Annotated in this window: 53 protein-coding genes and 1 pseudogene (2 of these 54 running past the window's edge); 30 read left to right on the top strand and 24 right to left on the bottom strand. The window is 37.8% G+C overall.

Features of this window, described 5'->3' with window-relative positions; genetic code table 11:
• The 4 genes from ACTJKN_RS18025 to ACTJKN_RS18010 form a co-directional block, all read left to right on the top strand.
• On the top strand, positions 1–2,592 hold the 3' portion of the coding sequence (locus ACTJKN_RS18025; RefSeq protein ID WP_440827144.1) for a bifunctional aconitate hydratase 2/2-methylisocitrate dehydratase. Its footprint begins 174 nt before the window's first position; the window shows 2,592 of its 2,766 coding nt (coding positions 175–2,766); the start codon falls outside the window, past its left edge; its stop codon occupies positions 2,590–2,592.
• 195 nt (positions 2,593–2,787) lie between these two features.
• On the top strand, positions 2,788–5,067 hold the full coding sequence (locus ACTJKN_RS18020) for an aconitate hydratase (RefSeq protein WP_440827142.1): 2,280 nt from the start codon (positions 2,788–2,790) through the stop codon (positions 5,065–5,067).
• A gap of 143 nt (positions 5,068–5,210) precedes the next feature.
• Entirely contained in the window at positions 5,211–5,333 is a 123-nt protein-coding gene (locus ACTJKN_RS18015) for a hypothetical protein (RefSeq protein ID WP_440827141.1), read from the top strand.
• A gap of 3 nt (positions 5,334–5,336) precedes the next feature.
• On the top strand, positions 5,337–5,705 hold the full coding sequence (locus ACTJKN_RS18010; protein ID WP_440827139.1) for a hypothetical protein: 369 nt from the start codon (positions 5,337–5,339) through the stop codon (positions 5,703–5,705).
• A 469-nt stretch (positions 5,706–6,174) separates the two neighbouring features.
• On the opposite strand, the gene ACTJKN_RS18005 is transcribed toward ACTJKN_RS18010, so the two are convergent.
• Positions 6,175–6,612 carry a putative signal transducing protein gene (locus ACTJKN_RS18005; protein ID WP_440827137.1) on the bottom strand — a complete coding sequence of 146 codons (438 nt, stop codon included), beginning with the start codon at positions 6,610–6,612 and terminating at the stop codon, positions 6,175–6,177.
• 52 nt (positions 6,613–6,664) lie between these two features.
• The gene (locus ACTJKN_RS18000; protein WP_440827135.1) at positions 6,665–8,002 is read right to left on the bottom strand and encodes a GH1 family beta-glucosidase; all 1,338 of its coding nucleotides are present in this window, start codon (positions 8,000–8,002) and stop codon (positions 6,665–6,667) included.
• A gap of 99 nt (positions 8,003–8,101) precedes the next feature.
• Here ACTJKN_RS18000 and ACTJKN_RS17995 point away from each other — a divergent pair, with 99 nt between their 5' ends.
• A complete protein-coding gene (locus ACTJKN_RS17995; protein ID WP_440827133.1) occupies positions 8,102–10,645 on the top strand; it encodes a PKD domain-containing protein in 2,544 nt (847 codons plus the stop codon).
• A 288-nt stretch (positions 10,646–10,933) separates the two neighbouring features.
• Here ACTJKN_RS17995 and ACTJKN_RS17990 read toward each other — a convergent pair whose 3' ends face one another.
• A complete protein-coding gene (locus tag ACTJKN_RS17990) occupies positions 10,934–12,748 on the bottom strand; it encodes a MutS-related protein (protein ID WP_440827131.1) in 1,815 nt (604 codons plus the stop codon).
• A 112-nt stretch (positions 12,749–12,860) separates the two neighbouring features.
• Here ACTJKN_RS17990 and rlmH point away from each other — a divergent pair, with 112 nt between their 5' ends.
• Both rlmH and ACTJKN_RS17980 read left to right on the top strand, forming a co-directional pair.
• Complete coding sequence (rlmH, locus tag ACTJKN_RS17985; protein WP_108198206.1) at positions 12,861–13,334, top strand: 23S rRNA (pseudouridine(1915)-N(3))-methyltransferase RlmH; 474 nt, start codon at positions 12,861–12,863, stop codon at positions 13,332–13,334.
• Between the two features lie 208 nt (positions 13,335–13,542).
• Positions 13,543–13,671, top strand: a complete 129-nt coding sequence (locus ACTJKN_RS17980) for a hypothetical protein (RefSeq protein ID WP_256449212.1) — start codon at positions 13,543–13,545, stop codon at positions 13,669–13,671.
• Positions 13,672–13,730: 59 nt separating this feature from the next.
• Here ACTJKN_RS17980 and ACTJKN_RS17975 read toward each other — a convergent pair whose 3' ends face one another.
• The gene (locus tag ACTJKN_RS17975; protein ID WP_057932097.1) at positions 13,731–14,273 is read right to left on the bottom strand and encodes a DUF5606 family protein; all 543 of its coding nucleotides are present in this window, start codon (positions 14,271–14,273) and stop codon (positions 13,731–13,733) included.
• Between the two features lie 153 nt (positions 14,274–14,426).
• Complete coding sequence (locus tag ACTJKN_RS17970; RefSeq protein ID WP_029275450.1) at positions 14,427–14,888, bottom strand: peptidylprolyl isomerase; 462 nt, start codon at positions 14,886–14,888, stop codon at positions 14,427–14,429.
• Between the two features lie 233 nt (positions 14,889–15,121).
• Between ACTJKN_RS17970 and ACTJKN_RS17965 the strand changes: the two genes are divergently transcribed.
• Both ACTJKN_RS17965 and ACTJKN_RS17960 read left to right on the top strand, forming a co-directional pair.
• A complete protein-coding gene (locus ACTJKN_RS17965; protein WP_108198204.1) occupies positions 15,122–16,303 on the top strand; it encodes an asparagine synthetase B in 1,182 nt (393 codons plus the stop codon).
• 284 nt (positions 16,304–16,587) lie between these two features.
• Positions 16,588–17,328 (top strand): outer membrane beta-barrel protein, encoded by a 741-nt coding sequence (locus ACTJKN_RS17960; RefSeq protein ID WP_276901549.1) that lies wholly within the window; start codon positions 16,588–16,590, stop codon positions 17,326–17,328.
• Between the two features lie 67 nt (positions 17,329–17,395).
• Here ACTJKN_RS17960 and ACTJKN_RS17955 read toward each other — a convergent pair whose 3' ends face one another.
• The 4 genes from ACTJKN_RS17955 to ACTJKN_RS17940 all read right to left on the bottom strand — a co-directional run bounded on the left by ACTJKN_RS17955 (position 17,396) and on the right by ACTJKN_RS17940 (position 22,561).
• On the bottom strand, positions 17,396–19,402 hold the full coding sequence (locus ACTJKN_RS17955) for a putative porin (RefSeq protein WP_440827129.1): 2,007 nt from the start codon (positions 19,400–19,402) through the stop codon (positions 17,396–17,398).
• 1 nt (position 19,403) lies between these two features.
• Positions 19,404–20,219 (bottom strand): purine-nucleoside phosphorylase, encoded by an 816-nt coding sequence (locus tag ACTJKN_RS17950; RefSeq protein WP_440827127.1) that lies wholly within the window; start codon positions 20,217–20,219, stop codon positions 19,404–19,406.
• A complete protein-coding gene (gene lpxK, locus ACTJKN_RS17945; RefSeq protein WP_440827126.1) occupies positions 20,191–21,252 on the bottom strand; it encodes a tetraacyldisaccharide 4'-kinase in 1,062 nt (353 codons plus the stop codon). Before lpxK ends, ACTJKN_RS17950 begins: the two co-directional genes overlap by 29 nt.
• A 187-nt stretch (positions 21,253–21,439) precedes the next feature.
• Positions 21,440–22,561, bottom strand: coding sequence for a carboxypeptidase-like regulatory domain-containing protein (locus ACTJKN_RS17940; RefSeq protein WP_440827125.1), 1,122 nt, complete (start codon positions 22,559–22,561; stop codon positions 21,440–21,442).
• Between the two features lie 257 nt (positions 22,562–22,818).
• Here ACTJKN_RS17940 and ACTJKN_RS17935 point away from each other — a divergent pair, with 257 nt between their 5' ends.
• From ACTJKN_RS17935 to ACTJKN_RS17900, 8 genes are all read left to right on the top strand, one after another.
• A complete protein-coding gene (locus ACTJKN_RS17935; RefSeq protein ID WP_440827123.1) occupies positions 22,819–23,958 on the top strand; it encodes a sterol desaturase family protein in 1,140 nt (379 codons plus the stop codon).
• 687 nt (positions 23,959–24,645) lie between these two features.
• Positions 24,646–25,776 (top strand): NAD(P)/FAD-dependent oxidoreductase, encoded by a 1,131-nt coding sequence (locus ACTJKN_RS17930; RefSeq protein WP_440827121.1) that lies wholly within the window; start codon positions 24,646–24,648, stop codon positions 25,774–25,776.
• Positions 25,777–26,490 carry a methyltransferase domain-containing protein gene (locus tag ACTJKN_RS17925; RefSeq protein WP_440827119.1) on the top strand — a complete coding sequence of 238 codons (714 nt, stop codon included), beginning with the start codon at positions 25,777–25,779 and terminating at the stop codon, positions 26,488–26,490.
• A complete protein-coding gene (locus ACTJKN_RS17920; RefSeq protein WP_440827117.1) occupies positions 26,487–27,539 on the top strand; it encodes a type III polyketide synthase in 1,053 nt (350 codons plus the stop codon). The genes ACTJKN_RS17925 and ACTJKN_RS17920 overlap by 4 nt, the downstream gene beginning before the upstream one ends.
• Before the next feature lie 18 nt (positions 27,540–27,557).
• The gene (locus ACTJKN_RS17915) at positions 27,558–27,995 is read left to right on the top strand and encodes a 3-hydroxyacyl-ACP dehydratase FabZ family protein (protein WP_440827115.1); all 438 of its coding nucleotides are present in this window, start codon (positions 27,558–27,560) and stop codon (positions 27,993–27,995) included.
• Entirely contained in the window at positions 27,988–29,265 is a 1,278-nt protein-coding gene (locus tag ACTJKN_RS17910) for a beta-ketoacyl-[acyl-carrier-protein] synthase family protein (protein ID WP_440827113.1), read from the top strand. The genes ACTJKN_RS17915 and ACTJKN_RS17910 overlap by 8 nt, the downstream gene beginning before the upstream one ends.
• Positions 29,258–29,518, top strand: a complete 261-nt coding sequence (locus ACTJKN_RS17905) for an acyl carrier protein (RefSeq protein WP_440827111.1) — start codon at positions 29,258–29,260, stop codon at positions 29,516–29,518. Before ACTJKN_RS17910 ends, ACTJKN_RS17905 begins: the two co-directional genes overlap by 8 nt.
• Positions 29,508–29,972 carry a 4'-phosphopantetheinyl transferase family protein gene (locus ACTJKN_RS17900; RefSeq protein ID WP_440827109.1) on the top strand — a complete coding sequence of 155 codons (465 nt, stop codon included), beginning with the start codon at positions 29,508–29,510 and terminating at the stop codon, positions 29,970–29,972. Before ACTJKN_RS17905 ends, ACTJKN_RS17900 begins: the two co-directional genes overlap by 11 nt.
• 43 nt (positions 29,973–30,015) lie before the next feature.
• Here ACTJKN_RS17900 and ACTJKN_RS17895 read toward each other — a convergent pair whose 3' ends face one another.
• From ACTJKN_RS17895 to ACTJKN_RS17870, 6 genes and pseudogenes are all read right to left on the bottom strand, one after another.
• Positions 30,016–30,789: a peptidase domain-containing ABC transporter gene (locus tag ACTJKN_RS17895; RefSeq protein WP_440827162.1), complete on the bottom strand. Its 774-nt coding sequence runs from the start codon at positions 30,787–30,789 to the stop codon at positions 30,016–30,018.
• 138 nt (positions 30,790–30,927) lie between these two features.
• Positions 30,928–32,205, bottom strand: a pseudogene (locus ACTJKN_RS17890) (peptidase domain-containing ABC transporter); the annotation flags it as partial.
• A 92-nt stretch (positions 32,206–32,297) separates the two neighbouring features.
• Positions 32,298–33,458 carry an HlyD family secretion protein gene (locus tag ACTJKN_RS17885; protein ID WP_440827107.1) on the bottom strand — a complete coding sequence of 387 codons (1,161 nt, stop codon included), beginning with the start codon at positions 33,456–33,458 and terminating at the stop codon, positions 32,298–32,300.
• Positions 33,459–33,854: 396 nt separating this feature from the next.
• The gene (locus tag ACTJKN_RS17880) at positions 33,855–34,004 is read right to left on the bottom strand and encodes a hypothetical protein (protein ID WP_157257953.1); all 150 of its coding nucleotides are present in this window, start codon (positions 34,002–34,004) and stop codon (positions 33,855–33,857) included.
• Positions 34,005–34,525: 521 nt separating this feature from the next.
• Positions 34,526–34,696: a hypothetical protein gene (locus tag ACTJKN_RS17875; RefSeq protein ID WP_157257954.1), complete on the bottom strand. Its 171-nt coding sequence runs from the start codon at positions 34,694–34,696 to the stop codon at positions 34,526–34,528.
• Between the two features lie 23 nt (positions 34,697–34,719).
• Positions 34,720–34,893, bottom strand: coding sequence for a hypothetical protein (locus ACTJKN_RS17870; protein WP_440827105.1), 174 nt, complete (start codon positions 34,891–34,893; stop codon positions 34,720–34,722).
• Positions 34,894–35,185: 292 nt separating this feature from the next.
• Between ACTJKN_RS17870 and ACTJKN_RS17865 the strand changes: the two genes are divergently transcribed.
• The 4 genes from ACTJKN_RS17865 (at position 35,186) to ACTJKN_RS17850 (ending at position 41,071) form a co-directional block, all read left to right on the top strand.
• Positions 35,186–37,258: a S41 family peptidase gene (locus ACTJKN_RS17865; RefSeq protein WP_440827103.1), complete on the top strand. Its 2,073-nt coding sequence runs from the start codon at positions 35,186–35,188 to the stop codon at positions 37,256–37,258.
• 229 nt (positions 37,259–37,487) lie between these two features.
• The gene (gene pruA / locus ACTJKN_RS17860; RefSeq protein ID WP_440827101.1) at positions 37,488–39,122 is read left to right on the top strand and encodes an L-glutamate gamma-semialdehyde dehydrogenase; all 1,635 of its coding nucleotides are present in this window, start codon (positions 37,488–37,490) and stop codon (positions 39,120–39,122) included.
• Positions 39,123–39,189: 67 nt separating this feature from the next.
• Positions 39,190–40,698 carry a sulfatase family protein gene (locus ACTJKN_RS17855; RefSeq protein WP_440827099.1) on the top strand — a complete coding sequence of 503 codons (1,509 nt, stop codon included), beginning with the start codon at positions 39,190–39,192 and terminating at the stop codon, positions 40,696–40,698.
• Positions 40,699–40,810: 112 nt separating this feature from the next.
• Positions 40,811–41,071 carry a hypothetical protein gene (locus tag ACTJKN_RS17850; protein WP_440827097.1) on the top strand — a complete coding sequence of 87 codons (261 nt, stop codon included), beginning with the start codon at positions 40,811–40,813 and terminating at the stop codon, positions 41,069–41,071.
• 64 nt (positions 41,072–41,135) lie between these two features.
• On the opposite strand, the gene can is transcribed toward ACTJKN_RS17850, so the two are convergent.
• From can to ACTJKN_RS17835, 3 genes are all read right to left on the bottom strand, one after another.
• Complete coding sequence (gene can, locus ACTJKN_RS17845) at positions 41,136–41,792, bottom strand: carbonate dehydratase (protein WP_426326018.1); 657 nt, start codon at positions 41,790–41,792, stop codon at positions 41,136–41,138.
• 2 nt (positions 41,793–41,794) lie between these two features.
• Complete coding sequence (locus ACTJKN_RS17840) at positions 41,795–43,402, bottom strand: SulP family inorganic anion transporter (protein WP_440827095.1); 1,608 nt, start codon at positions 43,400–43,402, stop codon at positions 41,795–41,797.
• Positions 43,403–43,552: 150 nt separating this feature from the next.
• The gene (locus ACTJKN_RS17835; RefSeq protein WP_248291954.1) at positions 43,553–43,843 is read right to left on the bottom strand and encodes a hypothetical protein; all 291 of its coding nucleotides are present in this window, start codon (positions 43,841–43,843) and stop codon (positions 43,553–43,555) included.
• Between the two features lie 899 nt (positions 43,844–44,742).
• On the opposite strand from ACTJKN_RS17835, the gene ACTJKN_RS17830 reads away from it, so the two are divergent.
• The 7 genes from ACTJKN_RS17830 to ACTJKN_RS17800 all read left to right on the top strand — a co-directional run bounded on the left by ACTJKN_RS17830 (position 44,743) and on the right by ACTJKN_RS17800 (position 50,611).
• Positions 44,743–46,284, top strand: a complete 1,542-nt coding sequence (locus ACTJKN_RS17830; RefSeq protein WP_440827092.1) for an acyl-CoA carboxylase subunit beta — start codon at positions 44,743–44,745, stop codon at positions 46,282–46,284.
• An 89-nt stretch (positions 46,285–46,373) separates the two neighbouring features.
• A complete protein-coding gene (locus ACTJKN_RS17825) occupies positions 46,374–47,546 on the top strand; it encodes an MFS transporter (protein ID WP_440827091.1) in 1,173 nt (390 codons plus the stop codon).
• Between the two features lie 18 nt (positions 47,547–47,564).
• Positions 47,565–48,167 (top strand): hypothetical protein, encoded by a 603-nt coding sequence (locus tag ACTJKN_RS17820; RefSeq protein ID WP_440827089.1) that lies wholly within the window; start codon positions 47,565–47,567, stop codon positions 48,165–48,167.
• Positions 48,168–48,169: 2 nt separating this feature from the next.
• A complete protein-coding gene (locus ACTJKN_RS17815; protein WP_440827087.1) occupies positions 48,170–48,583 on the top strand; it encodes a GNAT family N-acetyltransferase in 414 nt (137 codons plus the stop codon).
• Between the two features lie 51 nt (positions 48,584–48,634).
• Positions 48,635–49,750 carry a M42 family metallopeptidase gene (locus ACTJKN_RS17810; protein WP_440827085.1) on the top strand — a complete coding sequence of 372 codons (1,116 nt, stop codon included), beginning with the start codon at positions 48,635–48,637 and terminating at the stop codon, positions 49,748–49,750.
• Positions 49,750–50,016, top strand: a complete 267-nt coding sequence (locus ACTJKN_RS17805) for a hypothetical protein (protein WP_440827083.1) — start codon at positions 49,750–49,752, stop codon at positions 50,014–50,016. The genes ACTJKN_RS17810 and ACTJKN_RS17805 overlap by 1 nt, the downstream gene beginning before the upstream one ends.
• Before the next feature lie 187 nt (positions 50,017–50,203).
• The gene (locus ACTJKN_RS17800; RefSeq protein WP_440827082.1) at positions 50,204–50,611 is read left to right on the top strand and encodes a PAS domain-containing protein; all 408 of its coding nucleotides are present in this window, start codon (positions 50,204–50,206) and stop codon (positions 50,609–50,611) included.
• A gap of 5 nt (positions 50,612–50,616) precedes the next feature.
• Here ACTJKN_RS17800 and xth read toward each other — a convergent pair whose 3' ends face one another.
• The 6 genes from xth to ACTJKN_RS17770 all read right to left on the bottom strand — a co-directional run bounded on the left by xth (position 50,617) and on the right by ACTJKN_RS17770 (position 56,028).
• On the bottom strand, positions 50,617–51,393 hold the full coding sequence (gene xth / locus ACTJKN_RS17795) for an exodeoxyribonuclease III (RefSeq protein WP_440827080.1): 777 nt from the start codon (positions 51,391–51,393) through the stop codon (positions 50,617–50,619).
• 281 nt (positions 51,394–51,674) lie between these two features.
• On the bottom strand, positions 51,675–52,073 hold the full coding sequence (locus ACTJKN_RS17790) for a response regulator (RefSeq protein WP_440827078.1): 399 nt from the start codon (positions 52,071–52,073) through the stop codon (positions 51,675–51,677).
• A 78-nt stretch (positions 52,074–52,151) separates the two neighbouring features.
• Positions 52,152–52,670 (bottom strand): RNA polymerase sigma factor, encoded by a 519-nt coding sequence (locus tag ACTJKN_RS17785; RefSeq protein WP_440827076.1) that lies wholly within the window; start codon positions 52,668–52,670, stop codon positions 52,152–52,154.
• A 124-nt stretch (positions 52,671–52,794) separates the two neighbouring features.
• A complete protein-coding gene (locus tag ACTJKN_RS17780; protein WP_440827074.1) occupies positions 52,795–53,445 on the bottom strand; it encodes a response regulator in 651 nt (216 codons plus the stop codon).
• Positions 53,446–53,485: 40 nt separating this feature from the next.
• Positions 53,486–54,562 carry a PAS domain-containing sensor histidine kinase gene (locus tag ACTJKN_RS17775; protein WP_440827072.1) on the bottom strand — a complete coding sequence of 359 codons (1,077 nt, stop codon included), beginning with the start codon at positions 54,560–54,562 and terminating at the stop codon, positions 53,486–53,488.
• A gap of 1,040 nt (positions 54,563–55,602) precedes the next feature.
• Positions 55,603–56,028, bottom strand: coding sequence for a helix-turn-helix domain-containing protein (locus ACTJKN_RS17770; protein WP_440827071.1), 426 nt, complete (start codon positions 56,026–56,028; stop codon positions 55,603–55,605).
• A 274-nt stretch (positions 56,029–56,302) separates the two neighbouring features.
• Here ACTJKN_RS17770 and ACTJKN_RS17765 point away from each other — a divergent pair, with 274 nt between their 5' ends.
• Both ACTJKN_RS17765 and ACTJKN_RS17760 read left to right on the top strand, forming a co-directional pair.
• Positions 56,303–56,719, top strand: a complete 417-nt coding sequence (locus ACTJKN_RS17765) for a DUF1801 domain-containing protein (RefSeq protein WP_440827069.1) — start codon at positions 56,303–56,305, stop codon at positions 56,717–56,719.
• Positions 56,720–57,105: 386 nt separating this feature from the next.
• Positions 57,106–57,671, top strand: the start of a protein-coding gene (locus ACTJKN_RS17760) for an alpha/beta hydrolase family protein (RefSeq protein ID WP_440827067.1). Its footprint extends 1,852 nt past the window's final position; only the first 566 of its 2,418 coding nucleotides appear in the window; it begins with the start codon at positions 57,106–57,108; the stop codon falls past the right edge of the window.

Genomic DNA, 57,671 nt, shown 5'->3' with positions numbered 1-57,671 from the left:
GGCACTACCGGAGCTGCTGGTGTAAAAGCAGAATTTTTAAAAGAAATTATTTTAGGCGGAACTATCGTTGCAGAAATCACACCTGATTTTGCTTTCGAATTGTTATCGCACATGAAGGGTGGATCTTCTATCAAAGTGTTGTTAGACATTGCGCTGGCCGATAATGGTGATAAAGCCCATAAAGCTGCAGATGTACTTAAAACACAGGTTTTCTTATACGATGCAGATACCGATCGTTTAAAAGAAGCTTACAACAATGGCAATGCCATCGCTAAAGAAATTTTAGAAAGTTATGCCAGAGCTGAATTCTTTACTAACCTTCCCGAAGTACCGGAAGAAATCAAAGTGGTAACTTTTATCGCCGGTATTGGCGATATTTCTACAGATTTATTGTCTCCAGGTAACCAGGCACACTCTCGTTCAGATCGCGAATTGCATGGCAAATGCATGATTACGCCAGAGGCTCAGGAGGAAATTAAAGCATTGCAAGCGCAACACCCCGATAAAAGTGTAATGTTGGTAGCTGAAAAAGGTACCATGGGTGTAGGTTCTTCACGTATGTCTGGTGTAAACAATGTTGCACTTTGGACGGGTAAAAAATCCAGTCCTTATATTCCATTTGTGAACATAGCTCCAATTGTAGGTGGCACCAATGGCATTTCTCCAATTTTCTTAACAACAGTTGATGTAACAGGCGGTATTGGTATCGACCTAAAAAACTGGGTAAAGAAAACGGACGAAAATGGCAATGTTATACGTAACGAAAATGACGAGCCGGTTTTAGAGCAGGTTTATTCTATAGAAACGGGTACAGTACTTACCATTAATACAAAAACTAAAAAATTATACAATGGAGATCAAGAACTGATCGACATTTCAAAAGCGTTGACACCGCAAAAAATGGAATTTATCAAAGCTGGTAGTTCTTACGCTATCGTTTTTGGAAAAAAAATCCAAACTTTTGCAGCTAAAACTTTGGCTATCGAACCTTCGCTAGTATTCGCCCCTGCTAAAGAGGTGTCTATTGAAGGTCAAGGTTTAACGGCGGTAGAAAAAATCTTCAATAGAAATGCGGTAGGTTTAACACAGGGCAAGGTTTTGCATGCCGGTTCTGACGTTCGTGTAGAAGTAAATATTGTAGGTTCTCAAGATACAACAGGTTTAATGACCGCTCAGGAATTAGAAGCAATGGCTGCTACAGTTATTTCTCCGATTGTGGATGGCGCTTATCAATCTGGCTGTCATACCGCATCTGTTTGGGACAAAAAAGCGCAGGCAAACATCCCGAAATTGATGAAGTTCATGAATGACTTCGGTGTGATTACTGCCCGCGACCCTAAAGGCGAATATCATTCAATGACAGATGTTATTCATAAGGTATTGAACGACATTACTATTGATGAGTGGGCGATTATCATCGGTGGTGATTCGCACACACGTATGTCTAAAGGTGTAGCTTTTGGTGCAGATTCTGGCACGGTAGCATTGGCATTGGCAACTGGTGAGGCTTCTATGCCAATTCCTGAGTCGGTAAAAGTAACATTCAAAGGTCAAATGAAAGAACACATGGATTTCCGTGATGTAGTTCATGCGACACAATTGCAAATGTTGCAACAGTTTGATGGCGAAAACGTATTTCAGGGCCGGATCATCGAGGTACACATCGGTACTTTATTGGCTGATCAGGCTTTTACCTTTACCGACTGGACAGCAGAGATGAAAGCAAAAGCATCTATCTGTATTTCGCAAGATGATACTTTGATCCAATCGTTAGAAATTGCTAAAAACCGTATTCAAATCATGATAGACAAGGGTATGGACAACCATAACCAGGTTTTACAAGGATTGATTAACAAAGCAAACAAACGTATTGAAGAAATTAAAACCGGTATCAAGCCAGCTTTAATGCCAGATGATAATGCCAAATACTATGCAGAAGTAGTTATCGACCTGGATATCATCAACGAGCCAATGATTGCCGATCCGGATGTAAACAATGCAGATGTTTCTAAACGTTATACGCATGATACCATCAGAGACTTAACTTTTTATGGTGGCGATAAAAAAGTAGACCTTGGTTTCGTAGGTTCTTGTATGGTACATAAAGACGACTTGAAAATCGTTTCTCAGATGTTGAAAAACGTAGAGACACTAACTGGTAAAGTAGAATTCAAAGCACCATTGGTAGTTGCGGCCCCTACTTACAATATCATCGATGAGCTGAAAGCAGAAGGCGATTGGGAATACTTACAAAAATACTCTGGATTCGAGTTCAGCGATGCTTTACCTAAAGCTGCAGCGCGTACCGAATATGAGAACATCATGTACTTAGAACGTCCGGGCTGTAACCTTTGTATGGGTAACCAGGAGAAAGCGGCCAAAGGCGATACTGTAATGGCTACATCAACCCGTTTGTTCCAGGGCCGGGTGGTGGAAGATAAAGATGGTAAAAAAGGAGAGTCTTTATTGGCATCTACACCGGTAGTGGTTCTTTCTGCTATTTTAGGTCGTATTCCAAGCATTGAGGAATATAAAACAGCGGTAGAAGGGATCAACTTAACCAAGTTTACGCCTATTTCTACAAAACAATAAGAAACAAATAAACATATTTTTTGTTAATAAAGCACGAAGGCTGTCCGATAATCGGATAGCCTTTTTATTTACACCAACAATTGAATAGAATGGTTTTAAATAACATAATTTGACAAATCTTAAAAATAAGTATATTAAAAATTGTTTAATTTAGTTAGTGTTGTAATTGACAATAATTTTAAAAAAAAATAAAGTATGGCTTTTGATATAGACATGATTAAAAAGGTTTATGCAAACTTTGGCAGCCGCGTTGAGGCGGCGCGTAAAGTGGTTGGCAGACCTTTAACATTATCTGAAAAAATATTGTATACACACCTTTGGGATGGAGATCCTAAAAAGGCGTTTAAACGTGGCTCTGACTATGTAGACTTTGCACCAGATCGTGTTGCGATGCAGGATGCAACAGCTCAGATGGCACTATTGCAATTTATGCAGGCTGGTCGCCCACAAGTGGCTGTACCTTCTACAGTTCACTGCGATCACTTAATTACGGCTAAAGAAGGTGCAGCAATAGATTTACCTCATGCCAAAACAGAAAGTGCCGAAGTTTTTGATTTCTTATCTTCTGTATCGAATAAATACGGTATCGGTTTCTGGAAACCAGGAGCAGGTATTATTCACCAGGTAGTTTTAGAAAATTATGCTTTCCCAGGTGGAATGATGATCGGAACCGATTCACACACTGTAAATGCAGGCGGCTTGGGTATGGTTGCTATTGGAGTTGGTGGCGCCGATGCCTGCGATGTAATGGCGGGTTTACCTTGGGAGCTTAAATTCCCTAAGTTAATAGGCGTAAAATTAACAGGAAAATTAAACGGCTGGACTGCCGCTAAAGATGTAATTCTTAAAGTTGCGGGTATCCTTACCGTAAAAGGCGGTACTGGTGCAATTGTAGAATATTTTGGCGATGGTGCCACCTCAATGAGCTGCACAGGTAAAGGCACCATCTGTAACATGGGCGCCGAAATTGGCGCAACAACTTCTACTTTTGGTTATGACGAAAGTATGGAACGTTATTTACGTGCCACAGGCAGAAATGAAGTTGCTGATGAAGCAAACAAAATTGCAGCATATTTAACAGGTGATGCTGAAGTTTATGCTGATCCGGAAAACTATTTCGATCAGGTTATTGAGATCGATCTGGATACTTTAGAGCCATACCTAAACGGCCCTTTTACACCAGATTTAGCTACTCCGGTTTCGCAGATGAAAGTGGAGGCAGAGAAAAATGGCTGGCCTTTAAAAGTAGAATGGGGATTGATCGGTTCCTGCACCAACTCTTCTTACGAGGATTTATCAAGAGCAGCATCTATCGCAAACCAGGCTATTGCAAAAGGTTTGGTAACCAAATCGGCATTCGGGATCAATCCAGGATCTGAACAGGTACGTTATACTGCAGACCGTGATGGTTTCCTAAAAACTTTCGAAGATTTAGACGCAACAATTTTTACCAATGCCTGCGGACCATGTATTGGGATGTGGGACCGTACCGGGGCAGAAAAAGCAGAAAAAAATACGATCGTACACTCGTTTAACAGAAACTTTGCTAAACGTGCAGATGGAAATCCCAATACTTTCGCTTTCGTGGCTTCACCAGAAATGGTTGCTGCAATTGCAATTTCAGGTAATCTAGGCTTTAATCCATTAACCGATACCTTAACAAACGATAAAGGCGAACAGGTTAAATTAGATCCGCCTACAGGTTTTGAACTGCCAACAAAAGGTTTCGCTGTAGAAGATGCAGGTTATCAGGCACCGGCAGCTGATGGTTCATCCGTTCAGGTTTTGGTTTCTCCAACTTCACACCGTTTACAATTGTTAGATCCATTTACCCCTTGGGAAGGTACCGACTTAAAAGGTTTAAAACTTTTAATCAAAGCCAAAGGTAAGTGTACAACAGATCATATCTCGATGGCTGGTCCATGGTTAAAATTCCGTGGTCACTTAGATAACATTTCTAACAATATGCTCATTGGGGCGGTTAATTATTTCAACGATAAAACAGATAACGTTAAAAATGAATTAACAGGTGAATATGGCCCGGTTCCAGCAACGCAACGTGATTATAAAGCTGCCGGCTTAGGATCTATTGTTGTTGGCGACGAAAACTATGGCGAAGGCTCATCACGTGAACATGCCGCTATGGAACCTCGCCATTTAGGTGTTCGTGCTGTATTGGTAAAATCTTTTGCCCGTATCCACGAAACTAACCTGAAGAAACAAGGTATGTTAGGTTTAACCTTTGCAGATAAAGATGATTACGACAAAATTTTGGAAGATGATACCATCGATATTTTAGGCTTAACAGAATTTGCTCCAGATAAACCATTAACATTAGTATTACACCATGCTGATGGCACCCAGGAGCAATTCCCGGTTAACCACAGTTATAATGATCAACAAATTGAGTGGTTTAAAGCTGGCGGCGCACTAAATATTATTCGGGCTGAAGCTGCGGCTAAGGCAGCGCTTTAATAGTCTGAAGTCCAGAGTCGGAATCCCGAGGTCTGGATGAAAATAATATCAATCCCGTTTTGTTAAATCAGAGCGGGATTTTTTTATTTGGAAACAATAATATTAAATCTACTTTTGCTACTCAAAACAAACTAATCAAATTAATGAAAAAGCTCTTTCTATGTGCCACTGCGGCCATAACTTTCTTTTGTGCAAAAGCACAGGATGCCCAAAACACGACCAAAATCAATCCTTTAAGTGCATTGTTCAAAACAGAAATTTCTTAAACGATGAAAAAACTTTTATTATCATTTGCCATCTTGGCGATATTTAATTTAACAGCTTGCAAAAAAACTGAGTCTGAAAATAATTCTATTATCGGTAAATGGCAAATTGAATCATATATGATCACTAATTTCGAAAATACAGGAAAAGATCAGGACGATACCAAAGACGAAAGTCCAAGGCCAACTTTAGAATTTAAAGAAGACGGTAGTTTACACGCTATTTTTTATTTCAAAGATTTGCTAGGAAATAATCAGAATACAATAGATGATGTGCAGGTAAAATATACCGTTAATGGTGATAAATCAAGTATTGGAAGTAAGAACGGCGAAACTTATACCGAGAATACAACGGTTATCGCTCGTAGATTATAGCATTACACTAAATTTTTACGGGATAGCGCACAAATACTGTTCTGTTAAATCAGAGCGGTATTTGTGTTTAAAGGCTACTAATGTCTAAATAACAGAAATCTTGGTTCCCTTTCTTTTTTTGGAAAGCTTTGCAGTAGTTCTTAGGTTGGGGCTAGTCCCGCTAATGCTGCTGCTGGTTGAAGGAACCAGCATTCGCGTATATCGGGTTTAGATGGCAGAGACAGAAGTACTTTTCACTCAAAGATTCCCTGGATTGCCATGAGGGAGATTTTGCTTTCCTTGCAGAAAATGAACTTTCTAGCCCCGGACGTAGCGGCATCCCTGAAGCGCAGCGTAAGGATACAGCGGAGAACGGGAACAAATTTTAATAGTAGCTCCTAGCCCTGCGCTTCAAGAAAAGACTTGTATAATTAGATTGCTTTACACCATCACAAAAGCCCCTGCTTCGTTCGCAATGACGAGCTTTGTATTATTCAAATTCATAACCACAATCGTAGCAATGATGACATTTATTGGCCTTAATGGGTGTAGTTAGGGTTAAAAAGGCAAGTATGGTGGCCCAAATACTATATTTTTTATCGGTAGCCATTCCATAACCCACATTGGTAGATCCACATTTTTCACAAACTGTTTTATCTTCCGCTGATTCTTCTTCACCAACAATTTCATCTGATGATTCAAAAGCCAAACTATTGTCTTCAGCTAGTAAAGCATTAATGGCCTCCACATCCCTTTCAAAAACAATGAGTTTTACACCTCCAATGGCCTGATTGTAAAGTGGATTTAAGGTTGCAACATTTTCATCCGCAAGGAAACAGGCAAATCCACTATCTTCCAATTTAGCTTTAATAATATTGGCCTCCATTGGATTGTAATAAGTGCTGTAAACTACTGTTCTATCATTCATCAACCAAACTTAAGAATTTGTTTAGTATTGAAGACAAAAAGCGATATATAAACTAACTTTTTAGGAAATTTTGCCACCAATAGCCCGAATCTTTAATGGTACGCTCTTGTGTTTTAAAGTCGTTATAAATTAGCCCAAACCTTGCCGTAAAGCCCTCTGCCCATTCAAAATTATCCATTAATGTCCAGGCCATATAACCGGTTACATTTATACCTTCCTTTTTGAGCTTTAGCAGCGCATTTAAATAAAGTTTAAAATATTCGATCCGTTCAGGGTCTTCTACCCTACCGTTGATCAATTTATCATGATAAGCGGCACCATTTTCCGTGATTATGATATTTTTAATATTTGGGTAAGCGGCGAACTGTTTCACGATATTATAGAAACTATCCGCATTTACTTCCCAACCCATTGCGGTATGAGGTTTTTTTCTGCTTTTGGCTTTTACCTCCCAGGCCTGAATAACCGGAATAAAGGCATTATACTTAACCACCAAAGGAAAATAATTCTGAAGACCAATAAAGTCAAAATCGAATTTCATTCTTTCGTGAAGCCGCCAGGTACCATATTCGATCTGAAATTTTTCTAACACATCCCAATTGGCAGTAGGAAAACCCAAGCCCTGTGTAGGCTCTACAAAAAGACGGTTCATTAGACAATCTACCCGTTTTGCAGCAAGGATATCGCTATCACTCTGGGTACTTGGGATTACTTCCGAGCAAGAAAAAGTAGTTCCGATATTAGCCTTGCTAATTTCTGCGCGTAAAATCTTGCCCCCATCTGCCTGGGCCAGTGCAGTATGTAATACCGCTGAAAAGAAATTCCCTAATCCTGTTTTGCCCGGGGCATGAACGCCTAGCATATACCCCAAAGAAGTATAACCGAAAGGCTCATTCAACACAATCCAGTTTTTCACTTTATCGCCATATTCTAAGGCACAGATACTCACAAAAGCATTAAAAGCAGCATTGATGCTAAAGCTTGTCCAACCGCCCTCATCTTCTAGTGCCTGCGGCAAATCCCAATGGTAAAGCGTGATGTAAGGTGTTATTCCATGGGTTAAACATTCATCGATAAGATTGTGATAAAAACGGATGCCTTCTTGGTTAATTTCTCCCCTACCTGCTGGCAAAATGCGCGACCAGGCAATAGAAAATCTAAACACTTTAAAGCCCAGCAGTTTAACTAAAGCTATATCTTCAGCATACCGGTGATAAAAATCGCAAGCAGGATCTAATTTGTGATTCTTTTTTATTTTTCCATTTTTCGCCGTAAAGGTATCCCAAATGGAAGGGCCTTTACCATACTGGGTTGCAGTACCTTCTATTTGAGCCGCAGCAGTAGCTACGCCCCACAAAAAATCCGAACCAAAATCGCTTGCCTTAATCATTTGCTATCAATTAATTGCCATAAGTTGCGAGTTTAATATTAATAAATCGTTAACAATCGAAATGATTAGAAATGAAAACATTTTTTAATATTTTTACGTATGCGCTACTCCTCATTAATTTCTTTTCTATTGGTATTATTAAACCTCTCTGCCTTTGGAAAATTTACCCCTCCTGTTAATGACGAACTGATAAATGCCATAAATATTACCAATACCAGTGCATATTGCAGTGGCGATGCCGAATTTAATAATTTAGAGGCTACCCCAAGCAATTATAATAAAAGTTTGAACTGGCTGTCCGTTGGAAAAGATGTTTGGTTTAAATTTACGGCATCTAAATTTGATGTAAACATTTCTGTTAGCGGAAAAATTGATGCGAGCAGTACCAACACCTTAATTGATCCATTGGTTGCTTTATATTCATTTGATGCGGCAACTGGTTTTATAACCGAACAGGCTGGCACGCAAGCCACATCAAATAATGTTATTTCTTTATACAAGGGCGCTTTAACAGTAGGACAGGTTTATTATGTTAGGGTAAGCGCAGCGAATGATGCTGCAGGCACCTTTAAACTTTGTATCGATAATTATTTCCCACCGATAAAACCCGGACAAGATTGCGGGACATTTTCAGTACTATGCACGAAAGAAACATTTACACAATTAAATGTAACAGGCTCAGGTGCAAATAATCATGAATCGGCCGGAACCTGTCTGGGTACAGAATCTAACTCTGCCTGGTATATGTTTAAGGCCTCTGCACCTGGCGACTTTACTTTTGTAATTACACCTACGGTAACCACAAACGACATTGACTGGATTTTTTACGATTTAGGTGTGAATGGCGATTGTAGTATGGTAAATGCTTCAAATGCAATCCGATGTGCATCGGGCAGTGGCGTAACCTGTAGCCCAACTTATTATAAAACCGGCCTGAGTATGACCGAAACTGATTTGACAGAATCGGCTGGTTGCCCGCCTGGTCAAAATGGGCTTGTAAAATATGTAGAACTGCAACAGGATCATGTTTATGCCTTACTAATAGATAATTTTTCCGGAGGAAATAACGGCTTTACCTTAGAGTTTGGTGGCACGGCTGATTTTGTAGGTCCAACAGCTGAAATTGATGTTCGAAAACTAAATCCATGTACCGATAGCCAGGCATATACTTTCGAAAGCCAGGCATCGAATTTCGCCGCTTTAAAATGGTCTTTTGGCGAAGGGGCAAGTTTGGCTTCGGCCACAACTGCTGGGCCCTTTACGGTAACATACAGCACCCCCGGAGAGAAAGTTGTGGTTTTAGAAGCCATGGGTACAAATGGGTGCAATGTAGTTACTACGCAAACTTTTATAGTAGCAAACACACCGGAAAAACCTGCAATAATCGCTTCAAGTGTTAATTTATGCCAGGAAGATGTATTAAAATTATCAACTCCTTTTTTAAATTTAGCAAGCTACCATTGGTCAGGCCCAAATGGTTTTAGTTCAACACAACAAAATCCTGAAATCCAGGTAAGCGGACCAGAAATTGTTGGAACATATAAACTTTATGTTCAGGTTGGCGATTGTGTAAGTGAGGTAAATTCAATCGACATTTTATCAGTCGATTTAAAACCTGAAGCATTTTTTTCAATTGAGGTTAATGATAAATGCGAAACAAACCAGTCTTTTTCGTTTATCAATACTTCTAAAAATTATACAAAGCTCAGCTGGGATTTTGGTCCGGGTGTAAAAAGCCAGGTTCCCATCAGTAACGACAGTAAAATAGTAACCTTTACCGAGACAGGGCTTAAAACAATCACCCTGACAGTTGAAAGCAATAATGGCTGTGTTTCTACTTTTACAAAAGATATTTTGGTAGAATTGAAGCCGGAAAAACCAGATATTAGTATCAATCAGGCATTATTTTGTTTAAAAGACATCATAAAATTGTCTGTACCGGTACAAGAAGGGATTACTTATGCATGGAGCGGGCCAAACAATTATTCTGCAACTACAAATGCCATTGAAATTCCGGTAACAGATTTTAATCTGGCAGGACAATATCAGGTTGTGTTAACATCAGGCACATGTAGCTCCGAACCAGCAATTATTGATGTCCCGGCCATTGCCAGAATTCCTGTAGCTAAATTTTATACCGAACCTACCTTTGACGTTAAGTTTTCTGCTCCGGTACCCATAACATTTACTAATATGTCGCTTTATGGCGATTTTTATGAATGGAATTTTGGCGATGGAATTACTTCTTCAGAACAAAATCCGACCCATATTTATCAAGCTGATGGATTATTCCGGATTACTTTAACGGCGTTTTCCAAAAACGGATGCGCAAATTCAATCACTCAAGGCGACCTCATTATCAAAAAAAATGCATCTACTTTTGTTCCAAATGCTTTCTCGCCAAATGGCGATGGGATTAACGATGAACTGGTTGTTGGTGTAACAAACCTCAAAAAATATAACATTCATATTTACAATCGCCTTGGCACCCGGATTTTTTTTACCAATAATATATTTGAAAATTGGAACGGCACTTTTAAGGGTAACGAACTCCCGGTTGGCGTGTATTATTATATCATTTCTGGTACTAGTTTATCTAATAACAATATTAAATATTCAGGTTCGATAACGTTAATCAGGTAACCTATTACATACCTTTATATAAACATTTAAGGTGCTTTAACTACAGTAATATCTTGTGTTAGACTGGCACTTTCTAAGGGAGGAAATATTTTTTATGCTAGCTAAATCTCCTTTTTCTGAAAGCATATTCGTGTTATATTAATCACTTCAGTGCTGGCAGATGTTATCATCTGCCAGAATACTTATTAATAAGTATTATTGAAACCTCTTATGTGTCAGATGTTATCATCTGACACCACGAAAATCAGTGTCAGACAATAATATCCGACACGACGGAATTTATTAAAATTAATCCAAGGTTAAACCAATTTCCTTCAGCAAAATAGCTGCATTAAAAGTCTTACATGGTCCGTGTTTTAGTAAATAATCAAATTTCATTTCACCTTCGGTAATCTGAATATCGAAATGGAAATTACGGACGGTTTCGGGGTGATCGACAATCAGATCTGCCAGTTGTAAATCGTGTGTAGCAAAAAGTGCAGGTGTTTTTTCGGTAATCAGCTTTTGTATAAAAACCTTCGAGCCCAAATATTTATCCCTACTGTTTGTACCCCGCAGCATTTCGTCAATCAATACAAAAGTATCTTTGTCTTTAACTACATTATCTAAAATCATTTTCAGGCGGTTTAACTCTGCCTTAAAAGTAGAGGTGCTTTCGTTCAGCGAATCTTTAATCCGCATGTAGGTATTGATCGAAAAAACCGATAATTGCATGGTTTCGGCACAAACCGGTGCACCAGTATAAGCCAATATCATATTAATGCCCAAAGTACGCAGAAAAGTGCTTTTACCGGCCATGTTAGAACCTGTTACAATATCTACAGTTGGTTTTGCTTCTAAATGAAAATCATTATCTACCCGAACTTGCTCGTTAATAAGCGGATGGCCAATATGGGTGGTGGTTAATGCAAACTGATCGGCAAGCACCGGAAAAACCCAATCTGGCTGATTATAGGCTGTTGTGGCCAATGAAATCAGCTCTTCAAAATCGCCTAAATGGTCAAGGGCCGAAATTACATCCTCTGATGAAGATTTATACCAAATATCTAAACTGATGCAGCACTTTAAATCCCAAAGCAAAAGTGCGTTCAATATACCACCAACCAGGATATTCAGCCTGGCATCAAAATTCTGGATAATTTTAGATAAGCCTTTAATTTCTTTGCTTACCGGGATTTTTGAATCTAATAAACCTAAGGTATATGAGCTTTTCCAGTTTTGATTCTCTGTCCATAAAATAGCACTGGCATAACCGTTTAACAGATTCGAACTTCCACCAAAGGTGTAAAAAACCTTATTAATTTTTGAGCCTAATAAAACATTCCACCCTGTGTGAATTACAAATAGAAGTGCCATTATTTTCCAAAAAGCAGCGCTAACAAAAAGAGCCGCCAAAATTAAACCGACAGAAATATAAGGCACCAGCTTTACATAAAACCTCAAAAAACTGCCCTTTACAAAATCCAATTGTGCCCCCAATTGGTGCTTAAGCTGTATTTTAATCTGCTCTATCTTATCGGGATCGTAACCATGCAGATTAGCCCTGAAACTATAAGTTTCTGCTATCTTATCTGTTATTTCTTTTATGGCTTCCTGGCGGAGTAATATCTTATCCCTAGTTGGTTTTTCTGCGAAATTTTTAGCCAGGAGCTTATTTCCGCTTTTGGTACTGCAACGGTTGATCAGGGCAAACAGAGATGCGCTTCCAAAAATATCAAGGTCGGAAGTATAGGGATGCAGTTCAGATTCGAAAGCCTTACCGTGATCGTAGCCATTCGCTGTTCCGTTTAAAACATTCCATTCATTCTGATAAATCCACAAGAGTTGCTTTTTAAAATCGATTTCGCGGTCTAGCTTACTTTGCCTGCGTAAAATAAAGGCAAAGGCAATAACCGGCACCAATAATGCGAGCTGGATTAATGTGCGTAATCCATCATCAGCAGAACGTAACAGTAAAACAAAAAATAAAATTTCGGCCAGGAACAGGCCTATCCGGATTAAAGAAAGTTGATCGATTGTTTTTTTAGTCTCCGCTATATCAGCGGTAACCTGCTTAATTTTTTGGTCGTAATCGGCTATTATTTCTGCTTGTTGTTTTAACATGATATCGCTTCGGTATATATATTTTCGAAGGTATAAGATCGATAGATTGTCTTTTTTGTTACAATTTATCTAAGTTTGAATCTCGAAATTCTAAAGATAGGCAAAATATTAAATGAAGATTACACTGATCGCCATTGGCAAAACAGAAGATAAATATCTAATTGAAGGAATTGATAAATACATCAACCGTTTAAAGCACTATATTAATTTTAGTTTTGTGGCTTTGCCAGATGTAAAGAATGTTAAAAACCTAAGCGAGGCCCAGCAAAAGGCAAAAGAAGCAGAGTTGCTGCATAAACAAATTAACAATGGCGATGTTGTTATTTTATTGGATGAAAAAGGAAAAAAATATTCATCCGTAGAATTTTCAAACTACTTAAATAAACAGATGGTTGGTAGCGTGCAGCATTTAATTTTTATTATTGGCGGCCCTTATGGATTTGATGAAACCATTTACAAAAGAGCAAACGGGTTAATTTCGCTGTCTGACATGACCTTTTCTCACCAAATGATCAGATTGTTTTTTGTAGAGCAGCTTTACCGGGGATTTAGCATTTTAAAAGGAGAACCTTATCATCACGCTTAAAACAATGCCATTAGGTTAAGGGTTTTTAGACAGTAAACACGGATTTTTATATCTGTGTGCATCCTTTTTATCTGTGGTTAAATTATGTTTACCGCCACAGGCTTAACATAATAACTTGCTTAGAGATGGGAAATAGTTGAGGTAAGATGGACAATGGGAATGAAATATGGAAAAGGCAAATAAAAATCATCATTAAATAAAAAAAATTATGTTATTAGATAAATATAAACGGGAGTATAGATATAAAAGCAATCAGAATGGCAACAATAAATACCTATGGATCAGCATTATTGCATCATTGGTTATTATAGCTTTGCTTTATTATTTCTTCGATTAAACCCACAAAAAAACACCAGACGAATTGCCTGGTGTTCTCTATCATAACGTAAACAAAGCTTAAACGCCTTTTTTACTGGTCATACTTGCTTTTTTAGCTGGAGCTGAAGTTTTAGTAGTTGCTTTAGCACTTGCTGATGCTTTAGATCCTGTAGCTTTTTGTTTTTTATCTGAAGCTGCTTTTTCTTCTGATAACTTAACCTCTGCTGGTGTACCCGGTGTTTCTGGAGTTTCCTCAGTAAACAATGGCAGATCTTTTAATAAGTTGTACCAAGTGATGATTTTCTTCATATCAGAAGCATAAACTTTCTCCTGATCGTGACCTGGTGCTACTTCAAGGAAATAAGCGCGTAAATCGCCTTTCAAATCCGGAGTAGATCCTTTTGCTGAAATTTTAGCAAAAATATCTGCCAATTTAATTTCCTCATCTTCGCCATACACGGTAATATCTTCTAACGAAGCTAATTTTGTGTTGGTAATGTTGGCAACAACTTTAGTTTTTTGAGCATCTAAGCCTTCTAAAATGTAACCTACTTTATTTTGTCCAACCAGTTTAAATAAACCCGGTCTGCCAGATACGGCAACAATTCCTCTTAAATTCATATTTTTTTTGAGATATGAGATTCGAGATATGAGATATGAGAAATCACTCAGATCAAATAACTAAAACTCTTTGTTCAATTATTAAATGAGATAGGAGCATCAATCAGAGAAAATCAAGTCTCAAATCTAATGTCTCAAATCTAGTATCTATTTTTAATCTTCTAAAACTTCTATGTTTAAAATTTTATCACCTTGACGGATATCATCTACAAGGTCTACATTCTCAACAACTTTACCAAAACAAGTATGGTTGCGGTCTAAGTGAGCAGTATTTGTTCTGCTGTGGCAGATAAAAAACTGTGAACCACCAGTGTTGCGGCCAGCATGCGCCATAGATAAAACACCACGATCGTGATACTGATTTTCTCCGTCCAGTTCGCAATCAATTTTGTAACCTGGGCCACCGGTACCTGCCAAATGTGCTTTAGCTGGGTCTTTTGAATTTGGGCATCCGCCCTGGACCATAAAGTTAGGAATTACACGGTGAAAAGTTACACCATCATAAAAGCCTTCTTTAGCTAATTTTTTAAAGTTTGCAACGGCTTTCGGCGCATCATTATCGTAGAATTCTACAGTCATTTCGCCTTTTTCTGTTTTTATTATTGCTTTACTCATATCAATATCGGTACTAATTTTAAATTTTATTCACCTAAAAAACAATCGTATTTTTTTAGTAGAGGGCAAAAATAACAAAATTGTATAACTTATAACATCATTAAATTTTTCTATACAGTTTAAATGCGGTATTTTAGTGTTTTAAGCATACCGATTTGATAAAGAAATATTATATCCTGCTCATTTGCCTGCTTTGCTCCCTAGGGCTAAGGGCTTCTTCTTTGTTAATTTACATGGATGAAGACCAAAAGAACCACCTTAAAGCATATGGTATTGCCTATTGGACAATCAGCAAACAACTGGAGGTTGATTGGCTTTTAAACTATCGCGGCGGAAGTTTTTTAATTAAATACAATAAAACAGTTGAAGACGAGCTTAAAATCCGTGGCGTATCTTACGAAGTAATGGCCGATGGAAAGGTAACCAACCTTTTAAACGAAATCAGCGATCCTGCAGTGAATATGGAGATGGTTAAGTTGGAGAAAACACCAAAAATTGCGGTTTACTCTCCAAAAAGCAAATTACCATGGGATGATGCCGTTACACTCGTTTTAACCTACGCCGAAATCCCGTACGATGTAATTTATGATGATGATATTTTACAGGATAAATTAAGCAAATACGATTGGTTACACTTGCACCATGAAGATTTTACCGGGCAGTACGGCCGTTTCTGGGCCAATTTCAGGTATGCAACCTGGTACCAGGAAGATGTTAAAAACCAGGAAACCTTAGCTAAGCGCATGGGTTATAAAAAGGTTTCTGAAATGAAATTAGCCGTTGCCAAACACATTAAAGAATATTGTGCAGGTGGAGGCTTTTTGTTTGCAATGTGCTCGGGTACTGATAGTTTCGACATTGCCCTTGCTGCTGATGGGGTAGATATTTGTGCCCAAATGTTTGATGGTGATGCTGCAGATCCAAATGCACAAAGTAAACTGGATTTTAATAAAACCCTGGCCTTCCAGAATTTCAAGTTAGATAACAACCCAATGAACTATGAATTTTCGGATATCGACGCTACTCAAACCCGTACACTGAACCAAACCAACGATTATTTTACTTTATTCGATTTTTCGGCCAAATGGGACCTTGTGCCTACCATGCTTACCCAAGATCATGATAAGGTGATTAAAGGCTTTATGGGGCAAACTACAGCTTTCAGAAAAAGTTTAGTTAAAACAAGTGTAACTGTTTTGGGTGAAAATAAAGGTGCTGCAGAGGTAAGGTATTTACATGGAGAAATTGGCAAAGGTCAGTTTACTTTTTATGGTGGACACGATCCGGAAGATTATCAGCATGCGGTAGGTGATCCGCCAACAGATTTAAATCTGCATCCAAATTCACCTGGCTATCGTTTGATCTTAAATAATGTGCTTTTTCCGGCCGCGAAAAAGAAACCTCAAAAAACATAATTTTAGCGTAATCGCCCTTTGGCATCTTTTCTTTTAAGGTTAAAAAACTAGTAATTATACTTGATATTCCTATTATGTAGACAGTAAATCATATCTATCGGCATAACTAATTGCTATCGTAATTATACTGAAACCGCTCAAAAAAGCCCCTGTAAACCAGTAGATTACCGAACAAACTGTAACAGACTTGATACTTTGGCACAGCTTTTGGAATTGAGGCTTGTAATTAACAACAGGTTAAAGCCTGAAATTTTTAAACAAGATTCTTCTAAAAGAAAAATATTATGAAAAAGTTATTATTAAGCGCTTCAGTTTTATTATTAGCAACAGGTGCATTTGCACAAACAAAAATGACTAGTGAAACTGCTCGTTTTGGAATTAAAGCTGGTGTTAACCTTTCAAAGTTTCATGCTGGTGGCGATGATGCCGCAGCCAATGCTTTTAATGATAATGCCAAAAACAATGTTGGTTTTAACGTTACAGCATTCGGTGATTTCGGCGTAGGAAATAATTTCTTTATCCAACCAGGTGTATCATTACAGAATAAGGGTAATAAATTCGAATCTGTAAATACAGCAACTGCAGGAAACAATACCATTACGACCACATCTTCTATTAAAACCAATTTAATGGCGATTGAGGTACCCGTAAATGCAGTATTTAGAATTCCTACTGGTGATGCCGGCGCAGTTCAGATCAGTGCTGGTCCGTATATCGGTTTTAACATCTCAGGTAAAGACAAAGGAGAAAATACGGTTACAACAGTGAACAACTCCAACAATACCAGTGCTACTGTTACGACTTCTAATGATAGAGATTTATCATTTGGTAGTGCCAGCGACAAAAACTACAACAGTACGGAATTTGGTGCAAACTTTGGTTTAGCTTACCGCACAAATTCAGGATTTTTAGTAGGTGCTAACTATGGCTTGGGTTTAACCGATTTGACTCCGAAAGACAGACAGGCTAATACCAATAAATTAACTAACCGCGTGTTAGGTTTCTCAGTTGGTTATTCTTTCTAAGCGAAAGTCCTTAAAAGCAAAAGCCTCCCGGATTATTAAATCGGGAGGCTTTTTTATGCTTTATTATTTAGTCGTAAAAGTTCCAGCTTACCCCAAATTTTAATAGGGCATCTTGCATGGGGTACCTGTTTACAGTGTAATAACCCGGTTGAAATAAACCCTGATTTACAAAATCGTATTTAACAAAAATATTGGCCCTCTTTAAATTTGCTTTAAAAAAGACATCAATTACGGGTTTTGATACCAGGTTTGTCGGATTGCGCTCATCAATATAAAACTGCGCTGTTGCAGGTGAATATAAGTAGTTTGCATATTCGGAATTGTACCTAACATCAAACCCCACATTAGCCTTTAATACTTTGAAAAAAGTATTATCAAAATAAATACTGTTATAAGTATAAAGTTCAGGCGTTCTTAATACTGCATTTTTATCTGTTTTTTGATAAGCGATATAATTTTCCATCACAAACCTGCCAAACCTCGTTTTTTTTGATACATCCAACCTGATTAAGCTAATATCAGCAGTAGCCTGTTTTGGTAAAATGGCAGTTGTACCATTGGTATGGTCGGCGGCAAAATAAACGTAGTTACTGGTTAAGAAATATTTGGCTCCGGCAGTAAAACCATACTTATCATTGATATAGTTAAATGATAAATTGGCAATTTTAGTATTCTTAAAATCAGTGTTTGTCCATTGGTAATGGTTGCCATGATAGTAATTAAAAATAGCCGCTGGCGATTGGTTTTGCACATAGGCACCCAATTCGATCCTCCCTATGGTTTTACCTAAAAGGATTTTACTTTTTGCCTCGTATAAATAATCGCCTGCATTTTCACCTTGCAAAATTTGCTGTACATCTAAATTGAAATCGATATTGTTAGAGAACCGATAGCCCGCTGCACCTAAAATTGTAATGTTTTGATAAGCAAACCTACTGCGCTCGTAATTGGTTGCATCTTGTTTTATACCAAAATATTCATGCTTGTAATAATCATGCCTTACACCTGCATCAACCTTCAGTTCATTTTTAATAACAGAACTATTTTTTGGTCTCAAAAAGAAACTATAAATAAATTCATTTTTAATATGTTGTACATGGGTCGAATCATTCGTAAATATTGTGCTCGCAATTCCAGGAGGCAGTACATGATTAACATCCGTTCCATTTTTGTAAAAATCGAAACTGTCGTTATTATACTCAAACGTATACGAAACCTTGTTGGTTGGTAAAACAGCATTGTTCACATTTGCAGAGGTATCTATCCTTCCTACATAATAAGTTTGCTTTAAGAAAACGGTGTTTTTACGGTACAAATTTCTTGAGTCTGATAAATTTACCGGTTCTGCCTCTCTTGCAATTTTAGTATAATCGGGATCGAATAAACCTGTAGCTACGGTAGAGCCATTCTCGTAGGCACGCATCGTATTAAAAATTGCCGATGCCCACATATTATAACGTTTACTTGGCGATTGGTACCATGAAAATACGGCAACATTCAAATTATCGCCACGTTGTCTGGCGTAAAAACCTTTAGAATCACCACGGTTAAAGTTAACCCCGACGTTCCAGTTTTTTTTAATATTCTGCGTGTGGATGGCCCTAAAAAGCTGCTCTTTTTGTCCGGCACTAACAAAATACAAGCTGGTAAAAGGGGTTCTGGCCTGATAGTAAATAATATCTTCGGGCGTTAAAGCATAATAATCAAGCGAATGAAATCCTGCGTCAAAGCCAATCCTTTTACTAGGTTCGTACAATAAAGGCCTGGCTGCTAAGCCCATGTTACCATTGTTTATGGTTGGGTGCAAGGGCTGTAAAAGCGGGCTGTAATTTTGGATATTCGTAGTTGAGGTATCTAAAGGCAGCAACACAATGCTGTCTTTAGTTAACGACAGCTTGGTAAATCTGATATATTTTGCGGTAAAAACGACAGAATCCTTTCCAGAGTCTAGTTTCTTCCTAACAGAATCCAATTCCTTGTTTGTACCAACACTTGTTTTTAAATCTTGTGCAAAGGCTTTGTTAATGCCTAACAGCAGTAAGAGAACAAAACAGATTTTAACGACTTTATGCATCTTATAGTTCAGAAATTAAGCGGGTTAAAATCTCCGTCATTTTAGGCTCGGCTTTGGCTGCTGCTGCTAAAATTTCTTCTAAATTAAAAGGTTGCAGATCTTCCGGAAAACCCTCATCCGTTAACACGGAGATGGCAAAAACAGGTAAACCAGCGTGATTGGCCACAATAACCTCAGGCACAGTACTCATACCAACGGCATCAGCACCAATTAAACGCAGGTATTTATACTCCGCTTTGGTTTCTAAATTCGGTCCGGAAACAGCAACATATACCCCTTTGTGGCAGTTTATGTCAACATCCTTAGCTATTTCCAGCGCTTTAGCTATGATATCCCGTTTATATGGCTGGCTCATATCAGGGAAACGAGGACCTAATTCACTTTCAATTAAACCACGCAATGGGTTATCTGGCTGCAAATTAATATGATCATCGATAATCATTAAATCGCCTTTTTTAAACTCAGGATTTAACGAGCCCGCGGCATTAGATACAATTAAGTTTTCTATACCCAAGCCTTTCATTACCCTAACCGGGAAGGTAATCTGTTGCATGCTGTAACCTTCGTAATAATGTAGGCGCCCCTGCATGGCAATAATTTTCTTTCCGTTCAATATTCCAAAAATCAGTTTTCCACTATGAAATTCTAAAGTAGAAATTGGAAAATTTGGAATATTAGAATACATCAATTGATGTTCAACTTCGATTTCTTTTACCAAGCCACCCAAGCCAGTACCTAAAATAATCCCTATTTCTGGCTTAAAGTTCTCTGTTTTACGTTTTATATATTCAACGGTTTCTTCTATTGCTCTTAACATAGTTTAAAATGAGTTCGTCAAAGGTAATCTTATCTTCTTCAAATAATTCAACCTCTATGGGTAAATAATATACAGGTAAATCTACCAGTAAATCTTCAAATCCGGTAGCTCTTAAACGCTTGCTATCCTTTTCTGTTGTGATAATGATTTTATCTTTTTTAGTACTGGCCATAAAAGCCGATTTAAACTTCTTAATATCATCATTTTTAAACGCATAATGATCCCGAAATTCTTCGTGTTTAATGATTTTAGTGTATTTTTCAAGTTCTTCTATTAACGGAGCAGGATTTGCAATTCCCGTGAGCAGGAAAATTTCGAAATCTTTAATCGACTCGAGCGTGCGGCTTTCGTTATGGTATAAATGAATAAGATCGCCATATTTAAGATAAGAATGTAATACTGGTTGATTGGCATTTGGTTGCAATTCATTTATAGCGGCCTGCTGGGCAACATGTAACAGGGGGACCGGCGATTTTGTAACCAATAATACATCGGCCCTTTTACGCGAGGAGAAAACATCCCTTAAGTTTCCTGCTGGCAATAAAAACTGTAATGTACCCAACTTTCTAAATTCGAAAAGCAGAATATTAAAACCTGCCCTTACCGCACGGTGCTGAAAGGCATCATCAAGAATAACTAAATCGTGATTCTCTTTTAATTGCTTAATCCCGCTTACACGGTCTTCGCAAACAGCAACGGTAACACCTGCAAATTTTTGATGGTACTGTAATGGCTCATCTCCTATCGTTTCGGCCGTTGCAGCGCCATCGGCAACAATAAAACCTTTCGTTTTCCGGCCATATCCCCTACTGAGTATGGCTATTTTATAATCGGCCAGCAACTTCACTAAATATTCTGTTGTTGGTGTTTTGCCCGATCCGCCAACGGCTAAATTGCCTACACAGATTACCGGGATATCGAACTTTACAGATCGCATCAGTCCCCAATCATAAAGTTTTTTACGGAGTAGAATAGCCATTCCATAAATGATCGAAAAAGGAAGCAATAAAAGGCGTAGATAGTTAAGTAGCATATCGTGTTTTCAAAAATACTGATTATTTAAAAAAGAAAGGCATGGCTAAGCCGCCCCCTAATAAATCAACCCTTAATCAATGAAATGGTTTGCAGGAAGATAGATTAGCCTGGAGTTGGGAGTTTGGCGTTTGGAGTCAATTAACCGGTTTAAACAATTAACCCGATGAACAAATGAACAGATAAATTTAAAATTGTTCCAAAATATCTTTATCCGATTTATAGGTTTCGACAATTACGTCCAGAATTTTTAAGTTATGCTTTTGATAAAGTACTGCCCAAAACTCGGCATTGTTCTTTTTAGGATATTGATAAAAATCCTGTCTGAGTTTTAGGGTAGAATAGTTGTTGCTGTTTTTTAGTTCCGGATCTATATTTTCCAGAAAAATCAGTTCCATCTCTGCCGAAGGTTCTCCTTGCGAAAATAACCCTGCCACTACATTACACTTTAAATACGTAGAAGATAACTTCGACAAACCATTATCGATGGTATAGTTTTGCCTGTTTATCCAGATCATGCTTTTGTTTATCGTAGCGATATTACTTTCCATTCCTTTAATCAGGTGTTTATCAACCGTGATATAAATCCAGCCATTCTTACGTTTGTACAATACATTTCTTGCCCTTGTGAAAGAGATCTTGTAACATTTTGTCCCTTCATATTCAACCTGTCCTTCAATTTCGTAATCATTATCCCCGCTGAGCATATTATCGTTCAGATTATTTACAAAATAAGATTTGAGCTCAATTCTTAAATCAACAGCGTAATTAATCTTCACACCTCCTATTTTTTTGAGTTCCTTAAGCCTTCTTAGCCCCTCAAGCTGTAACCTGATATCGTTTTTATATTCATCGGTATGAAGGTTAAATAATCCCTCGGCATAACTATAATATTTCCCATCTTTTACCATATACTGCCTACACAACAACTTTTCGCTAACCACACCGGTATCGGCAAGGTGCGCGACCGCATTTTTAATTAAGGCAGAAGCAAAATTGGCAGCATAAATATGTACATCGTCCAATTTAACGTATTTGTCTTTTAGTTTAACCATGAGGTCACTAGTACTGCTGCGCTCATCAACTTTAACGGAAAGGCTTTCGTAACCCACCGAACTGAAAGAAAGCGACTGACCTTTATTTAACGAATCTATTTTAAAGCTGAAGTTTCCTTCAGGATCGCTCAGGGCAATTAATTTCTGTTTGTTATAAATCGATACGGATGCGATGCCTTTATTGGCTTCGCTAAGCACTTGTCCTTTAATAAGCTGTTGGGCCAAGGCGCGTGGGAAGATGAAAAAACAGCCCATTATCATTGACAATATTATTTTTGAATGGTATGACATAGGTAGGTTTGAGGTTTATTTAGTTAATATGTAGCTATTTAAGTGTAAAATAATTATTCTCTTTAAATAACAAAAATATACTTGGTTAAGTTGGTACTCAGCGCAGGGCGTTTGGGGTCAGTTAAGCATTAAACAATGAACCATTGACCAAACTAACAAAGTTATTCGACTATATTTTATCTTTTTTTGTTATCATTGTTGTCTATCAAAAACATATTTTAATGTCTCCGAACAAAAGATTAGTAGTGGGCCAAGGCCAGATTAGTGGATATATTTCTATTTTTTTAGCCGTATTGGCGCTTTTAGGCATCCTGTGTTTTCATTATCCAGAAAAGCTTACCACGCCCGAATTCCGTGAAATATACACGAAAAATAGCATGGAAGCTTTAATGCTTGGCGGTGTAATAGGGTGTTTCTTCTTTTCATTGCTGAGCTTAATCCTAAGTAAAAAACTAAAATGGGCCTGGCCAGGCTTTGCACTTGGTGCTTTAGCCGTAATATTGGGTGCTTTGAGTGTAGAAGGTAGAGATGTAGCCAAATCGGGCTGGCACTTCGGCCTTGATTGGATGATTTTAGATCTGCTATTAATGGTTGCCATTTTTGTTCCCTTAGAATTGTTTTTCCCTAAAAACGATGAGCAAACCAAATTCCACGAAGAATGGCGCACCGATTTAACCTATTTTGTACTCAGTCACCTATTTATTCAATTTTTTGGCATTGTAACCCAAAAACCTGCCGTATTATTTTTCGGTTGGATGGGTTTAGATAAATTGCACACCTGGGTACAAGGCCTCCCATTTATAGTGGCCTTGTTTTTGGCTTTTTTCAGCACCGATTTGTTCCAATACTGGGCACATCGTTTTTTCCATACCCGGGTATCCTTATGGCGTTTCCATTCCATACACCATTCAACACAAAATATGGACTGGCTGGCGGGAAGCCGTACCCATTTTATTGATATATTTTTCACCAGGGCAATGACTTTTATCCCGCTTTATGTTTTGGGCTTTTCATCTACCGTTTTCAATGTGTACATTATATTCATTGCAATACATGCGGTACTCATCCATGCCAACACCAGGATTAATTTTGGCCCATTAAAATACATTTTTACAACACCTCAATATCACCATTGGCACCATTGCGAAGACCCTAAATATTATGGACATAACTTCGCCTCAATATTTCCCTTTATCGATATGATGTTTGGCACCTACTATTTACCTGGCAAAGAATGGCCTGCCGGAACAGGTGTACACGAAGCTTCGTATCCGAAAGGTTTTGTTAAACAAACCATTTATCCATTTACAAAAAGTCCGTTTGATACAGATTTGAATATGGAAGAAAGAAGCGATAGATAAAATTGATTAAGCTAACGCTCGTTTAATGACAAGCGCAAAAGAGATAATAATTATAAAGATTATTTGGAAAGCAGCGCCTGTAAACATAATTAATGTTAGTCGGGCTTTCCGCTATATTCCCGATGAAGAATCGGGAGATGCCGCTGCAATCCCGTTTATTCAAAACTGACACTGCTGCTATTAAAGGTTTTTGAACCTCCCGGAAAAGACAATCAATCGTCACAACCGATAAAATCGTAAAGCTATTTGTGCACTCGTCTGGAAACGAGCGCAAATGAAAAAATGAAACTGTCAGATGGTAACATCTGACAGCACATTGTTCGGACAGCACATTGCACACCTAACTCGTGCCCTCTGTGTTTTTCTCTCCATAATCTCAGTGGTTAAAGAAGCTTAAATCAGCAGCAGTGGTGCTACTATTTAAGTTTTTTGAACCTCCCAGAAAAGACAATCGATCGTCACAAACGATAAAATCGTAAAGCTATTTGTGCACTAGTTTGGAAACGAGCGCAAACGAAAAAATGAAACTGTCAGATGGTAACATCTGACAGCACTATGTTCGGACAGCACATTGCACACCTAACTCGGTACCCTCTGTGTGTTTCTCTCCATGACCTCTGTGGTTAAAGAAGCTTAAATGGAACAAACCCGAGTTTTAAATGTTATATTGGGGTTCCATCTTATCATATGCAAGCCGAAACAGAAATTTTAATTATTGGTGGTGGATTGGCAGGTTTAACAACAGCACTTCACCTGAATAAGGCGGGTTTAAATGTTACGCTGATCGAAAAAGACCCCTATCCCCACCATAAAGTTTGCGGCGAATATATTTCGAATGAGGTGCTCCCTTATTTTGGATGGCTCGGTCTGGATATTGAAAATCTTGCACCTGCATTAATAAGCGAACTGCTTTTTACTTCCCTTTCTGGCAGAAGCATAAAAACTAAATTACCTCTTGGCGGCTTTGGTTTAAGCAGATACACCATTGATCATTATCTCTATACCGAACTGATCAGGAGAAAGGTTAACGTAATTCATGATCGCGTTGTACAGATTAACTTTGTCAATGATCAATTCACGGTAACAACTGCTAAAAACGCTTTTGTTGCAACTTACGTTATTGGCGCTTATGGAAAAAGATCAGCAATTGATATTAAGCTAAACCGGAATTTCATCAATAAACAATCACCCTATCTGGCAGTTAAAGCACATTACAAAGCTGATTTTCCGAATAATCTGGTTAGTCTTCACAATTTTGAAGGTGGCTACTGTGGCGTTTCGAAGGTTGAAAATGATCGATTGAATATCTGTTATCTGGCTAACTATGCGCGTTTCAAAAAACACAAAAACCTACTTGCCTTCCAGGAAAATGTACTTTATAAAAACAGGCACCTGAAGGCTATTTTCGAAAATGCTAACAGTTTATTCGATGCCCCATTAACCATCAGTCAGATTTCTTTCGAAAATAAAGAACCTGTTTATAATCATATTTTAATGATTGGCGATACTGCCGGATTAATTCATCCACTTTGTGGAAACGGAATGGCCATGGCCGTTCACAGTGCCAAAATTGTTTCAGAACTTTTGCATCAAAAAATGGAAGGAAAAATTAGTTCGCGTGTAGCCCTGGAAAAAACTTATACTTTATACTGGAACAAGGAATTTAAAAGCCGCTTAAAAATGGGCAGAATATTATCTTCTTTGCTGAAGAACAATAAACTCGAAAATTTAGCCATGCTTGCATTGACTAAAATGCCCTTTCTGCTCCATAAAATCATTAAACAGACACATGGTAAACCGATCAAGATTTCACAATAAATGCCACTAGATACAACATATAGAAGTACAGCACCGGAGATTATGGATGATTTCGCCATGGAAGGTGAAATATTACGCGATGCATTAGACAAAATAGCGAGTATCAACCAACTGCTTGGTGGTAATAAAGTTACACTCGATGGGGTTAAAACCTTAATCAACAGCAAACCAAAAGACGAGGTTATTCGTATTACTGATATTGGTTGTGGAAATGGAGATATGTTGCGCACTTTGGCTGATTATGCTAATAAACAAGGTTTACATTTTATTTTAAAAGGGATAGATGCCAATAGGTTCACTATAAATCATGCGCAAAGTTTATCCAAAAACTATCCCAATATTACCTACGCCTGCAGCGATATTTTTGATGATTTAAGTAAAACAGAACCTTGCGACATTATGCTTTGTACTTTAACCCTTCATCATTTTAAAGATGACGAAATTATCGATCTGCTGGAGAATTTTAAAAGATCGGCTACAATGGGTATTGTAATAAACGACCTGCAAAGAAGTGCAGTGGCATATTACCTGTTTAAAGCATTATGTTATGTGTTCCGCTTAAATGATATGTCTAGAGAAGATGGTTTAATATCAATTCTACGCGGGTTTAAAAGGGCAGATTTGCTTAAATACAGCAAACAATTAAAGCTGAAATCGAGTTCAGTAAAATGGAAATGGGCGTTCCGCTACCAATGGATAATTAAAACAATATGAGCGTAACCGTAAAAGCAGTAAGTAAAGCCTTGCCCGAATTTTGGAGATCAACCGCTGAGATTTTACCATTTCTAGATATTTGGCTAAAAGATCAGGATGACCGCTTTACCCGAAAGGTAAAAAAGATTTTTGAAGGTGCCGCGGTAGATAAAAGATACTCGATCATGGCGCCCGAAGAGGTTTTTAGTGATTTAAGTTTTGAGGAGCGAAACAATATTTATGTAAGAGAAGGGATAAAGCTGGGTGCCAAATGTTTGGAAACTGCACTTGAAAAAGCAAACTGGCAAGCTCAGGATTTAGACTACATCATTACGGTGAGCTGCACCGGTATCATGATCCCTTCTTTAGATGCTTATCTGATCAACTTACTTAAACTCCGTCAGGATATCGTTCGCCTGCCGGTTACTGAAATGGGTTGCGCTGCTGGTGTATCAGGCATGATTTATGCCAAGAATTTTCTAAAAGCTAATCCAGGCAAACGCGCAGCAGTTGTTGCGGTAGAATCACCAACGGCAACCTTTCAATTAAACGATTTTTCGATGGCCAACATTGTAAGCGCAGCAATATTTGGCGATGGTGCCGCCTGTGTACTGTTAAGTTCGAATGAAGAAGATAGCGGACCAGAAATTTTGGCTGAAGAAATGTACCATTTTTATGATGCTGAAGAGATGATGGGATTTAAACTAACCAATACCGGACTGCAAATGGTACTGGATGTAGCAGTTCCGGAAACCATTGCCAATCATTTTCCAGATATTATTCATCCTTTTCTTTCCAAAAACGGACTCGACATTAATGATATAAAGCATTTAATCTTCCATCCGGGCGGAAAAAAAATTATCCAGATTGTTGAAGAATTATTTGGCAAGCTGGGCAAAAATATAGACGAAACGAAAGAAGTTTTAAGACTTTATGGAAACATGAGCAGCGCAACAGTTCTCTACGTTTTAGAGCGGATTATGGATAAAAAGCCAAGGCCTGGAGAAAAAGGACTAATGTTAAGCTTTGGTCCTGGATTTTCGGCACAACGCATACTTTTACAATGGTAATCATTCAACTAATCACTAATGAAAAAAGAGATCTTAGCTAAACTCCCTTACGGCAAATCTTTTCTATTTGTTGATGAGTTACTGCATGTTGACGAAAACGGCGTAATCGGGACATATAGCTATCCCGAAAACCTTCCATTTTACGAGGGCCATTTTAAAGACCGTCCGGTAACGCCGGCAGTGATCCTCACTGAAACCATGGCGCAGATTGGATTGGTCTGTTTAGGCATTTACCTGTTAAAAGATATTGATCAAAATATATCCATCGCCATGACGTCAAACGCTATTGATTTCTTAAAACCGGTTTACCCTGGTGAGCAGGTTACGGTAACGAGTGAGAAAGTTTATTTTAGGTTTAATAAACTAAGTTGCAAAGTAAAAATGGAAAATGCAGCAGGCGAAATGGTTTGCAAAGGCAGTATTTCGGGCATGTTAATTTCAAAAGGAAATGGGTAACAGAGTTGTAATTACCGGTTTAGGCGTATGCGCACCCAATGGCACTACCATTGATGAGTTTTCGGATGCCATAAAAAAAGGATTATCTGGTATCCGCCATCAACCCGATCTGGAAGCCTTAAACTTCTCTTGTCAGATAGCAGGCAAACCAGTACTTAGCGAAGAGCGGATCAGCCAATATTTTACACCGCTTGAATTACGAAACCTAAACAGTACAGGAATTATATATGGTGTTATTGCTGGTTTAGATGCATGGAAAGATGCAGGCTTAACCATCGAAAATAATGAAGAGCCCGACTGGGATAGTGGTACCATTTTCGGAGCGGGCACTTCTGGTATAGATAAATTTAGATGGGCAATTAATAAAATAGATGCGCTTGAAATCAAAAAACTGGGAAGTTCTGTTGTAATACAAACCATGGCCAGCGGCGTAAGCGCATTTATCAGTGGCAAGCTGGGCTTTGGTAATCAGGTAAGTACCAATTCATCGGCCTGTGCAACAGGAGCAGAAAGCATATTGCTGGCTTACGAAAGGATTAAAACAGGGCAGGCTACAAGAATGTTAGCAGGGAGTACCAGCGACAGCGGCCCTTATATCTGGGGCGGTTTTGATGCCATGAAAGTTTGCACTTTTAAACACAATGATGAACCGGAAAAAGGTAGCCGCCCTATGAGCAAAACGGCAAGTGGCTTTGTACCTGGAAGCGGCGCGGGTGCTTTGGTATTAGAATCGCTCGAAAGTGCAATGGCTAGAAAAGCCAAAATATATGGCGAAGTACTCGGAGGCCATATCAATTCTGGCGGTCAGCGGGGCTTAGGTACTATGACTGCACCAAATCCTACCGCTGTACAGCGATGCATCCAAACAGCATTAAAAAATGCGGGTATTGAAGCCAAGGAAATTGATGTGATTAATGGCCACCTTACCGCAACAACCAAAGATGCCCTGGAGATAGAAAACTGGAAAGCAGCACTACAATTACCTGATGATGATTTCCCATACATCAATTCTGTAAAAGGTATGATTGGCCATTGTATTGCAGCATCAGGGAGCATAGAATGCGTGGCCTCAATGCTTGAGCTTTCAGAAGGATTTATTTTCCCCAATATTAATTGCGAAGACCTAAGCCCAGAGATTACCGCTTTAATTGACGTAAAATGCATTCCACAAACCTTAATTCATAAACCATTTAATATCTTAGCTAAAGCCAGTTTCGGTTTTGGCGATATTAACGCCTGCATTATTTTTAAAAAATATACCCATGAATAAAGAAGAGATCATCGAAGCCTTAAAAACAATTGTTGAACCTTACAGCGAAGAGGCATCAGCATTAGCGCATATTGACGAAAACACCGATTTTATAAACGATTTAAAAATAAATTCTGCCAACCTGGTTGATATTGTTTTAGATATTGAAGAGAAATTCAACATTGAAATAGACAACGATTCGATGGCTAAAATGCTTACCGTAAAAGCCACCACCGAAATTATAGCTCAAAAACTGGAAGCGCATGCTGGGTAACGATATCGTTGATCTGGATCTGGCTAAAATCCAAAGTAACTGGAGGCGTAAAAATTACCTCGATAAAATTTTCACCCCCGAAGAACAGTTACTCATTTCATCAGCAAAAAGACCTGATGAAATGGTATGGCTGTTATGGAGTATGAAAGAATCGGCTTATAAAATTTATAACCGTAAAACCGGAATCCGGAATTTCGCCCCTAAAAGTTTAAATTGCACTATTTATCCAAACACAGATCAGATAAAAGGCACAGTAAGTATAGATAACGATACTTATTTCACTAAAAGCGATATAGAGCTACAATACATTCATACCATCGCTTCTCCTATTTATAGCAAACTGGAAGAAATTAAAGTAACCATTTACGAATCACCAAATCATCCAAGTGACTATAAACGCACTAAACCAGGTTGCATAAGCCATCATGGGCAGTATTTGGCTTTGGTGTATTAATTGCAGAGTTGACAACTTACTAGCAAGGAGGCAAGAAAATTTGTCAACTCTTATAGAAAGAGGGTATCATCAAACTCGTTAAATCATCATCACCAAATTGTTGTTTCCATAAATTGGCGTAGTGTCCATTAGCAATCATCATTTCAGTATGACTCCCCTCTTCTACAACCTTTCCTTTATCCAATACAATAATCTGATCAGCTTTTCTCATCGTAGGTAACCGATGCGCGATGATGATGATTGTTTTCTTTTGCATCCTCAACAAATCTATCGTTCGCTGCACATACTGCTCAGAAGCCGAATCTAAAGAGGAAGTGGCTTCATCCAGAATTAAAATTTCAGGATTGCGGTAGAGTGCCCTTGCTATTGCAATCCTTTGTTTTTGTCCGCCCGATAAAGAGGCTCCGTTTTCACCTAAATAAGTCTGAAAACCTTCTGGCAGAGCTTCAATAAAATCGATAATTCCCAGTTGTGTACAAATACTAATAATCTGTTGCATATTTGGTTCATAATCGCCAATGGCAATGTTTTCGATTACATTTCCTGCAAAAAGGTCAATTTTTTGCGGCACAACGCTTAGTAAATTTCTTAAAGAGGCATTGTTCAAATACTTAAGCGCATGATTACCGATAAAAATATTGCCTGATTGTATTGGATAAATATTTTGAAGTAATGACATTAAGGTAGACTTCCCAGATCCACTCTCTCCTACAATTGCGGTAAAACTTCCAGCCTTAATTTTTAGGTTTAGATCTTCAAACACATTTACACGACTGCCATATCTAAAAGCTACATGTTCAAACCTGATATCGCCCATTAATTCTTTCGTAAGGAAAATGCTCGACGAATTTTGTTCAATCTCCAGGTCCATAATTTCGAACAAACGATCGGAGGCGATCATGGCATCCTGGATAGATTTATTTGCTCCAATTAATGAAGTCGCCGGACCAGTAAAATAACCAATAAGGGTATAGAAAGAAAATAATTCCCCAGGGGTAATTTCGCCATCTAAAACATAACCTGCACCCACCCAAAGCAAGATGATAGTAAGCATACGGGCAATAATCTCGGTAGATGTTCCTGAAAAAACTGAGTTTAATCCTGATTTATAAATTGTTCTGAGCAGGCCAATAAAATGAATTTCTGTTTTTTCGTTGGTAAACCTTTCAAGACCAAATCTTTTAATTGTGGCTACATTATTTAAGCCCTCAACCAATTGCGATTCCAACTCAGCCGATTCCTCCATCAACTTGCGCTGCATTTTCTTGTTCAGTTTATTGCTGATAAAATAAATCAATAAATACAATGGAATAACAGCCAACATCATTAAGGCCAGTTTCCAATAATAACTGAACATTAAAATAAAAGAGAATACAACAATAAAGCCGTTTACAACTAGGTTAATGGAAACATCGTTTATAAAAGCCCTTATTTTAACCGCATCGTTTACCCTTGAGATAATTTCGCCCACCCGCATCGTATCGAAAAACTGCTGAGGCAGTTTTAAGAGGTGTTTGTAGTAGCCCAATATTAATCGTGCATCTATCTGCTGCCCCGTGCGGATGGTAAAAATAGTTTTAGCCGTTCCAATAAATAATTGCAGCGCTAAAATGGCCACCATCATTAAGCTCATTAAATTAAGCAGGTTCCGATTACCTTCTACCAGAACATGGTCGGTTATTTTTTGCACAAAAACTGAGGTAGATAGTCCAAGTATGGTATAGATTAAAGCACCAAAAAGCGCCTGTGTTACAATACTTTTGTGCGGTTTAATCAGGTTCCAAAAACGGCTTCTGGTATCAACCTTTTCATTTCCCTGCTTAAAACCCTCATCAGGTAACAACAGAACCAATACGCCTGTCCATTCACTTGTAAATTCAGCAATAGTTTTGCGGTGTTTTTTCCCATCACCTGGGTCCATTACTTCAATGTATTTATCGGTTACTTTATAAATGGCTACATAATGCTGCTATTGCTTCTTTACCACCACATGCGCAATCGCTGGCAATGGAATTTTAGAAAGGCTATCTAAATTTCCCTTTACCCCTTTTGCTTCAAAACCCAGTTTGCTGGCCGCTTCTATCAAACCTAAAACATTGGTTCCTTTTTGATCGGTACTGGCCAATTGGCGGATGCGCGCAACAGGCATTTTTAATTTATAAAATGCAGCTATAGATGCCAAACAAGCAGCGCCACAATCGGTAATATCGCGTTGTTTTATTAGTGTAGACATTAGCAGGGAGATATTAGATTTGAGACTGGTGATGTGAGATTTGAAAGTTTTCGGATTTGGCCTTTAAGCTGTCGCCTTAAACCATACGCCTTTTACCCTACACCTTTTAACGGGTTTAACCAATCATCAACTTTATCGTAAAGCAATTGATACAAGTTTCGTTCTGCAATAGTAAAGTGTGCATTAAAGGTCATCCCCTTTTTTACCTGCCCTTTATAACCGTTTTTTAACTTTAAATAATCCTTGTCTAATTTACACTTCACTTTAAAATAAGGGCTTTGGTTAATCAATATAATATCGTCAGAAATGTCGGCTACTACACCGGCAAGCAGGCCCCATTGGTTATAGTTAAAAGCATCGATCTGAAACCTGACGGTTTGGCCAGCTTTAATTAAACCGATATCAGCAGGTTTAATATAACAGATGGCCAGCAAAGCACTATCAGGCGATATCTCGCCAATTTTCTGATTGGCGGTAATGAACGAACCCAATTGTAAACCTGATAGATTTTGCACCGTACCAGATACCCCGGCGTTTAAATGATATAATTTCTCCTGCTCGGTTAGCTGGATTTTCTGACCATCGAGATCTTTTAATTCTTTTCTATATTGATTAGATTCTGTTTGCCACTGTGTTTTGTACTTTTTAGCCACCAAATTAAAATCAGAAAGCGCCTGATCGTAATTAAATTTATATTGCTCATACTCTGATTCGGTAACAACCTTCTTACTATATAGTGTTTCATATCTTTTATAAATCTTGTAGGCCTGTTCGCGGGCATTTAAAGCGTTTTGAATCTGCTCCGCGTATTGTTGCCAACTTGCCGCATACAGGCCGGTTTGCAATGCAGGTTGCCCTGCATTGCTTAAGTCGACCAGTTTTAAAACGAGGAGCGCATCATTTAATAAATCTTTTAATTCACGTGAGCGATTATTCAAAATCACATTTTGTGTTTCAGGTATAGTAGGGTCAATATTTAAAAGGAGTTGTCCTTTTTTTATTTTTTTGTTATCCGTTAAATTAATCAGGGTAATTTTCCCTGCCACAGGTGCCAGTAGTTCAGTTCTTTCGATATTACTCCGCAAAGAACCATTGCCCTTAACGCTTACTGTTGTATAAACAAAAGGTAAGGCAGCTAAAGCCACAAGAATGAATAGAATTGTGGCAGAATAAATAATTTGTGTACGTACCTTGGTATGGTGTAAAAAAATGATAGAATTATCTTCAAAATTGGCGTCTTCTATAAAAGGCATAATCATCAATCGGCTTGCTTAAGGCCAAGTTTGTAATTATTAATTTATGCCACAAAAAAGATACACGAAAAGGCGGATTGTAGGGATGAAACGCTGAATTAGCTGAGTTGTTTTAGGATATTTGCAACGAAGACACAGATCTATTAAAATTTAATATTAGGCTTGTGCATTTCAGGAGTTAAGGCCTCATAATTTCTATCGACCAAGTACTCTTCTAATTGTAAATACTGGAGGTATAAAAAAGTATTGCTAATGCTTATTGGTGGCTAATATAGTATACCGCCTTACCAACAAAATAACCACCTAAATAAGTTACTCCAATAACGCAAAAGCCAGAAATAAAGATCTAGAGATTGTTTTCATAGCAATTTCAGATTAAATTTTTAATTAAAATTGTTAAGGCAATAAAATACCGAAATCTTTAACGCCTTGTATTACTCCGTTTATAAAATATGTTCTCTGATCAAAAAGATAGATACATACCAAAATGGCAATAAATAAGATATTTACCATTTTTTGATTTTTTTTGATGGCTGTTTTTTCCATGGTTAAAGTTTGATTTTAATACTTAATTAATTTTGAAATTAAGACAAATTTGATAGAAAAAATATATATACGTCAGACTCTTCATTAATAACCAGATATTAATAATAACATAATCATCGCATTGATTATAGATTCACAATTACACTTAGAGTTGATATGAAATTACCTATACGTATTATTTAAATAGTCATCCTAAACTTAGGGAAGACAATATTGGTAGGACTGTTTTAGTAAGGAAGGAGATTCTGAAATTTTTAATGGGTAAAATAGAAAAAGGCCCGCCCCAATAGCTCAGCTGTTGCAAGTGAAAATAATAGTACACCAAATATTACCAATAAAATATTGATTAATGATAGCCCTTTAGTACTGGCATTACCAGTAACTAATGAAACAGATGGCACAAGTAGTAGAATTGCTGAAAGTATAAATAAAAAAACCATAATAATACTGAGATAATATTTAAATATAAAATAAACTAACCGTTTTATCAATATTTGATAAAACGGTTGCAAATTAAAATTTTATTTTTCATGCTTACCGCCTGAAGCATCATGCCAACCAGCATAGCAGGCAATTCCAGCAAGACCGAATATCAATAACCATTCTTTACAGCCACCATTAGTAGCCGTCAATTCATCATTTGTCAGCTCTGATAGATTATCATTGGTGATAATATTATTAATTTTTTTCATCTTCTATAAATTTATTTTAATTATTAATGTGTTGAATGATACCAAGCTTTACCTATATAATACCCTGCAGCCATACCAGCAGCTCCCATTGCAATTCCAATTGCACCAAGAACAATAGGGTTACCTCCATCTATCATCTTCATTTCCTTAGCATCCATTTCCTGAATACCAAAGCTTTCTAATTTTAAGTTTTTCATTTCGTTTAATTTAAATTTTTATTCCTTACTCATTTAAGGCTTTTCAGATTCCGCCTACGTCGGCCTAACATGAAACAATTATTGGATATTAAATTTCTATCAAAAAAAAAGATACACTAAAAGCCTTTTTATAAGGACAAAAAGAGATAATAACATCAGAAATTGTCGATATCAAATCCAACTGGCGACAATCAGATCTTACATTAACCCACATAGAAGATAAGACATATATGTATTTTAAAATAGTTTGTCCTTTAAGTATAAATATCGACTATAATTGTAATTGAAAACTATGAAAAAAATTATCTTCTATTTATTGCTTTTATTTCCATTTTACAATTTACAAGCCCAGAACTGCAATTGCGGTGATAACTTTTCTTTTATGGTGCAGCATATTAAGAAAAATTATGTAGGCTATGCCGATAAAATTAATCAGAAAACACAGAAACGATTTGAATACCTTACCGATAGCCTGCAAAAAGTCGCACACAATACAGGTAGTAATAAATGCATAGCTGTATGTAGAGAATGGCTTGGTTTTTTTAAGGACGGGCATATGAACATATCCTTTAACGAAAGTAGCCCGAAGGACGAAATCCGGGATTTTTTTTCAAAAGAAGAAAAAACGATTTGGAATGAAGAAAAACTAAAAAGCCACCTCGCGATGCATAAAGGTCAAACAGATAGTATTGAGGGAATATGGACTAACGTATCCAATACGACAAAACTTGGTATTGTTAGAGATAGTTTAAACCACAATGAGTTTATAGGTTTTATGATTAAGTACAATACTGCGATGTGGGCGGTACAACAGGTTAAATTTAGAGCTAAAAAGACAAAAGGCATTTATACATTCACCTCTTTTCTGGCCAGAGATCATTCACCTTACCCTGCCAGGGTTTCGCTAAACAAAGATACGATGGATCTCAAAGAGATTGGAAAATTTTACAAAAATGATTTACCAAAAAATACATCATACAGTTCACTCAACCCCAAATTTAAAAAGCTAGATGATAAAACCGCTTTGATAACAATCCCTAGTTTTTATCTCGATTATAAAAATGAAACAGATAGTTTGATGATTAAAAATGCCTCGATACTAGAAAACACTGAGCATTTTATCATCGATTTAAGGAATAACCGAGGTGGTGCTGTTGGCGCATTTGAAAAAATATTGCCTTATCTATACACTAATCCTATTTTTTCGGAAAAAGGCCAAATTTTAGCTACTGATGATAATATTAAAGATGGCTATGAAAAACCATTGCCTGATCTTCCGGAAGATTTACAGGAATATTTCAAAAAAATCATAAGCAAATTAAAAGCACATCGCGGTGAACTATATTTAGCTTACCCGGCTGACACCATTAAATACGATAAGATATTTAAAAAACCATCCCGTGTTTCTGTCTTAATGAACGATGGATCGGCAAGTGCCTCCGAATTATTTATTTTACAGGCCAAACAGAGCAAAAAGGTGAAACTATTTGGCACAAATAGTTCCGGATCGGTTAATTATGTAGAGAGTGTAACAACCCAAATGCCCTGTAATTTCTTCAATTTAATTTACCCTGCAGCCCGATTAATGCGCGCTTCCAATGATGGAACCGATTTAGGGATTAAACCCGATGTAGAAATACCTGCCGATACCGCCGATTGGATTGACTACGTAAAGAAGTATAAAACTAAACAACATTACCTAAAATCTGTTGCTGCAATACGGATCGCTGCAACATTTACCAATCCGATTGATGCCCTAAGTTTTTTAAGCAGCAACCCGGTAGATCTCATTTTTTTAGATATTCATATGCCAGAGATATCGGGCATTGATTTCATCCAAACGATGAACAACAAAGACGCACAGGTGATACTTACTACTGCCTATAAAGAGTTTGCCACTGCCGGTTTTGATCTTGATGTGGTTGATTATTTAGTTAAACCTATCCCCCTGCCCCGTTTTTTACAAGCAATAAATAAGGCTCAAAAGATCATTAACACTAAAAAAATTCAGACCCCATTGAACCAGCAGGATGATGATTATTTTATGGTTAAAACAGAGGCTAAAGGTAAGATGCTGAAAATTAATATTGCCGAAATTGATTTTGTTGAAGGCATGAAAAATTATATTGCTTTCCACCATAATGGGATTAGAACGCTTGCGCTGCTAAGCATGAAAGATGTGGAGGAAAGATTGCCCAAAGCGCAATTTGTACGTGTGCAGAAATCGTTTATAGTGGCACTTAATAAAATCACCTCCATTGATGGAAACAGAATTATTTTAAAAGGTATTTCTGCAGAAATATTGATAGGAGAAACTTATCGTAAAGATTTTTTAGACATGATGAAGCAAAAGCTTCTTTTGTAACCAGTGTTGCCAACTTTCTTGCCGCCATTTAAGTAAAGTTGTCATCTCTTCTTATCCAATACCCACATTTTAACCACAACTTCTTTAAAATTACCTGCTCATCTGCTTCAGCCTCCAGACTTCTGTCTCTGACTATTCCAGTCAAACGTTTGCTTTATTTTCTTTACAGAATAATAGAATTGCCTACCCCAAAAAGCGTTATCTTTGTCCAAATCATAAAAAATAAAATATGCTTAAAGGATTTTTTAACGTACCCACTCCGGTAAACGAACCTATATTAAATTATGGCCCAGGCAGTAAAGAACGTGCACTTTTAAAAGAAGCACTTGCAGAGGCCCGCTCACACCAACAAGACATTCCGATGTATATTGGCGGCAAACAAGTTCATACCCAAAAAAAGGGGAAAGTTGTTCCACCGCACGATCACCAACATATTTTAGCTCAATTCAGCATTGGCGACAAAACTCATATTACACAAGCTATTGATGCTGCTTTAGCGGCAAAAGAAGATTGGGAAAACCTGGCTTGGGAACACCGTGCTGCAATTTTCTTAAAAGCTGCTGACCTAATTGCAGGTAAATATCGCTATAAATTAAATGCCGCAACCATGTTAGGCCAAAGCAAAAATGCTTACCAGGCTGAAATTGATGCTGCATGTGAGCTTATCGATTTCTTACGTTTTAACGTAAGCTACATGGTAGATATTTACAAACAACAACCTCCTGTTTCTCCTCGTGGAAGCTGGAACCGTGTTGAACAACGCCCATTAGAAGGCTTTGTTTTCGCCCTTACTCCTTTCAACTTTACGGCAATTGCTGCTAATTTACCAGCATCGGCAGCAATGATGGGTAATGTTGTGGTTTGGAAACCCGCTGATACTCAAGTTTACGCTGCTAACCTTTTAATGGAAATTTTCCGTGAAGCAGGTGTACCCGATGGCGTTATTAATTTAGTATATGCTGATGGCCCTGAAACGGGTGAAGTGATTTTTAACCATCCTGATTTTGCAGGCATCCACTTTACGGGCTCAACAAAAGTTTTTCAGGAAATCTGGAAAACAATTGGAACAAACATCCACAAATACAAATCGTATCCACGTATTGTTGGCGAAACCGGCGGTAAGGATTTTATCCTGGTTCATCCATCTGCACAAACAAAAGCAGCAAGTACGGCAATTGTTCGTGGTGCTTTCGAATACCAGGGACAAAAATGTTCAGCTGCTAGTCGTGTTTATATTGCAGAAAGCCTTTGGCCAGAAATTAAAGAGCAGATGTTAACTGATCTTGCCAGCTTTAAAATGGGCGGAACAGAAGATTTTGGCAACTTTATTAATGCCGTTATCGATGAGCGTTCTTTTGATAAATTAGCAAAATATATCGATCAGGCTAAAAAAGATAAAGGTGTAGAAATTATCGCTGGTGGTAACTACGATAAGCGTAAAGGTTATTTCATTGAACCAACTGTTTTAGTGGTTGATGATCCGAAATATACAACCATGTGCGAAGAGTTGTTCGGCCCTGTTTTAAGTGTATATGTTTATGCAGATAAAGACTTCGACCAGATTTTAGAAGTAATCGATACTACCTCGCCTTATGCCTTAACTGGTGCTTTAATAGCACAAGATAGGTATGCAATTGAAAAAGCAAGTCATGCGCTACGCAATTCGGCCGGCAACTTTTACATCAATGATAAGTGTACAGGCGCTGTTGTAGGTCAACAGCCGTTTGGCGGCGCAAGAGGCTCTGGTACAAATGATAAAGCAGGCTCGATGATCAATTTATTGCGTTGGGTTTCTCCTCGTACCATTAAAGAGGTTTTCGAATCGCCAACTGATTACCGTTACCCATTCTTAGCGGAAGATTAATATTAAACATAAGGCCAAGCATCATTGTTTGGCCTTTTTTATGCCTAACCGAATGCCCTTTCTAACCATGAACCACAAATTTTTATTACTCCTCATTATTGGCCTCGCCAGCTTTAACTTTTACGCCACAGCACAAAAGAAACCCAATGTAATTATCATCTATGCAGACGATTTGGGTTATGGCGACCTCAGCTGTTACGGCGCAACGAAAATAAAAACCCCAAATATTGATGCATTGGCAAAACAAGGGCTGCGGTTTACCAATGGTCACGCAACCGCATCTACCTGTACGCCTTCGCGCTATTCTTTAATGACGGGAAGATATGCATGGCGTAAAAAAGGAACAGGTGTTTTGCCAGGCGATGCGGCATTGATTATCCCAACTGATAATAGTTCCTTACCATCAATTTTTCAGCAAGCTGGTTATAAAACAGGCCTTGTTGGCAAATGGCACTTAGGTTTGGGCAATGCAGTAGAAAAAGACTGGAACAAAGAAGTAAAGCCTGGGCCAAAAGAAGTTGGTTTTGATTATTCCTTTATTTTCCCGGCTACTGCCGATAGGGTGCCAACAGTTTTTATGGAAAATCAATTCGTTGTAGGTTTAGATCCTAAAGATCCGATTACAGTGGATTATAAAAGTCCGGTTGGTACTGATCCAACAGGAAAAGACCATCCGGAACTGTTAAAAATGCCTGCTGAAGTTAATCATGGGCACAACCAGACTATTGTAAATGGCATTGGCCGCATTGGTTATATGCAGGGAGGCAAACTTGCCCGCTGGACTGATGAGGAAATTCCATTTACCTTTTTAACCAAAGCGAAGAGCTTTATCGAAGATCATAAACAAGAGCCATTTTTCCTGTATTATGCCTTAACCGAACCGCATGTACCACGTTTATCTTCCACCATGTTTAAAGGGAAAAGTGAATTGGGTAATCGTGGTGATGTAATTTTACAACTCGATTGGGCGGTTGGCGAAATAACAAAACAACTAAAATACCTGGGTATTGATAAAAATACGATGATCATTTTCAGTAGCGACAACGGTCCTGTAATTATGGACGGCTATGAAGATCAGGGTTTCGAAAAATTAAACGGCCACACACCTGCAGGTAGTTTACGCGGAGGCAAATACAGCATTTTAGAAGGTGGTACACGTGAACCTTTTATTATTTCGTGGCCGGCAAAAATCAAACCGGGCGTTTCTGGAGCCTTAGTTTCACAGATTGATTTCTTAGCCTCCTTTGCCAGCTTTTTCAATGTAGAAAGCAAAAACGCAATTGACAGTAAAAATGTGTGGGATGCTTTTACCGGAAAAGACAAAAAAGGTCGTGATTTCTTCGTTGAACAGAGTAATCAACTGGCAATTGTTAAAGATAACTGGAAATATATCAGACCATCAAAAGGAGAAGCTTTTTATAAGCTTACCCATACCGATAGTGGAAATCTGCCTACGGCGCAATTGTATAACCTAAATGATGATTTGGGCGAAAAGAACAACCTTGCACTAAAATATCCGGAAAAGGTGAAAGAATTGGAAACTTTATTAAGTACCGAAGAAGCGAAAACTAAATAAAACAGATCGGTTGGTCGATTTCCCCTGACCAACTCGATTTATACAACACTTGTTTAAAGATGTAAAACCAATCTTCTTTTATGCTGTTTTATATAAATAGCTTTAGAAGATCATGGAAAACACAAAAGATAACAACAAAAATCTGGGCAATAAAAATGCTGATAACGGCGCCGATAAAACTAACATGCCCGATCAGCAGGTGCCGCGCCATCGGAGCAACGATAACGAAAAGAAAAATAGTGTTGAAACTGAAGCGGGTAACCTCGGCAGAGATTTCGGAATGGGCGATTTTGGTTCGGAAGAAGCAAGAACAGATGCAGAAAAAGGCAATAAGGGGGAAGCAGGAAATATGCCCAATACCACCGAAAAATAAAAGCCCCCGATGTAAAATCGGGAGCTTTTCCTAACAACTAAAAAATAGCACTTATTATGGTGCTTTATCCTACTTTAAACGCAGGGGCAACATCATCAAGACAAGTACAGGTTACTTTTAAGTCTTTGATGATTCCTGTTTTTAAACTATAAACCCAGGCATGTACCGCTAACTCCTGGCCATTGGCCCAGGCGCTTTGTACAATTGATGTATTGGTTACATTGGCAGCGCCTTCAATGGCATTTAATTCAACTAAGCGGTCAAAACGCTGATCAGGATCTTTGATTGTCGCCATTTCACGTTCGTGCGTACGGTATACATCGCGGATATTTCTCAACCAGTTATCAATAATTCCAACCTGTTTATTGCCTAATGCAGCTTTCACACCACCGCAGCCATAATGGCCACAAACAATAACATGTTTTACCTTTAATACATTAATGGAATAATCTAATACTGAAAGTAAATTCATATCAGTATGCACCACCACATTGGCGATGTTTCTATGTACAAAAATATCTCCAGGTCTGGTGTTGGTAATCTGGTTTGCAGGCACACGGCTATCAGAGCAACCAATCCACAATACCGGTGGGCTCTGGCCTTCAGACAGTTTATCAAAAAAGGCAGGATCACTGTCAATTGTATCTTTAACCCAGTCCTTATTACCTTGTAACAGGCTATCGTATGTTATATCCTTCGTATCTATTGTTTTTGCGCACATAATTATGACTTATTAATATCTTCTTCTACTGTTATATTTAATTTTGGTACTGTATAATGTTTTTGGATATTCTCCAATGTGACGATAATACCCTTGGTGTAGGCATTATGTTTGTAATTATAAATCGTTTCCAATACATCAGGATCGATATACCTGGCATTCGAACCATCAATAATTACATCTGTTTCTTTAGGAATATTCGTTAAAACTACTTGTATTGCTGCTTTGTTCAAAAAAGAAACCTCTTCTGCCAGTTTAATCCTGATATGCTTTTTATCGCCTTCATTTGTAATTCTGTAAAAGAACGGGTTACGCATATTGGTACGGAGTAAATAGAAAATAGAAACCAACATACCAACAGCCACACCTTTTAGCAGATCGGTAAATAAAACTGCAAGCACCGTAACTACAAATGGTACAAACTGGTCCCATCCTTTATGGTACATGTGTTTAAATAAACTAACACGGGTTAGTTTATATCCTGTTACCAGAAGGATCGCAGCCAAACACGATAACGGAATCATGTTAATTACTCCTGGAATAAACAAAAGTGAAAGTAATAACCAACAACCATGAAAAATAGCTGACATTTTGGTCCTGGCACCAGCATTAACATTTGCCGAACTACGAACAATTACCGACGTCATAGGTAAGCCACCAACCATACCACTGGTGATGTTGCCTAAACCCTGGGCGATTAATTCTCTATTTGTTGGCGATACACGTTTAATCGGATCTATTTTATCTACTGCTTCTATGCTTAATAGCGTTTCTAAACTTGCTACAACAGCAATAGTTGCAGCTGTAATATAAACATTTTTATTAGCCAACTGAGAAAAATCGGGCATGGTAAACAGGCCTAAAAATTCGCCAAAACCACTTACTACCGGAATTTTCACCATCTGATCAGCACGTAGTGGATGATCTGTACCAGCAAAAAGTATAGTTCCAAGAACCCCAAGTGTTACCACCAATAATGGTGCAGGTACAACCGCTAATTTTGGAAATTTAGGCCAAATAATCAGAATAGCTATCGATAATAAACTGATAACCACCGCAGCCAAACTAAAATGGCTTACCGCTGCTGTAATCGCAGAAAAAGTGTTTTCGTGATCTTGCTGAAAGAATCCTTCGTCGCCACTAAAATCGGTATCAACACCCAACGCATGTGGCAACTGTTTTAAAATCAAAATCAGTCCGATTGCTGCAAGCATCCCTTCAATTACACTCGAAGGGAAGTAATTACCAATGGTTCCAGCTTTAACCAGGCCTAAAATCATTTGTAAAACACCAGCCAGTACAACTGCAAGTAAAAAGGTTTGATAACTCCCCAAAGAGGTTATGGCACCCAAAACAATAACGGTTAAACCCGCTGCAGGGCCACTAACACTCAATTGCGATCCACTGAAAGAGGCAACCACTACCCCTCCAATAATACCAGTGATTAAACCAGCAAATAGTGGTGCACCTGAGGCTAGTGCAATACCTAAACACAATGGCAAAGCCACCAAAAACACTACAATACTTGCAGGTAAATCTTTCTTTAAATTCTTTTTAAGAATATATTTCTTCACGTCCGAACCTGAAAAGGCCGGGTTAAACTTTTGCATAACGATATAATTATCTAGTAAATTTTAACGAATAAATCGCGGGGGAATCTTAAAAGCGACCAAGGAACAGCATATCGTATAAATATATAAACACAACATACCTGCTCAAATCACTGATTGCACATAATAAGGTTACCCCAATAAAAAAGACTAGATAAAGTTAGGTGGCGGTGTTGGCACCGTAGGGTGATATGGATCTACATATCTTTTGAAATGTTCGATAAAACTGCTCTTCAGAAAGAAGTGACTTGAAGAGAATTCGTAAGAAAAGATAGGATGATTAAGTTCAACGAGTTTGAAATCGGTAAATTTTGCAGTGTCTTTGGCGGTATCTTTTCCGCCCTCATGCTCTAACTCGATTTGCATGATTACAGCGTTCATGATTTCCTTGTCAATACTCGTACAAAATACCGGCGCACCAGATATACCCATCTTCGCCATGAAGATAAACATGAATGAGGCAACGATTAAATACTTGTATTTTCTTAAAAACATCTAAAATCCTAATGTTGTTTTAATACTAACGGTTACAAAAATAAACGGATAATTGGTTTTTCAATGCTTTAAGCTGTAAAAAAAATGTAATATAACAGATAGGCGATTGCATTCGACATAAAAAGCTTACTGTTCAAAGATTTTGAAAACACCTTGGTTCCATTATAAAATTAAAGTAACCGGGGCCAAAAATGATATTGCCTCAGTTTGGCTTAGTTAACAAAAACCTGTTCCAAATAGCACAATTTTTACCTGTAAACGGATGAAAGGCTTGGGTTTCTTGCACTAGCCTTAGTGAAATAAACCCGATTGTCGGGAAGAGCTTCCGATTCTTCATCGGAACTCGCACCAAAAAGCGGGGCCTGACCTGCCAAAAGCCCAGAACCAACCGTTTCCTATTAAATATTATTATTTTTTATTTGGAAATGAAAGGTTAGTATTTCATAGCTGCTGTAGCCCCGCCATTCGCTAATTCCGATGAAGAATCGGAACCGCTGCTGTCGGGTTTAGTTAACAGCGGTTTGTTTTCCAAGCACCGGTCTAAGTTAAATAAACCCGATTGGCGGGAAGAGCTTCCGATCCTTCACCGGGACTCGCACCAAAAAGCGGGACCTAATCTGTATAATCTTTAGATATTCTTACATTTTATCGTCACCCTGAATTTATTTCAGGGTCTTAATGGGCAGAAAGATGCTGATCCCGAATATTTGGGACAGCATGACGATCGCGACGCTAACCGCCATCTGCTTTACTCAACATCGCCTGTCGGGCTGAGATAAAATAACACCTCGCTTATCTTGCATTACCGCTAGTAATTTTTAATTTTAAAATCTCATAGCATTGCAATGGACAAAAAAATAGCATTACTTAAAGATAAAATTAACCAGGCAAACCTTGGCGGTGGGCAGGCCCGAATTGATAGTCAGCATAAAAAAGGTAAACTTACAGCCCGCGAGCGCATTCATTTTTTAATGGATGAAGGGAGCTTTGAAGAAATTGGCATGATGGTTACGCACCGAAGTACCGACTTTGGGATGGAACGTGAAAAATATCTTGGCGATGGTGTAGTAACGGGCTATGGAACAATTAGTGGCAGGTTAACTTATGTATTCTCTCAGGATTTCACCGTTTTTGGAGGCTCACTCTCCGAAACCCATGCAGAGAAAATTTGCAAGCTTATGGATATGGCCATGAAAAATGGCGCACCACTGATCGGTTTAAATGATAGTGGTGGTGCCCGTATTCAGGAAGGAGTTGTTTCTCTGGGCGGCTATGCCGATATCTTTTATAAAAACGTACAGGCTTCAGGCGTAATTCCGCAGCTATCGGCCATTATGGGGCCATGTGCAGGTGGAGCTGTTTATTCGCCAGCCATTACTGATTTTATTTTAATGGTAGAAAATACTTCTTATATGTTCGTTACAGGCCCGAATGTGGTTAAAACGGTAACGCATGAAGAAGTAACCTCAGAAGAATTAGGAGGTGCCAGTACACATGCTACAAAATCGGGCGTTACCCATTTTGCCTGTGCCAATGAAATTGAGGCTATTAACCATGTAAAAAAACTATTGAGCTATATGCCGCAAAACTGTGAGGAAATAGCCGATCATTTACCTTATGAAACAGCTGATGAAAGCCGACCAGAATTAAATACTTTTATGCCAGAAAATGCTTCGCAGCCTTATGATATACGTGACGTAATTTCTGTCGTGGCCGATGCTGACAGCTTTTTAGAGGTGCATGCAGCGTATGCTGAAAATATTGTGGTAGGCTTTGCCCGCCTTGCAGGAAGAAGTATCGGTGTTGTGGCCAATCAACCCGCTTATTTGGCAGGCGTTTTAGATAGCAATTCTTCTACCAAGGCAGCACGTTTTGTCCGCTTTTGTGATTGCTTTAATATTCCATTATTGGTATTTGAAGATGTGCCGGGTTTTTTACCAGGTACAGATCAAGAGTGGAATGGCATTATCACCAATGGTGCAAAATTATTATACGCTTTTAGCGAGGCTACTGTACCACGCATTACTGTAATTACCAGGAAGGCTTATGGTGGCGCTTATGATGTGATGAACAGCAAACATATTGGTGCAGATATGAACTACGCCTGGCCAAGTGCAGAAATTGCTGTAATGGGTGCTAAAGGTGCTGCAGAAATTATTTTTAAAAGAGAAATTACCTCAGCAGAACACCCTGAAGAAAAATGGCTGGAGAAAGAAAAATTATATTCAGATACCTTTGCCAACCCATATCGCGCGGCCGAACGCGGCTTTGTTGATGAGGTGATTGAACCAGCCCAAACCCGCGCAAAGTTGATAAAAGCCTTTAAGATGTTGGAAAATAAGGTGGTGAATAATCCAAGAAAGAAACATGGAAATATACCTTTGTAGAAAATAATCCCAGTCATTGGTCCATAGTAAGGTTTCCATCAATCCAGACTATTGAGACTCATGACTGAGGACTTCCGACTTAAGACTAAATGCAGATTACTCAGAAATTATCACGCGCCGATATCCTCCTCATGGCTTTTTGCACAGGCCTGATTGTTGCAAATATTTACTATTGCCAACCTTTGGTAATCTTAATTGCAAAGGATTTCAACCTCACCGAAACCGATGCCGGACGGATTACCTACCTCACGCAGATCGGTTATGCTTTAGGACTTTTCCTTTTAGTGCCGCTGGGTGATATGTTTGAGCGCAAAAAACAGATCCTCATCATTACCGGACTTGCAATCTTCGCCTTATTGGTTGCCGCGGTTTCACATACTTTTTTTGTACTGGAAGTTGCCTCAATTTTAATTGGCACCTGTTCTATTGTACCCCAATTGATTTTGCCTTTAGCGGCTAATTTAAGTACCGATGAAAATCGTGGGGCCAATATTGGCATGATTATGAGTGGTTTGCTGGTTGGAATTTTGGCATCGAGGGCAGTAAGTGGCAGTATTGGCTTTTGGTTAGGCTGGAGAGCAGTTTATTATATTGCGGCAGGAATTTGCGGCCTGCTTATTTTTTTAATGGCCAAACGTTTTCCACAAAGTTATCCTGCTTTTAAAGGCACCTATAAAGAACTCATGCGTTCGATGTTCAGTTACATTAAAACCCAACCTGCCTTAAGGGAGACTTCGATTATTAACTTTCTGGCTTTCGCCATTATTAGTGCATTTTGGACTACCATGGTATTGTTTCTGGCTAACCCACCCTTTAATTTCCAAACCCTGCAGATTGGGTTATTTGGAATTGCTGGCGCAGCAGGCGCACTGGCAGCACCATTGGTTGGAAAGTTAAGCGATGGTAACAATCCACGCAAAAACTTAATGATTGGTTTTATATTACAAATCGTTAGTATCGCTTTGTTTTATTTTACTGGTAGCCATTTGTACCTATTTGTAATTGGCATTGTGCTTATAGATATCGGTCAGCAAGCCATACATGTAACCAACCAGACCCGAATTTACACCTTAATACCAGAGGCTAGAAACAGACTAAACACCATTTTTATGTCGGTTAGTTTTATTGGTGCCAGCTGTGGCTCAGCTTTGGGTTTGTGGCTTTGGGACCAAGGCGGATGGGCGTTATTCTGTTATGGAATGACGGGAATAATTGTACTTAATATCTTAATTTATCAGTTCTACGGAAGAAAAAACAAATAACTAATCAATAAAAATTTCATGAAATCTAAAAACGCAATCAAAACATTTTCGGCTTTACTTATTTGCCTTGCCATTTTTGGTAAAGCAAAAGCTCAAGACAGTACAAAAGTAGAACAGCCAACCGAAGTAAAATCATTAAATAAAATAAGGCTGAACCTCTTGTCGTTGCATTATGAAAGAGAACAAAAGATAGGAAAACTAACTACAGCCTACGTAGGTGCGGGTGTAGCAGGAACCTTTTTGTTAGAATATAATTACAATTATAACAGTGGAAGTGATACTAAAACCTATTTTGATCTTTCACCAAATATGTATGCCGGAATCAGGAAATACTACAATTTTGAAAACAGAATAAAAAAAGGTAAAAAAACCATTAATAACGCGGCTAATTATTTTGGTCTCGATGTAGCTACATATTTTTCTCCCTTGCTTAAAGAAGGAAACATTAATCAATATAATGTGATAGATTTTGAAATCGGAATCACCCCTCAATGGGGCATCCAACGTAGTATCGGCAAAAAAACAAATTTCGAACTTTCATTGGGTCCAAATATGCGTATCAATAAATATCAAACCTATTTTGGCATTGATGGCAGAATAGGCTTTAGCTTTTTATTGTAATTATGGTTCAAATTGAGCAAATATTCCCTTCTCTAACCTGGCGGATCAGGCATGAGGCCATGTATCCAGAATTACCTTTTGATAGTGTAAAGCTTCCGGATGATTTTGAAGGCATCCATTTTGGATTATACCTGGATCATAAGTTAACTGGGGTAGTTTCTTTGTTTCATGATGGGGATGTTTACCAATTCCGTAAACTTGCCGTTCTGCCCGATACTCAAAAAGCAGGCTATGGCTCACAACTAATGGCCTATATCATTGATTTTTGTAAAATTCAAAAAGCGACAAAACTATGGTGCAACGCACGTGTAAATGCTAAGGAATTTTATTTTAAATTTGGCTTCCACGAAACCGATAAAACCTTTTTTAAAGATGGTTACGATTTTGTGGTAATGGAAAAAGAATTATTAAGTTAAAAATGAGTATGATGTCTCAAATCTAAATACTCAAATCTCATATCTATTAAAATGGCTAAGAAAAAAGACGACGAAAAGAAAAAACATGTTGCTGTGGTAACTAAAAAATCGCTACAGTTTCTTGAAGAATACATCAATAATCCTGCTCCTACCGGTTACGAATGGGAAGGGCAAAAACTTTGGTTAAACTATTTAAAACCATATATCGACGAACATTTTATCGACAACTACGGTACCGCTGTAGGTGTAATTAACCCTAAAGCTGCTTTTAAAGTAGTTATAGAAGCACATGCCGATGAAATTTCCTGGTACGTAAATTACATTACCGCAGATGGTTTAATATATGTAATCCGCAATGGCGGTTCAGATCATCAGATTGCGCCATCAAAACGTGTAAATATTCATACTGAAAAGGGATTGGTTAAAGCGGTATTCGGTTGGCCCGCAATCCACACCCGCCATGGCGAAAAAGAACAGGCACCAGAATTAAAAAATATCTTTTTAGACTGTGGTTGTACAACAAAAGAAGAAGTAGAAAAATTAGGCATCCACGTAGGCTGTGTAATTACCTACGAAGATGAGTTTATGGTTTTGAACGACCGCTATTATGTGGGCCGTGCCTTAGATAACCGTGTGGGCGGCTTTATGATTGCCGAAGTAGCACGTTTATTAAAAGAGAACAAGAAAAAACTTCCTTTCGGCTTATATATTGTAAACTCCGTACAGGAAGAAATCGGTTTGCGCGGTGCCGAGATGATTGCCCAGCGCATTAAACCAAATGTGGCCATTATTACCGATGTAACACATGATACTACTACGCCAATGATTAACAAAAACGTTCAAGGCGATTTATCAGCCGGTAAAGGTCCTGTGGTTTCTTATGCGCCAGCTGTTCAAACCAATTTAAATAAATTATTAATTAAAACAGCTGAGAAAAATAATATTCCATTCCAGCGTCAGGCATCTTCGCGTTCTACCGGAACAGACACCGATGCCTTTGCCTATTCTAATGGCGGCGTACCATCAGCATTAATTTCACTGCCGTTACGCTATATGCATACTACCGTAGAAATGGTACATAAAGAAGATGTTGATAATGTAATCAGCTTGATTTATGAAAGCTTATTGAACATTACCGACGGTCAGGATTTCAGAGCGTTTAAATAATGGAAAAAGTAAATCACCAAAAAATCATCATCGGCACCTTGCTAAAGGTTTTGTTAATGATTGTTATTATTTTCATTCTTAACTCCTGGCCAAATATTAAACAGAGTTTTAGTGGTAATGTGCCAGCATTTAGCTATTGGCTAGATCATAGTTTCAAAATAAGTAATATCATCCTCATCTTAGGGTTTGGTTGTTATTTCTACTATAAAGATTTGAGCGATCAAAAAGAACTGATAGAAAAGTCAAAAAACACCGATCAGCATTAATTATTTCCAAATAAGTCAAGTTTTTAAAGCTTGACTTATTTTTTGCCTGTTCGGGCAACTACGCTAAAGCATCCCTACCTTTTGCTCCCCATTTATTTAAATTCCTGAGTACTACGTTTATTTTTATTAATACTCAAAATATTTTTACATTGTTTATGTAATTTCCTCAAATAGTTATCCTTTATTTATGAGTACAAATAAGAAAAATATTGATCTATCCATTATTTGTGATGATCATTGGGATGTGGTGTTCGACCACCTAGGCCTTGGTTTTTGGGAGTTAAGCATAGCAACGGGTATCCTCCGTTCAACCCGGTCATTTAAGAAAAACCTAGGTTGCCCACCAGATGAGGTTTTAAGTTATGAAAAAGTTTTAGGCTTAATCCTACCAGAAGACCTTGACCACGTTCAGGATGAAATTGAACTCACGGTTTCGAGAGAAAAAACCAGTTACCACACGGTACACAGAATTTGCCGGCCTGACGGAGAAATTAGATGGATTAAAGCAGATGGAATACTATCTCAACAGGACGGCGAATGCTTAAAATTAATAGGAACAATTTTAGATGTAACCGATTTAAAAAATAAGCCGTAATAATATTAAACCTCACTTAGTTCAATCCATACCGGACCGTGATCGCTTGTTTTTTCCCAGCCCCTCACTTGTTTATCTACTCCTGCAGATTTTAAGCGATCACTCACCTGAGGACTTAGTAAAAAATGATCAATTCTTAATCCCGCATCTCTACCATATGCATTCCTAAAATAATCCCAAAAGGTATATATCGTTTCGGTAGGGTATAATTTTCTGATCGCATCTGTCCAGCCTTGCGCCATTAAATTTTGAAATGCCAAACGGGTTTCAGGACGGAATAAAGCATCTTCAACCCAACGTTCTGGTTTATAAGCATCAAGCTCTGTAGGTATTACGTTATAATCACCACATAAAACTACTGGTAAATTAGATTCCAACAGTTTTGCCGCGTGGGCCGTAAAACGCTCAAACCATCGCAACTTGTATTCGAATTTTGGCCCTGGTGCCGGATTTCCGTTCGGAAGATAAAGACAACCAATTATAACATTATTCACCATTGCTTCGATGTATCGGCTGTGCAAATCTTCAGGATCGCCATCCAAATTCCGTTTTAGTTCTTTTATTTCCAGGTTTCGAGCCAATATAGCAACGCCATTCCAACTTTTTTGACCATGCCAAATGGCATTATAACCAGCATCTTTAATAGCCTGCTCCGGAAATTTTTCTTGCGGAGCCTTTAATTCCTGTAAACACACTACATCAGGTTGGGTTTCTTCCAGCCAACGTAACAGCACAGGTAAGCGCCCATTTATTCCGTTTACATTATAAGTTGCTATTTTCATCGGTATCAATATGTTTTAATGGTAATGAAGCAATCATGATTAACCTGGAGTACAGTTTTTGAAAATCATGATAATTTCATTTTATAAATCTCCGCAATAAAACGCAAAAATGAAACTAAGTATTTCAGATAGTAAAACTAAGCGTAGTTTAACATCGTCATAACATATAGTCTTTAACTATTTACACTACTTTTTAAAACTAATAATAAACTAAAATGTTTAATTTTGGAGATTCATTCATGTTTGAGCGCATGTTTGAGTTTAGATATAGGGATAGGCTGTTAGTCTATCCCTTTTTTATGCTCAATGATCTTAGTTTTATCCAGCAATGTTTTCACTTTCTGTTGGAGATCCATAATATCAAAAGGTTTTTCAATGATGGCAGTTGGTGAGCAGCCCAAATTATCCATATTTAAAGCCGAAAGCAATATAATGGGCAAATGAGCTGTTTTAGGATTGTGCTTTAATCTATTGCAGATATCCCTACCATCATGTTTACCAATACGGATATCCAATAAAATTATATCTGGTAGAAAATCAGCGATTGCTTCTTCCACATTATCGGCGCTTAAAACGCCTTTAATCAGGTAATGCTCTTCCTCAAAAATTAAATTTATAATGTCGTGGATATTTTCATCATCATCAACTATGAAAATTTTCTTAACTAGCACGTTGCTCATATGCAACAAATCTAGTTTAAGTTAATTAGCTCACATGATGTATTTATACCTGAATTTACCGAATAAACGATGAGAAAATTAGGCAGCCAAACCAGATTTATAATTTTTAAGCATTTTTTTAAGAAGTCCTCTTGCTACATGTATTTTGGTTTTTACAGTGCCCAATGGGATATCTAGCTCAGCAGCAATTTCATGATATTTATAACCTTCAAAATAACGGCAAAAACAAAAACGGCAATCTTCTGGCAAGGCATTTAATGATTTTTGGATATCCTCCATCATAAACTTTGCTGCACCAGCGTTAGATGATGCACTTGGAACCAGTTGGATGGAAGTTAAATCCTCTTCTTGCTGGATCATTTCATTTTTCCTTTTTACCTTATAATAATGATTAAGAAAGGTATTTTTTAGAATTGTAAAAAGCCATGCGCGCACGTTACTTCCCATTTCAAACTTAGCCGAAAACCTAAACGCCTTCATAAAGGTGTCTTGAACTAAATCAGCTGCATCGTCTTCATCACGTGTATAGGCTAATGCACGATCAAAAAGTGGTTGTCTGTATTGGTATATGTCACAATTGAAATTTAATGTTTCCATGATTCGTTTTAGGTATGATGTAGATATTCAACAAACAGCACCATGCAATGTTATTTGTAGAAATACGCGATTTTTTACGGTTTATTTAAAACACGAAAAAATTGCCCTAAAACGATCAAAAATACTAGGCTACATAACCATTTCTCATAGCAAAACGAACCAAGGAAGCAGAGTTTTTTGTACCGGTTTTACTGATTAAAGCTTCTCTCTGGCTCTCTACTGTCCGCCTGCTTAAGTACAATTTGTCCGCTATTTCCTGATTGGTCAACCCATCCGCGATGAGTTTTAATACATTAATTTCGCGTTCAGAAAAATTGATTTCAGTATTCGTTTTTTGCGAAAGCATATTTAACTGGGTATTAAAACGCTCTAAAATGGAGATACATAAATTAGAGGAAAGGTACCGTTTTCCCTTCATTACATGCTTTAGGCAAAACAGCAATTCATCTTCTTCGATATCTTTTGACAGGTAAGCAAAAGCGCCTGATGTAAAGGCATTTGACGCGTACTTTTCATCATCTAAAATAGACAAAACAACCACTTTTATGTCGTATCTACGCTCCTTAATGGTGCTGGCTAAACCTATTCCATCGAGCCCAGGCATTACAATATCTGATAAAATGATATCAGCTTTTATTCCATTTTCCAAAAGTTCCAAAACCGCTAAACCGTCTGATACTTCTGCAACAACCTTGATGCCTTCGTGTTTTTCTATAAGTGCTTTAAGTGAGGTTCGGATAATATGGTGATCATCCGCAAGAATAATGTTAATCATAACTCAAATATAACTTACACTGTTTTAAAATTAAAAAAGGCTACTTAGGCAGCTCAATATAGAAGGTAGTTCCGATACCAATTTTGCTTTTAAACCAGATTTTTCCCTGGTGCAACTCAACAATTGCTTTGATTATTCCCATACCAAATCCTCCCGATTCTTCGCCTTTCAAACCTGGCCTTAAAGTTTCGGGCAAATGATCAAAAAGGCCAGCCTGCAACTCATCTGGAATTCCAACCCCATTATCGGCTACAGTAATTAAAACAGTACTTTCATATTCCTCGGCATGTAAGGTAATATCCCCATAATCGGCAGTAAATTTTATTGAATTTGAGATTAGATTATTGATCACCTGCATAAATTTCATGCTATCCAGGTGCAGGTAAATCTGTTCGGCGGAACTTGTGAATTTAATATTCTTCATTTTGCCTAGTTTCGATCGTTTGTAAAAACGAACAACATCCCTAAGTTCCCAGACCAAATCGGCCCGCTCCTTGCCAATTTCTATTACCGATGATTTTAAAAACTCCCGGTTAATCATGCTCCGTACCAAAAGCAGGTTACGCTCACACATATCCAGAATAAAAGCTAGTGAGTTTATCATCTGCTCATCACCTGTTTGAGCAATACCATTTTTCATAGACGAAGCAGTTAATTTCATCATGGCCAGCGGCTCTTTTAAATCGTGCGCCAATACTTCTAAGGTTATATTTTTTCGGGCGTTTATTTGTTCAATATGAATTTTATTGTGGCGCATTATCGTGGTATCTTCCACGGTACCTACTAAATGCTTTACTTCTCCATCGGTAACGGCAAACACAATTGCCCGCACATATTTTTCTCTATCGGCAAATATTAAACGGAATTCATATTTTTTCTCCGTACCTTCTTCAAGGCATTCTTTGTAACAGGACATTACATGTGCAACATCTTCAGGATGTACCCGCGCTAAAAGTAGTTGAGGATTAGCCGCAATTTCATCAACGCCGAGTTCCCAAATTTTACTTATCGATTTATTGAGGTATGAAAAATTTTGTGCTGTATAATCGAAAATAAAATACCCATCAACAGAGCGGTCGCCCAGGTTACAAAAAAGCTCTTTATTTAACTCGACCATGATTTAATGTTTGATAATTTGCCACTAAACGATGTAATTATATCATCGGCAGCAACCACATCACAAACATCGCACACCCTAAAATGTTTTAATCAAAAAATGCGTATAATACTTCATATGGAAACAAGCGGCTAAAACCCTTATGACCGAGGAAGAAGATGAATATTTAAGCTATAGAGCAGAAGTTAGCCTAATCTAAGTTTCTCTTTAGCCACACATTTTATTCATTTTCAGGTTATCTACTAGCCTTTTATAATTCGCATGGCAGAAGAAACTGACCACAGCAAATGACGCCCTAATATTTAACTTCAATTCAAGTAAACCATTATTGGCATTTTGTAATGTATAAATCTCGGAGTTTAAACAGGCTTTGTTCGAGTAACATTGTCACAACTCCGTCTTAAGTCCGAACCAACTCCGAACCAAACCCGTCTCAACAGTTAATTTCTCCATAAGTTTTTTGCCAGTTCTTGATGTAGATTACTCTTGATCCGTTTTTAGAGATATTAACATTTTCCACACGATGTGCAAAATTATTTTGCGGATCAAAACCAACTATTGCCTAAATTGTTAAGCATAAAAGAAAGATAAAAAAGTCCTGTGAGCGGGAGATCCGCGGAGGGCAGGCACACCATAGAGAAGACACTATTCTTCTTACCAATAGCCATCGCACAGGTGGCTATTTTTATGATGTAGTGGTTATTTAAAATTACCTTTTGCGTGTTTGAGCTGATTTTTTCGCTGTAGCTAAAATTTTATAATCAGGTTTTCAACTATTCTTTAACCTTATTTTTTTATCATTAACGGCCTGCGTGTACCCATTTGTCAAAAATACTTCCATATTTTTATGCTAAAAGGCCATCTCTACGATGCTTCTATAATTCCTGTAGTCCAAATTAGAAATTAAAAGCCGCTGATGCTAATACCTAAAAATATTACAATATTGAAGATAGGAAACGAAGTGGGCAGAGTTAAGATGTAAATAAAAAGAAAAATTAACGGGATGACTTAGCTTATTCTATTAGTTAAAAACCTTAGTTTTATTGATATAAAAATGTATCAGATCTTTTATTTCTAAGTGGAAATTCCTTACTAATTGGATCTAACTCTTGTGGCTCTTCTGTAATTAACAGGTCGTTGTATTTTTCTAACAGATGAATGTATTTATTCATCCAGAAATACACAGAACTATTATCCGAACCGATTTGTTTACCGGGATCTGCCGTTTGATTGATGGATTCGGAGTTGTACTTGGGAAAAGCTTCTGGAAATGATGAAGAAAGATCCTGACCTAATAACTTGCCTACCTGCCAAATTACTTCATGCCCAATTCTGTCTTGACCAAACCAGTTGTAAATTGTTCTGCGGCTTACATTAAGCTTCCTGGAAAGCTCGCTGATGCCCATACGATCTCTGCGCACTAAGCGCTCAAGAATTTCTCCTTGTTTTAGTTGTTGTGTTGTCATTGAGATAATTAATTTTTAAAAAATGAAAAAAATAATTAAATCAGCTATCGGGGACGATTGACAATTCAAATGTAAGAATAAGTGTATAAGGTTGTATAAAAGGTGTTGATTTTTTGACATATGTCAAACTGCATTAGCTAATTACTGTGAAATAAGCTCAAAATGAATGATTTTTAATCTGGTTTTTTTTAAGAAATAATGTATTACTTTAAATACAATCAGCACAGAAATTGAAATTATTTAACTAAACCCTTATATTCATCATAAAAAAGATATGGCACAGAATAAAACTACAGAAAACGATTTGAGCGTTCCAGACTTTTTAAATACCATTCCCGACGAAAATAAAAGAGCCGATTGCTTTAATCTATCAGATATTCTAAGTTTAACCACAGATTTTAAAGCTAAAATGTGGGGAAATGCCATTGTCGGTTTTGGAAGTTACCATTACAAATATAAAAGCGGCCGGGAAGGTGATGCACCATTGGTAGGATTTTCTCCAAGAAAAGATGCCATCGTTTTATATCTGTCTTCTCAATTTAAAAACCGTGAAGAATTGCTTTCCAGATTCGGTAAACATAAAACAGCTAAAGCCTGTATCTACTTTAAAAAAATGAGCGATATCCATATCGGAGTTTTAAAAGAAATGATTATCAACGCTGTAGCCCACACAAGTAGCTTGTATCCTTAATACCGTTGACTATAAGCGTTTTTCTGTTGCCATAGCTGCACAAATTTATAGATATGTCATTCTGAGGGCAGTTTATTGTATAAAGATCAATATAAATGACAGGAGATATTAATGAAGATAAATCGCCTCCAGGTATCGTCATTGCGAGAAGGCTTTTTCAGCCGACGAAGCAATGACGACCTCTTTACTAGACCCGTCAACGGCAGGCGAAGCGAAGGACCTTTATCGCTATATTCCCAGGGGTCTGTTTTGCGGTTAAAAATTCTTCATCATATTCAGAATGACAGCAGAAAGCATCCACTTCATGATGTAAATAAGAAGTTACGCGATAATAAGTTAAATTTTGCAATATTTGATTATTCCTTATTTCGAACAAAAAACTGGAAATGATAAAAAAACTACACCTCTATTTATTGATAGCGGGCGCTTGCGCTTCGCTTAATTCGGCCGCACAAGATGCAGTAAGCTACCAAACACCCCCAAAAGAAATTGCCGATTTATTACTTGCCAAACCAACTCCTGGCGTAAGTATTGATGGCAAAGCAGAATGGATCTTGTTTAGCGAGCGCAACTCCTATCCCTCAGTCGAAGAACTGGCCTTGCCCGAATACAGAATTGCAGGTTTAAGGTTAAACCCAAATAATTACTCACCCAGCAGGCAAACCTACATCAACAATTTTAGCTTAAAAAACATCAAATCCAACCAAACGTTTCAGGTTTCAGGATTGCCAACTCCATTATACGCTAGCAACATTACCTGGAACCCATCAGAAAATAAAATTGCCTTTACCCACACCACCCAAAAAGGAGTAGATCTTTATATTATTGATCTGGCTACAAAAAAAGCAGTCAAAACCAACAAGGCTTTTTTAAATGTGGTTTTAGGTAGTGGCCTTACCTGGTTAAATGATAATACCATTATCTATCGGACAGTAACTAAACCAGCAAGTGC

The sequence above is a fragment of the Pedobacter sp. 22163 genome (assembly GCF_052045595.1).
Lineage (GTDB): Bacteria > Bacteroidota > Bacteroidia > Sphingobacteriales > Sphingobacteriaceae > Pedobacter.
This window is presented reverse-complemented; position numbering and strand designations above follow the sequence as displayed.

Bases quoted from the DNA above. Each gene is read 5' to 3' on its own strand.
- ACTJKN_RS17800 (WP_440827082.1), top strand. From the start codon at position 50,204: ATGAGTACAAATAAGAAAAATATTGATCTATCCATTATTTGTGATGAT.
- ACTJKN_RS17825 (WP_440827091.1), top strand. From the start codon at position 46,374: ATGCAGATTACTCAGAAATTATCACGCGCCGATATCCTCCTCATGGCT.
- ACTJKN_RS17970 (WP_029275450.1), bottom strand. From the start codon at position 14,888: ATGAGTAAAGCAATAATAAAAACAGAAAAAGGCGAAATGACTGTAGAA.
- ACTJKN_RS17785 (WP_440827076.1), bottom strand. From the start codon at position 52,670: ATGGAAACATTAAATTTCAATTGTGACATATACCAATACAGACAACCA.
- ACTJKN_RS17965 (WP_108198204.1), top strand. From the start codon at position 15,122: ATGGATGAAGACCAAAAGAACCACCTTAAAGCATATGGTATTGCCTAT.
- ACTJKN_RS17815 (WP_440827087.1), top strand. From the start codon at position 48,170: ATGGTTCAAATTGAGCAAATATTCCCTTCTCTAACCTGGCGGATCAGG.
- ACTJKN_RS17980 (WP_256449212.1), top strand. From the start codon at position 13,543: ATGTTATTAGATAAATATAAACGGGAGTATAGATATAAAAGCAATCAG.
- ACTJKN_RS17780 (WP_440827074.1), bottom strand. From the start codon at position 53,445: ATGATTAACATTATTCTTGCGGATGATCACCATATTATCCGAACCTCA.
- lpxK (WP_440827126.1), bottom strand. From the start codon at position 21,252: ATGCTACTTAACTATCTACGCCTTTTATTGCTTCCTTTTTCGATCATT.
- ACTJKN_RS17900 (WP_440827109.1), top strand. From the start codon at position 29,508: ATGCTGGGTAACGATATCGTTGATCTGGATCTGGCTAAAATCCAAAGT.
- ACTJKN_RS18000 (WP_440827135.1), bottom strand. From the start codon at position 8,002: ATGATTAAGGCAAGCGATTTTGGTTCGGATTTTTTGTGGGGCGTAGCT.
- ACTJKN_RS18020 (WP_440827142.1), top strand. From the start codon at position 2,788: ATGGCTTTTGATATAGACATGATTAAAAAGGTTTATGCAAACTTTGGC.
- ACTJKN_RS17925 (WP_440827119.1), top strand. From the start codon at position 25,777: ATGCCACTAGATACAACATATAGAAGTACAGCACCGGAGATTATGGAT.
- ACTJKN_RS17805 (WP_440827083.1), top strand. From the start codon at position 49,750: ATGGAAAAAGTAAATCACCAAAAAATCATCATCGGCACCTTGCTAAAG.
- ACTJKN_RS17910 (WP_440827113.1), top strand. From the start codon at position 27,988: ATGGGTAACAGAGTTGTAATTACCGGTTTAGGCGTATGCGCACCCAAT.
- ACTJKN_RS17880 (WP_157257953.1), bottom strand. From the start codon at position 34,004: ATGGAAAAAACAGCCATCAAAAAAAATCAAAAAATGGTAAATATCTTA.
- ACTJKN_RS17820 (WP_440827089.1), top strand. From the start codon at position 47,565: ATGAAATCTAAAAACGCAATCAAAACATTTTCGGCTTTACTTATTTGC.
- ACTJKN_RS17775 (WP_440827072.1), bottom strand. From the start codon at position 54,562: ATGGTCGAGTTAAATAAAGAGCTTTTTTGTAACCTGGGCGACCGCTCT.
- ACTJKN_RS17875 (WP_157257954.1), bottom strand. From the start codon at position 34,696: ATGAAAAAAATTAATAATATTATCACCAATGATAATCTATCAGAGCTG.
- xth (WP_440827080.1), bottom strand. From the start codon at position 51,393: ATGAAAATAGCAACTTATAATGTAAACGGAATAAATGGGCGCTTACCT.
- ACTJKN_RS17990 (WP_440827131.1), bottom strand. From the start codon at position 12,748: ATGTTAAAACAACAAGCAGAAATAATAGCCGATTACGACCAAAAAATT.
- ACTJKN_RS18015 (WP_440827141.1), top strand. From the start codon at position 5,211: ATGAAAAAGCTCTTTCTATGTGCCACTGCGGCCATAACTTTCTTTTGT.
- ACTJKN_RS17855 (WP_440827099.1), top strand. From the start codon at position 39,190: ATGAACCACAAATTTTTATTACTCCTCATTATTGGCCTCGCCAGCTTT.
- ACTJKN_RS17955 (WP_440827129.1), bottom strand. From the start codon at position 19,402: ATGCATAAAGTCGTTAAAATCTGTTTTGTTCTCTTACTGCTGTTAGGC.
- ACTJKN_RS17915 (WP_440827115.1), top strand. From the start codon at position 27,558: ATGAAAAAAGAGATCTTAGCTAAACTCCCTTACGGCAAATCTTTTCTA.
- ACTJKN_RS17975 (WP_057932097.1), bottom strand. From the start codon at position 14,273: ATGAATTTAAGAGGAATTGTTGCCGTATCTGGCAGACCGGGTTTATTT.
- ACTJKN_RS17870 (WP_440827105.1), bottom strand. From the start codon at position 34,893: ATGAAAAACTTAAAATTAGAAAGCTTTGGTATTCAGGAAATGGATGCT.
- pruA (WP_440827101.1), top strand. From the start codon at position 37,488: ATGCTTAAAGGATTTTTTAACGTACCCACTCCGGTAAACGAACCTATA.
- ACTJKN_RS17835 (WP_248291954.1), bottom strand. From the start codon at position 43,843: ATGGCGAAGATGGGTATATCTGGTGCGCCGGTATTTTGTACGAGTATT.
- ACTJKN_RS17840 (WP_440827095.1), bottom strand. From the start codon at position 43,402: ATGCAAAAGTTTAACCCGGCCTTTTCAGGTTCGGACGTGAAGAAATAT.
- ACTJKN_RS17885 (WP_440827107.1), bottom strand. From the start codon at position 33,458: ATGCCTTTTATAGAAGACGCCAATTTTGAAGATAATTCTATCATTTTT.
- ACTJKN_RS17790 (WP_440827078.1), bottom strand. From the start codon at position 52,073: ATGAGCAACGTGCTAGTTAAGAAAATTTTCATAGTTGATGATGATGAA.
- rlmH (WP_108198206.1), top strand. From the start codon at position 12,861: ATGAAGATTACACTGATCGCCATTGGCAAAACAGAAGATAAATATCTA.
- ACTJKN_RS18005 (WP_440827137.1), bottom strand. From the start codon at position 6,612: ATGAATGATAGAACAGTAGTTTACAGCACTTATTACAATCCAATGGAG.
- ACTJKN_RS17935 (WP_440827123.1), top strand. From the start codon at position 22,819: ATGTCTCCGAACAAAAGATTAGTAGTGGGCCAAGGCCAGATTAGTGGA.
- ACTJKN_RS17930 (WP_440827121.1), top strand. From the start codon at position 24,646: ATGCAAGCCGAAACAGAAATTTTAATTATTGGTGGTGGATTGGCAGGT.
- ACTJKN_RS17765 (WP_440827069.1), top strand. From the start codon at position 56,303: ATGGCACAGAATAAAACTACAGAAAACGATTTGAGCGTTCCAGACTTT.
- ACTJKN_RS17940 (WP_440827125.1), bottom strand. From the start codon at position 22,561: ATGGGCTGTTTTTTCATCTTCCCACGCGCCTTGGCCCAACAGCTTATT.
- ACTJKN_RS17865 (WP_440827103.1), top strand. From the start codon at position 35,186: ATGAAAAAAATTATCTTCTATTTATTGCTTTTATTTCCATTTTACAAT.
- ACTJKN_RS17920 (WP_440827117.1), top strand. From the start codon at position 26,487: ATGAGCGTAACCGTAAAAGCAGTAAGTAAAGCCTTGCCCGAATTTTGG.
- ACTJKN_RS17950 (WP_440827127.1), bottom strand. From the start codon at position 20,219: ATGTTAAGAGCAATAGAAGAAACCGTTGAATATATAAAACGTAAAACA.
- ACTJKN_RS17960 (WP_276901549.1), top strand. From the start codon at position 16,588: ATGAAAAAGTTATTATTAAGCGCTTCAGTTTTATTATTAGCAACAGGT.
- ACTJKN_RS17995 (WP_440827133.1), top strand. From the start codon at position 8,102: ATGCGCTACTCCTCATTAATTTCTTTTCTATTGGTATTATTAAACCTC.
- ACTJKN_RS17770 (WP_440827071.1), bottom strand. From the start codon at position 56,028: ATGACAACACAACAACTAAAACAAGGAGAAATTCTTGAGCGCTTAGTG.
- ACTJKN_RS18010 (WP_440827139.1), top strand. From the start codon at position 5,337: ATGAAAAAACTTTTATTATCATTTGCCATCTTGGCGATATTTAATTTA.
- ACTJKN_RS17850 (WP_440827097.1), top strand. From the start codon at position 40,811: ATGGAAAACACAAAAGATAACAACAAAAATCTGGGCAATAAAAATGCT.
- can (WP_426326018.1), bottom strand. From the start codon at position 41,792: ATGTGCGCAAAAACAATAGATACGAAGGATATAACATACGATAGCCTG.
- ACTJKN_RS17830 (WP_440827092.1), top strand. From the start codon at position 44,743: ATGGACAAAAAAATAGCATTACTTAAAGATAAAATTAACCAGGCAAAC.
- ACTJKN_RS17905 (WP_440827111.1), top strand. From the start codon at position 29,258: ATGAATAAAGAAGAGATCATCGAAGCCTTAAAAACAATTGTTGAACCT.
- ACTJKN_RS17895 (WP_440827162.1), bottom strand. From the start codon at position 30,789: ATGGGCGATATCAGGTTTGAACATGTAGCTTTTAGATATGGCAGTCGT.
- ACTJKN_RS17810 (WP_440827085.1), top strand. From the start codon at position 48,635: ATGGCTAAGAAAAAAGACGACGAAAAGAAAAAACATGTTGCTGTGGTA.